Below are 44,458 nucleotides of genomic sequence, written 5' to 3'. Positions count from 1 at the left end.
AAAATATCGAAATTACCCGTCCGCCGCTAGGTCCAGTAGCAAGCTACCTTTCCCCGCTCGACTTGCATGTGTTAAGCCTGCCGCCAGCGTTCAATCTGAGCCATGATCAAACTCTTCAGTTAAAATCATTTTGCACCTTATTTATAGACAAGGTGCCAATTCTGGCTCATCAATTACTGACTTAAATTTCGCTCAAATAAACTTCGAGTAATTTAAACCAATCAATCAATGAAAATTATTTCGATTAATCAATCAGTAAAAATCCACACAAGTTGTTCTTCAATTCTCTTAATGATCTTCTTCCTGGTTCGTCACCAGCAAGCTAGGTCGGCTATATTACTCTTAATCTCTTAAAAGTCAACAGGTAATTTCGATATTTTTAAAACTTATCTTTCAAACCAACTTAACATCAAATTCATCACTTAAAGTAATCAACCCAATCTCAAGTAACTGTTTTTCAACAAGTTTCTATCTGCATCACCGCCGATGGATGTGCATTATAGACCATCCAAATCCCTTTGCAAGCGGAAATTAGAAATTAATGACTTGAGCGTTCAATTTTAAACCAAAATACAAATCAAGTATTTGTTTTATATAAATAATTATTTTTATTTCTTATTTTTGGCCTAAATAAGCCAGTATCATGCTTGATAATTCTCGTTTAAGTTGTTGTTCTGAGATAAGAAAATTGTTCTGGCTCACGTAACGCATCATCGTAAAAAGCGTACTATTAATAATTACAAAGGATTTATGCTTTACCTGCTCGAAGTCCCACTGATGAGGATTTCTACTAAATGTATATAAACCTACTTCAAAAAAATGCTTTTCTAAAATCTGAGCAGCTTGCGAATGACTGTAGTCATGCCAATGTTTCAGTACTTCTATAAAAAAGCCTTGATCAGCTTTTAATGCATTAAATCCTAGCTCTATTGCCAAGGGGATAAGCAGATCTAAAGGAATATTCCCCTGCTGCATAACTAATTCTTTAAGTTGCTGCCCTAATAATTCACTTTTACGGCGTAATAGTTCTTCTATGATTTGATCTTTATTCTCAAAGTATTGGTAAATCGAACCTACACTCACTCCAGATTTCTCTGCAATTTTGGGAGTTGTTGTATGAAGCAATCCATATTGGGCAATACATTGCTGTGTCGCTTCTAAAATATGGTCAACAATAAGTTTTGAACGCTGTTGCTGTGGAACTTTTCTCATTAGTTTTAATTCATTAAATGCGAATTGAATGCGAATAATTATTCATATTAGCCTATTTATTATTCAGTTCAATAAGTAAGTAACGATATGCAAATGATTAGCCCGACTCGACTTGCTTCTTTTAATGATATGCAAGACAGTAATTTCTTTACTCAGTTTTTAAATATCTGCTGTGAAAAACCAGTACAACCAAACTATACAGAATATGTATCTTTACAACGTGCTCTTTGCGAAGGGGACGTTGAAATGGATAAGCTGATTGATTGGGTTATGCAAAATCCCAAAGACCACCGAATAATTTTTGAGAAAATATTATTTCAAGGCCGCGATGATCTATCTGAGTCGCTACCTACTGAGTTAGAAAATTTCTTTAATTACATTGAACAAAAGCCTGAATGGTTAGACCAGCAACAAATTGATGAGGCTATTAAATTTACTCATCGTTTAGGAATAAATAATGGTTTTATTCTTAGAGATTTATCTTTAATGGGCGGATATTTATATCCGGGATTTAATCACCCCCTAATTTTAACCGGGGCATTAAAGAAACAAGCGGGTACTCGTTTAGCAGAAACTACAAAATGGTGGGTTGATATTACTGAGCCTAGAGGTCTGTCCCGTTTAAGCGCAGGTTTTACATCAACAATCTATGTTCGTTTTATTCATGCACTTGTTCGTAGACAATTAGGAAAATCTGAGCGTTGGGATAATGAAGTTTGGGGAATTCCTCTTAATCAATTTGATTTAGCCATGACTAATTTAGCTTTTAGTAGTGTAGTTTTACTTGGTATGAGAGCTTTAGGTATCTGGCCAACCAAACAGGAAGCCAAGAGTTTTTTACATTTTTGGCGTTATGTTGGTTGGTTAATGGGAATTGATGAAAAGTGGCTTATTCAATCTGAAACTGAAGGCTGGCGATTACTTTACTGGATGCAGTTTGCACACCCTCGTCCCGATCACAGCAGTATTGAATTAGGATCAAGCTTATCTAAAGAGCCTTTTGAGAGACAATATCTGCATTTGCGTTCTTTACAGCAGAAACTTGCTTATCGGCAACATTTAGAACTTACCCAATTTTTTATTGGTAAGAAAAGGATGAAACTACTCGGATTGCCTCAGCAGACTGCTTCATGGTTTGCTTATTATCTGATTTTGCGTAATTCAGTACTTTTTAACGGCGCAAAATTTTCACCAAAAGTTGAAAGGTTTTTAACTCAATCGGGTCGTAATTTACAAAAACTTGGTCTACGTCTTTATGAAAATCAAGGCAAGATAAAAGCCTTAGCAAGTATGCATCAATAATTATTAAAACCTAAAAATAAAAAATGGAAGCCCGTTATCCGGACTTCCATTTTCAAATATTAAAAACCTTATTGAGCTGATGAACCGTGCATTTCAGCGTGATTCATTTGCTCATGCGTTTCCATCATCTGCTTATTTTTTTGACTAGGCATATAGTCAGGTTCATTGTTAATGGCCAAGTAAAAAACAATCATAAACAATACACTCAAGATAGACGCCACAATAAGTAACTTCCATCCCCACCAAGACTGTTCAGGCGATAATTTATTAGTCATTTCATTTCTCTCTTAAATTAATTCATTTAATTCGCTAAGCTGATCAAAACTTCATGCTCATACGAACCCAGTAATTTCTTCCAATATTGTTAAACTGCTCTTCGCTCGCAAATCCAAAGCCTGCACTACCAGCTTTATTTAAGTGTTCGGTATAGGTCTTATCTAACACGTTATCGATGCCAACAGAGACATCAATATCTTTACGAAGGTTATAACTTCCGTTTAAAGAAAGTGTTGAGAAACCTTTACTTGGTTTTAGGTCATATCCCACGATATTACCTTGATGTAGACTCACACGGTTTTGCTCAGCAACAGCTCGCCACAACAGGCCTACGTTATATTTGTCGGCTACATAGCGAATATTTAATCGACCTTCTAACGGGGAAATTTGAGGTAACGGTTTGTCATCTGTGGTGTTTTTACCCCACGCATACATAGCACTCAAATCTGCCTGAATACGGTCGGTAAATTGATATCCAATACCTGCTTCTGCACCAGCAATAGTTGCATCAACATTCTTGGCACCTGCAGTAATATCATGGCTCATATCATGCCCACCCATTCCCATACTCGGGTGATGGTGATAACTCATTAATATGTAGTCATCTACTAAGCCTGCATAAGCAGAAGCCCATGTGTTTAAAGCACCATGTTGTTGTTGGAAGCCTAGATCTAACTGCAATGTTTTCTCAGGATTCACACCGTTAAAGGTATTGGTTGAGCCAGCATTACCATGTTTAGGAGAGAAAAGCTCCCAATAATCAGGCATACGCTCTACATAACCTAAACCGATATAGCTTTTGAAGTCATGCTCAGGATGTTGGTTTTCCCAGCGAACAAATGCGCTTGGCAAAGTCTTCTCAAGCTTCGTATTAAAGCCTTGGGCTTTAGAATCGGCTCGCTCATCTTCAACTGTTACCCGATCTAAACGTGCACCTGTCAATAACTTGTTTTTATCATTCCATTGATAGCCAAGTTCACCGAAAGCTCCATATGATTGAAAACGCATATCTTGTCGATATGGAACATTCATAGAAGGCATTGTTGGCGATGACATGCTACCGCCATGTTTATTAAATTGTGAATCTACCCCAGTGATCAGGCTCCATTTATCCCATTCAGAGGTCATGGCTAAGCGAGAATTTAGTGTACGGCGCGTTACTTGCATGGCCATCGCGTTTGGCATGAGCATGGTCATACCACCATGGTTCATTTCAACTAATGGCGGTGTGCGCAAACTAAAATTATCCATAATATGGTCGTTATAGCTGTAGTTCACCTGCCCTTCGATTTTCTTAATGACATCGGTGATATTTTTCTTTTCGAAACGCAGTCCTAAGCTTTCACGCGCAAACTGAGAACCATCCATTGAACGTCCTGCATAAAGCGACTCACCATCAGATTTTCCACCTGTGAGTTCGATCCACGTGTTTTCATCTGGAGTAAAGCCAAGTGCTACATCAGCATTCCACTTCTTCCATGCTGAAGGTACAGTATTACCATCACCGTCTTGATAACTATTAGACTCTGAACGGTTGGCATTTAAACGAATATATTTTTTTTCATCGCCAATTGCCGCTTCAACATTATGGTCAATACGTCCATATGAACCTAGCAAAACACTTGCTTGTCCACGATAAGGTTTTTCAGAGGTAAGTTTCTCAGGTTGACGTTCAAAAAGTACCGTAGCTGCCGAACCTGTATTGGCATATTGAACAGTTTGCGGACCTTTAATGACAGAAATACGGTCATAACTTTCTGGAGAAATATAAGAAGTTGGAGCATCCATACGGTTTGGACATGCACCTAAGTTCTCTGTGCCGTCCGTTAGAATTTTGATGCGTGAACCAAACATGCCCCGGAATGTCACATCACCATTTGTTCCACCGCTTTGTATCGAGTTAAAACCCATAATACTTTGTAGATAATCTGCCCCATCTGTAGCAGGTACTGGCTGAATTGGCTGTTTCGGGTCTGCATGTACGATCAAGCCATTTGCATCGTTACCTTGTTGTGCCGTAACAACAATAGGTGCTAATGAATGAAGTGTTTTGGTATCAGCATCATTTTTCTCTGAATCGGCAAAAGCTAAGCCTGAATGAGAAACAGCAAGCATCGCAACCCATAAAGGTTGTAGTAAAAATTTAGAATGTGGCATTTTTATACGCTCTAAAACATAAATAAAGTGATATTGAAGTCAATAAAGACCCCAACAAAAATTGCTTTTATTTATGCAAATAGAGGCGGTGCACGCCCTTGCGGGAGTAAGAAGAGTCGCTGTAGCGCAAAATAAACATGTCTAAATGCTTGTTGATAAGCGACTAAGCGAACTTGTATACGAACAAGTACCTCTTTTACGCCAAATTCAGGTGGTAAAACCAGATTGGCATAGACGGTACAATATTGGCACTGGTGATTTGCATCATGGTGGTCATGATGTTCAGGTACTTGTGCCTGTCCGATATGGTGGTCGTGATGTGAATGATGCATGGCATGTGACATGGTTTCCATCTGTGCCTTAGGCTTAAGCAAAGCACGGGTAATAGTTTCACAGACCGGAGCAATTTGATATTGCTTCGGTAATAGCGGCTGTAGAAATACCGCAATCTGTAAAAACACTGCTGCACATGCGAGCAACAGACCACTACGAAAAACCAAAAATCACATCCACGCTATATTGATGTTTGAAAACTTTTAACGTTTTACCGCAACTTTTTCACGCTCGCGTTGACGAACAATCTTTTCGACTTTTTCACGTGCACGCTGACGTTTAAGTGGCGACAAATAATCCACAAACAATTTGCCTTTTAAGTGATCCATTTCATGTTGGATACAAACAGCGAGAAGTCCGTCAGCTTCTATCTCAAATGCTTGACCTTCAAGGTTAATTGCCTCGATTTTCACACGTGACGGACGGTCAACTTTATCGTATATTTGTGGCACTGATAGACAGCCTTCTTCGTACGGCTGCGTCTCTTCAGTCAGTGGAGTTATTTTGGGGTTAATGAAAACCATAGGTTCATCTTTAGATTCAGACAAATCCATGACGATAAGCTGAATATGACGATCGACCTGAGAAGCTGCTAAACCAATACCGGGTGCCGCATACATGGTTTCAAACATATCTGCTGCAAGTTGACGAATTTCATCAGTAACTTCTTCAACAGGCTTAGCAATGGTACGAAGACGGGGATCAGGAAAACTTAAAATAGGTAATAAGGCCATACTGACGTCCTCACTTATGCCATTGATTGAAAAACCAAATGAAGGAAATACTTCATCGAAAAATTGTGTGTAAGCCGCCTATTATAACGCATCTGCACGCATAATTTTTAGGAATTATCATAATGAAAAAGGTTTTTAACGGCATGGCTGAATTTCATGCTTTGGGGATAAAGAAGCATTTACTTGCTTTAGCACTCTGTACAACTGTCGCACTAGGTACGGTAGCAGAGGTTCATGCTGCCAGTCCAAATCATAATCCACCTTCTCTTAAAAGCAATGCACCGAATGTGTATGTTGTAAAACGTGGGGATACCCTATGGGATATTTCCGGCCATTTTCTCAATAAGCCATGGCGTTGGCCTGAAATCTGGGCAAGTAATCAACATGTTAAAAACCCTCACTGGATTTATCCGGGCGATCGATTACTGTTATGTAGCTTAGATGGACGTCCACTTGTGGGCAAAGATGAAGGGGATGGCTGTGTAGGCATTATTCGTCGTTACACAGGCCAAACCACAAACTTACAACCACAAGTTCGCGTAGAAGCATTAAATAATAGTGTGCCAGTTATTCCACTTGAACATATTAAACAGTGGCTAGAGAACAGCACTATTTTACCAGCCGATTCAATTACCAACACACCTTACGTTGTTGGTACAGCCGACCAACGTGTACTTGCAGGAAAAGGTCAAACTATTTATGCAAGAGGAAAAGGTCTAGTTGATGGTCAGCGTTATGCAGTCTATCGAGAAGGTGAACCTTACTATTTCACAGATAGTAAAGGTAAAAAGCATAGCCTTGGTATTGAGCTACTACAGGTTGCTTCAGGTGTTGCGGTATCTTCTGAAAAAGACATTACTACATTAGAGCTAACAGATAGTTATAACGCTGAAGTACGTCGTGGCGATCGTGTTATGCCTGAAGAACAAGCTACTTTGCCAACCTTATTTTACCCAGTAGATGCCAAACAAGTGACTGATGGTGGCAAAATTATTCGTGTCATGGGTTCAATCGGTAGAGCTGCAAAACATAGTGTAGTGACTTTGGACCGCGGTACAGCACAAGGTGTTCAGGTAGGTCAAGTTTTTGATATTACACAACAAGGCGAGACAATTCGCGATCCTAAAACTAAAGAAGCGATTCAACTTCCTGGTCAACAAATTGGGAGTCTGATGGTTTTTAGAACTTTTGGTCAGCTGAGTTATGCCTATGTTCTAGAAAGCGATTTGCCTATTAAAGTCGGCTCAAGCATTCAGCCACCTCGCTTTAATGATTAATGTTGGATGTACCTTCTACAATGCTCACCCAACTTTCTTCACACCATTACCACACGCTTAAAGTGTGGTATTTGGTGCAGCACTCATTAGTTAGTTTTAAAAAAATTATCGATTATTTTGGAATTTGTGAAAAAGCAACTCAACCTGATGGTTTAGCAAAGTGGTCCTCTCTGGGGCTACATGCTAATCACTTAAAGCGTGTAAACGAATTTCAAACGACACAAGGCCAAGCTCAGTTCGAACAGCTTATACAACAAGTTCAGCAGCATACTGATTTTATTTTGACGCCCAATGACTCTGGCTACCCTACTCAATTACTCCCTTATACAGATCATCCACCTGTTATTTTTGGAAAAGGTCAGGCACAGGCATTATTGCAACCGCAAATTGCGATTGTCGGTAGCCGAAAACCAAGCCCACATGGACGTCAGGTGGCTTATGATTTTGCCTACTACTTAAGTGAAAAGGGCTTTTTTATTAGTAGTGGTCTGGCTTATGGCATTGATGAAGCAGCTCATCAAGGTGCATCCGCTCATCAACGTACAATTGCAGTGGTACGGGCCTAGACACTACCTATCCAGCTCAAAATAAAAAACTGGCAGAACATATTTTGGCTCAGAACGGCGCCATTATTACTGAGTTTTTACCTGGTACACCGCCATTACAACAGCATTTTCCACGTAGAAACCGAATTGTTAGTGGTTTAAGTTTAGGCGTTTTGGTGGTAGAAGCGACATTAAAAAGTGGCTCGCTCATCACGGCCAATAAAGCTGCTGAACAAGGCAAAACCGTATTCGCCATTCCGGGCCATATTTATAGTGAGTTCCATCAAGGATGCCATCAACTTATTCGTGAGGGAGCAATTTTAGTTGATCATCCCGAACAAATTATTGAAGACCTCGCCTTACCAACTCAATGGCAAAGCCAGCAACAAAGTCAAAATGAAGAAACTAATACGTATACTTCAGAAATTCCTGAGCATTTGATTGATCTTTATCAGTCTTTAGACTGGGTAGGACAAAATATTGACCAGCTTGTAATTCATCATAATGTTTCGGTTTCTGAACTGACCTCTTCACTAATGGAACTAGAACTACTCGGTTTATGTATGCAACAATCAGGGCTGTATTTACGTTGTCGTTCTTAGTATTAGAGCGCACAATAGCGATTCTGTTTGATTGAAAGGAAAGTATTACCATGATTACGACCTCAGTGACCGAAGCAGCCGAATGTTTACAACAAGGTCAAGTTTTGGCATATCCAACTGAGGCAGTCTGGGGACTAGGCTGTGATCCATTTAATGAACAAGCTTTTCAAAAGATTCTTGAATTGAAACAGCGCCCTATTGAAAAGGGCGTCATTTTATTGGCTGGCCATATTAGTCAAGTAGAACATCTACTAACTTCCTTACCGCAAACGACTCAGCAAGAAATTATTGATTGCTGGACGAACCACCAACCATCAGAAAGAGCCACAACTTGGCTATTGCCAGCCGATCAACACATTCCTTCATGGATTAAAGGCGAGCATCCTCTTGTTGCAGTCCGTGTAACGACACATCCTTTATGTGTCGCTTTATGCAATGCTTTTCATGGATTTATTGTCTCGACGAGTGCCAACCCTAGTGGACAAGAACCAGCCCATTCTTTACAAGATGCCTGCCAATACTTTGGTTCACAATTAAACTATCTCAATGGTGATTTAGGTCAAAGCCAACAGCCAAGCCGCATCATTAACGCCTTAACTGGTGAAGTCATTCGTCCTTAATTCCAGACAAAAAAAAAGCTCAGTTATATAGGGATAACTGAGCATAAAAAAGGATGGGTATATACCACATCCAGAGGGTTTGGATATCTCTGGAACGAAAGAAAAATTGCTTAAAAGAGCATCTTTCGTAGTGGTCGCTATTATGTGGTAAGAGATTAAATGAGAGAAATATATTATTTCTCTAAAAAAAGCATGAAAAGTGTAGGGAATTTGGCGTTTTTAGCAATTAAGTTAAAATTATATTAATATTTTTATTGGTCTTTTTTAATATTTATATTACACAATATTTTTATAAATATATTTATAAATCATATAGAAAAGCTTGGATTAACAAAAAAATTGGCATATTTTCATTACTTTTTTTAAAAATATGCCATAGTTTTTTTATTATTCTTAATTTTGCTCTGGCAGGAGATCTGATTTTTTAGATTTAACCTTCTTTTGTGCCATGATAATACCCACGAGAATCATAATCCCACCGAAAGTATGATAGATCGTCCACTGCTCAGATAACCAGAGGCTTGCAATAATGGCTGTGAACACTGGTACAAGGTTCATAAATATACTGGTTCTATTTGGCCCGATTTGTTGTACAGCCAACATCCAAACTAACGGCGCAATTAAAGAAGCAAATACACCGGCATAAATTGCACTTGGCGCATTTTGTGCATTTAAGCCATCAAGACCAAACCAGAAAATTAAAGGTAAATGGAACAGCACAGAAAACCCAATCTGGACATATAAGCTCGTCATAATTGGAAGTGGAAGCTGCCATTTCTTTAAGAAAACCCCATAAAATGCATAGAAGAATACAGCAACAATCATGAGCGCATCACCAAGATGCCCTCCACCACTTAATAGCTTATTAATATTTCCTTGGGACATGACATATAGCAAACCCGCAAAAGATAAAATACTACCAAAAACAGCAAAACGATTAGGTACATCTTTTAAAATCGCAAGAGAAACAAAAATAGTAAAAATCGGAATAAAGGCATTAACAATACCCATATTAGTTGCACTGGTATAATGAGCCGCCGTATAAGCAAGGCCTTGATAAAGCACCATCCCAAATGCACTTAACACAGCAAGCTTAGGTAAATAGGGTATTACTATTCGTCTTTGTCTCCAAACAGATATAAACATAAATGGAGTCAAAATAATAAAGGCAATTAACCACCGATAAAAACTAATGCTAACTGGAGAAATATAATCCGAGACGTAGCGGGTGACTACAATATTTAAAGACCAAATCAGTACTGCCAGAATGGGAAAAATAAATGCCCATTTGTGATATTTCATGACCTGACTCATAGTAATACACCATCTACAAAAGAGATTTTATTTTGAAGAATGTCTTAATAAATTGAAATATCGCATTTCCGACATTGATATTGAACTTAGGACATCATTAATTTTTTAAAATAATGTCCAAGCTTTCATGGCATGTTCTACCACTTTATGTAGTTGCTCAGTGGTCGCGCCATCTCTCGCTTGAATAGTCAGTCCTTGAATAACAGTAGCATAGAAGTCTGTCATTTCTTGTAGAGGAGCATTAGCTGATAAATCACCCTGCTCTACACCTTGTTCCAAACGTTTTAATAATTTTTCTTTAGTTTTTATACGCTTATCTAATAGATTTTGTTGGACCTCTTGTGTCGCATCAGAGCAATTCATAGCTGCAACCACCAACATACAACCTGCTGGTTTATTGGGTTGAACCAATCGTTTTACATTGTCATAAAGATACAACTCAAAAGCAATTTTTGCAGTTTTTGCTTCTAAAAAGATCGTTTCAATAGGACATGCTTCATGAGCTAAGTAATAATCAATACTTTTATAAAACAAGCCTGCCTTATCGCCAAAAGTACTGTATAAACTAGGCGCCGTAATTTCTAAAGCCTGCGTTAAGTCACTAATAGACGTTGCTTCATAACCATGTTCCCAAAAAAGCAACATTGCCTTCTCTAAAACTTGCTGTTCATCAAAGCATTTAGGGCGTCCACGCTTCTTTTTCAACGTATCTTCATTAACCACAAGATCTGTTTCATGCCTATTTGTCATAAAGATCACATCTATTTTTATAACAATCGTTATTAAATTAATTGACGTTCGATTTTTTATCAACTATTTTATTTTCATAATGATCGTTAGTTAATTAAAAATTGCCTTTCTTCACTCTAAATTTAGCCAAGTAAGGATTTATTATGGACCAATCTACTACCTCTAAACCGCGACCCATAACTTCCACACAAGGGAGCTGGTTTGCTATTTTGGCGGTTGCCATTGCAGCATTTGCATTAGTAACAAGTGAATTTTTACCGGTTGGTGTTTTAAATAGCGTTGCAGCTGATTTACATATTTCTGTCGGTACCGCTGGTCTTATTATTACTGTACCTGGCATTATGGCAGCCATTGCAGCCCCTCTATTACCTGTTTCAGTAAAACAACTTGACCGTCGTTACGTGCTTATTTTACTGACTGCAATTATGGTGATTGCCAATACCATTACTGCTTTTGCTGAAAACTTTCATGTTTTATTACTGAGCCGCTTAATTTTAGGTATCTCAATCGGTGGCTTTTGGGCCACAGCTATTGCGTTAAGCGGCAAGCTGGCACCTGCACATTTGCCTATTGCTAAAGCAACTGCTGTAGTCATGGCTGGTGTAACCTTTGCGACTGTATTAGGGGTCCCGATTGGAACTTGGCTAAGCGAGTTTTATGGGTGGCGTAGTGCATTTGGTATTACCGCTGCGATTGGCCTTGTTGTACTCGTCCTTCAGCTTATTTTCTTACCAAAACTTTTACCAGAGTCAGCCATTCATATTCGTGATTTACCTGCACTATTACGCACACCCAAAGCACGTAGTGGTATGCTTATTGTTTTATTAATTGGTCTTGCTCATTTCTGTGCCTATAGTTATTTAGCGCCTTTTTTTAAGAATATTGCAGGGTTTAATGGCACTACTATTAGTTCATTATTATTACTTTACGGAATTGCTGGTATCTTTGGAAATGCATTTGCAGGGTATAGTGGCAACTTAAATGTTCGTTACACACTCGCATTTGTTGGGACATGTTTTGCAATCGTATTTTTTGGCTTCCCTATCTTTGCTATTCATGAATTTGGTGCCATCGTTCTTACTGCGCTATGGGGCTTCGCATTCGGTGCCTTTCCTACCTCTGCCAATATTTGGATGTTTGTACACGCACCCCATGCTGTAGAAAAAGGTATGCCGCTTTTTGTTGGCATGTTTCAAGTCATGATTGCTACAGGTTCATTATTAGGTGGTTATGTAGTTGATCATTTCAATGAAAATACTTTAATTTATGGTGTATTAAGCTTCGTTGCTTTAGCATTAATTAGTACATTTACCTTTGCCAAAGGCTTAAATAATCCTAAAGCGACTTGTGAAAACTAAAATATTATTCAGAGTAAGTAGATGAAAAATGAGGACCAACAATTTTCTTTATTGAATGATATAGAAGTTCATGAGTTTCTATATGAAAAAGAAGATATTGTTCGTCCTCATGCTTCACTTTGGGGAGATTTTAATTTCAGTTTGAATGGTATTTTGGAAATGCAGGTAGAAGAACAAATCTATTTGTCACCTCCAAGCTATGGGCTTTGGATTCCACCTCAAACGGTTCATCAATCTACTCATATCGATCATGAAATTCACTATATTTGTATCCGCCTCCACCCTCGTTTATGTTCTATTTTAGGTAATGTCTGTAAGTGCTTTAGCATTCAGCCTTTCTTTCGAACTCTAGTTTTACAAATTCTGGAACAGCAAAAACAAAATGGAAAACCTGAATATTTAGTACACCTTCTGCAAGTTTTATTCGATCAATTACAGCAAGCCACCGCATATTCTCATTATTTGCCACAAACACGACATCCTGTTTTATTGCCAATTTTGGAAAAGCTTTCAGACCCCTTGTTTTTTAATCAATCTTTACAACAATTACTGCAGAATTTTTCTGTCAGTGATCGCCATTTATTGCGCTTAAGCCAACAAGAATTACAACTTTCTTTATCGGAATGGCGTAATAGAGCTAAAATTGTTTATGCCATTCATCAAATTCGACAAGGTATGCCCATTAAACGTTTAGCATACGATTTAGGTTACCAACACAGTTCCAGTTTTATTGAATTTTTTAAAAGATATACAGGTCAAACACCTGTTCAAATCAGAAACAATTAGATCGCAGACAGTTTTTTCTTCTCTTTTTATTTTTTGAACACGAATATTATTGCACTCCTCAAGAATAGCAGTTAAAACAAATGCGTTACTTGATATCAATTACAATCTTCAGGAAAGACACATGACTCAATCTGTATACCATATTCCAGTAAAAGCTATTTCAGGCGAAACGGTTGACCTTGACCAATATAAAGGTAAGGTTTTATTAATCGTAAACACAGCATCTAAATGTGGTTTAACTCCACAATACGAAGGTTTAGAAAAGCTTTATCAAGCGAAAAAAGATCAAGGTCTTGAAATCTTAGGTTTCCCTGCAAATAACTTCAAAGAACAAGAGCCTGGTTCAGATGAAGAAATTCAACAATTCTGTTCATTAAACTACGATGTTCATTTCCCGCTTTTCTCTAAAATTTCTGTAGCAGGTGCAGATAAACATCCTCTTTATCAAGCACTGACAACAGCTCAACCAGAACGCATTGGTGAAGGTCCTTTCCGTGAGCGTTTAGAAGGTTTAGGCATTCCAACAAACCCTGCTCCAGAAGTATTATGGAACTTTGAGAAATTCCTCATCAATAAAAATGGTGAAGTTGTTGCTCGTTTTGCGCCAAACTTAACAGCAGACGATGAACAAATTGTAAAAGCAGTTGAAGCTGAACTCGCTAAATAATTTTTAGCGCAATTTAAGAAAAAAGAGTGCTACGGCACTCTTTTTATTGTCTGGTCAAAATGTTGTTCATTTGCAACAATACCTTATTTCTACATATTTTATGCATATAGTACGCACTTGCTTTACTTGGTATTGTTTGTAGTTATGAAAAAAGTTTTACAAGGCGCATTTTTTCCATTTGTGATTTTTGCTTCAGGTATGTTGTTACTTGGATGCGATCAGGCACAAGACCATGCTAAGGAACAAGAATCTGCTCAAACCAATGACGAAGTATCAGAACAAGCAGATGATTCTCAACAAGAAATCGTACCTACCAAAAATAAAGCTGAGTTAAAAAGCGGTAATGTTTTTTATATCGTTCGTGATGCAGCTAACTTACAGTTAAAGGCAGGCGACTATATTGAAAAGCTTAAAGACACTCAACTTGATGTTGAGCAAGCCATCCAAGATAAAGATCAACAAGAACTAAAAACAACTGTGACCACTTTAAAACAGCAGTTAAAAGGCTTAAATCAAGCACTATTGACTTTAGATATAAGAAGTCAGGAAGTTGAAAATATTCGCCAAAACTTACTACAAGCAAACCAACAAGCTTTAAGTATGCCTTTATTAAATGGGAAATTAGAACAAATTGATTTCGACCAAATTGAGAAGCAACTCAATACCATCCAAATGGATATGGTCAAACTTGCTGCACTGATTATGGCAGGAGATGAAAAGTCTGATTCAAAAACTGATTCTTAATTTTCTTTCTAGCAATAAAAAAAGCCACCGTAAGGTGGCTTTTTCAATCTCGAACCGCGTCTTATTGAGCGCGGTTTTTGATTTTACGGATTGTTTCAAGCTGGCCTGAGATCTCTGAAAGAGATGCCAAAGCAGCAGCTGAGTCCAAATCACTCTTTTGGTTTGCAAGCAATTGTTCAGCATTTTTACGTGCTTCTAAAATTGCAGCTTCATCCAAATTGTCAGCACGGATTGCAGTATCTGCAAGAACCGTTACAACATGAGGTTGAACTTCTAAAACACCGCCAGATACATAGACGATTTCTTCTGTACCATTTTCCAACAGAACACGAATCGGGCCCGGTTGAAGCAAAGTTACAAGTGGAGCGTGACCTGGCAAAATACCAAGTTCACCACCTGCACCTTTCGCGATTAACATCGTCACTGCGCCAGAGTAAATAGACTCTTTAACACTTACGACATCACATTGCATAGTCGCCATGAGATGATCTCCTTAAATTAGAGTTTCTCAGCTTTAGCAATCACTTCGTCAATACCACCAACCATATAGAACGCTTGTTCTGGGATGTGATCGTATTCACCAGCTAATAGACCTTTAAAGCCACGAATCGTTTCTTTAAGTGGTACTAATTTACCAGGAGCACCAGTAAATACTTCAGCTACGTGGAATGGTTGAGAGAAGAAACGTTGGATTTTACGCGCACGGTAAACAACCAATTTATCTTCTTCTGCCAATTCATCCATACCCAAGATTGCGATGATGTCTTTAAGCTCTTTATAGCGTTGCAATACGTTTTGTACTGCGCGCGCAATTTCATAGTGCTCTTGACCAACAACTAATGGGTCTAACTGACGTGAAGTCGAGTCAAGTGGATCGATCGCTGGATAAATACCAGAAGATGCGATGTCACGGCTCAATACTACTGTTGCATCTAAGTGAGCAAATGTAGTTGCAGGCGATGGGTCTGTTAAGTCATCGGCAGGTACGTATACTGCTTGGATCGAAGTGATCGAACCAGATTTAGTAGACGTAATACGCTCTTGAAGAACACCCATTTCTTCTGCAAGTGTAGGTTGGTAACCTACCGCAGATGGCATACGACCTAACAATGCTGATACTTCCGTACCCGCAAGTGTATAACGGTAGATGTTGTCGACGAATAATAATACGTCACGACCTTTACCATTTTCGTCTTTTTGATCACGGAAGTATTCAGCCATAGTCAAACCAGTTAACGCTACGCGTAAACGGTTACCTGGTGGCTCGTTCATCTGACCGTAGACCATTGCTACTTTGTCAAGAACGTTAGAATCTTTCATTTCGTGATAGAAGTCGTTACCTTCACGAGTACGCTCACCAACACCAGCAAACACAGATAAACCTGAGTGTGCTTTTGCGATGTTGTTGATCAATTCCATCATGTTAACGGTTTTACCAACACCCGCACCACCGAATAAACCAACTTTACCACCTTTTGCGAACGGGCAAAGTAAGTCAATTACTTTAATACCAGTTTCTAAAAGATCAGTAGAAGCTGCTTGTTCAGCATAAGAAGGCGCTTGACGGTGAATCGGCAAACGTTCTTCAGTCGCAACAGGACCTGCTTCATCGATAGGACGACCTAAAACGTCCATGATACGGCCAAGAGTGGCTGTACCAACTGGAACAGAGATCGGTGCGTTTGTGCTAGTTACAGTAAGACCACGTTTAAGACCTTCTGTAGAACCCATTGCGATGGTACGAACAACACCATCACCAAGTTGTTGCTGAACTTCTAAAGTAGTTTCAGTACCGTCAACTTGGAGAGCGTCATAGATCTTAGGAACGCTTGTGCGCTCAAACTCGACGTCGATAACCGCGCCGATGATCTGAATGATACGACCGCTACTCATTGCTGTCTCCTCAATTCAAACTTAATAATGTTAAACGGCAGCGGCACCGCCAACGATCTCGGAAATTTCCTGAGTAATCGCGGCTTGACGCAGCTTGTTGTAAATGAGTTGTAGGTCTTTAATCAATTGTCCTGCGTTGTCTGTCGCTGCTTTCATCGCGACCATACGAGCTGACTGCTCACATGCAACGTTTTCAATCACACCTTGATAAACCATAGACTCGATATAGCGAACCAACAAACCATTTAACAATTCTTCTGCTTCTGGTTCGTAGATATAATCCCAACCATAAGTACGGTTGAGGTCATCGCCTTCTTCTGCTGGTGCTAAAGGAACAAGTTGTTCTACTTTAGGCTGCTGAGTCATTGCATTAACGAAGCCATTTGATACGAGATAGATACGATCTAACTCGCCTTTATCAAATGCATCAAGCATAACTTGCACTGAGCCAGTTAACTGTTCCAAACTCGGCGCATCGCCAAGTTGGGTAGTTGCACCAAGCACTTTACCGCCGTAATTCTTAAAAAACGAAACCGCTTTTTGACCAATTAAAGCAAATTCAACTTCAATTGACTGCTGTTGTTGTGCTTTGACATGCTGCACAACTTTCTTGAACAAGTTAATGTTCAAGCCACCTGCCAAACCACGATCTGAAGACACTACGATATAGCCAACACGCTTAACTGGGCGGTCAACCATATAACGGTGTTTATATTCAGGGTTTGCTTGTACCAAGTGAGCAATTACACGGCGCATATTATCGGCATACGGACGGCCTTGAGCCATGCGCTCTTGCGCACGACGCATTTTAGAAGCAGCTACCATTTGCATCGCGCGAGTAATCTTTTGCGTGCTCTTGATACTAGCTACTTTGGCGCGAATTTCTTTTAAATTTGCCATACGCTTAACCTAGTATTCGAAAGCCCTTTCGAGCTTCCGAAGGTTGATCCGTGAACCAAACTTAACTAAAACTGAACTTAGTAAGTTTGAGTCGCTTTAAAGCTTTCAATACCTGCTTTGATTGCTGCTTCGATGTCTTTGTTGTAATCACCAGTTTCATCGATTTGTTTCATCAACGGAGCATATTCAGAACGGAAGTAAGCAATTAACGCAGCATCAAAGTCTACGATTTTCTTAACTTCTACGTCAGCCATATAGCCTTCGTTAGATGCATAAACAGAAACAGCTTGGTCAGCAATTGAGTAAGGAGCATATTGTTTTTGCTTCATTAACTCAGTTACGCGTTGACCATGTTCAAGTTGCTTACGAGTTGCTTCGTCAAGGTCAGAAGCAAACTGAGCAAACGCAGCCAATTCACGGTATTGTGCTAAAGCAGTACGGATACCACCAGACAATTTTTTGATGATCTTAGTTTGAGCAGAACCACCAACACGAGATACAGAGATACCCGCGTTCACAGCAGGACGGATACCTGCGTTGAATAATGATGTTTCTAAGAAGATCTGACCGTCAGTAATCGAAATTACGTTCGTTGGTACGAATGCAGATACGTCACCTGCTTGAGTTTCAATAATTGGCAATGCAGTTAAAGAACCAGTTTGACCAGTTACTGCGCCATTAGTGAATTTCTCAACGTATTCAGCAGATACACGAGAAGCACGTTCAAGAAGACGTGAGTGAAGATAGAATACGTCACCTGGATACGCTTCACGACCTGGTGGACGACGTAAAAGCAATGAAATTTGACGGTAAGCAACAGCTTGCTTAGACAAATCATCATAAATGATAAGAGCGTCTTCACCGCGGTCACGGAAGTATTCACCCATTGTACAGCCAGAGTACGGAGCTAAGTACTGCATTGCAGCAGGATCAGCAGCCGCAGCAGCGACAACAGTTGTATACGCCATAGCGCCAGTTTCTTCTAGCTTACGTACAACGTTTGCAATTGTTGATTGTTTTTGACCAATCGCAACGTATACACACTTAATGCCAGAGTTTTTCTGAGCGATAATCGCATCGATCGCCATTGCTGTTTTACCAGTTTGACGGTCACCAATAATCAACTCACGCTGACCACGACCCACAGGAATCATGGTATCAACTGATTTATAACCAGTTTGAACAGGCTCGTCTACAGATTGACGCCAAATTACGCCTGGTGCTACTTTTTCAACAGCATCAGTTAATTTTGCATCAATTGGGCCTTTACCATCAATTGGGTTACCCAAAGCATCTACTACACGGCCAAGAAGTTCAGGACCAACTGGAACTTCTAAAACACGACCTGTACAACGAGCTTTTTGACCTTCTTGAAGGCTTAGGTAGTTACCTAAAACAACGGCACCCACTGAATCCTGTTCTAGGTTCAGTGCCATACCAAATAAGCCGCCGTCGAATTCGATCATTTCACCGTACATTGCATCAGCAAGACCGTGAATACGCACGATACCGTCGGATACCATAACAATGGTACCTTCGTTTTTAGCGGTCGCGCTGGTGTCCAGATCTCCGATACGCTGTTTAATGAGCGCACTGATCTCGGATGGATTCAGTTGTTGCATTGCGCTATTCCTCAATCTTTTATTAGTTCAGTCTTCATCATTTGCATTATGCAAGAAGACGAGTACGCATTTTTTCAAGCTTGTTAAGCGCAGAATCATCTATCACTTGATCGCCTGCACGAATAACCACACCTGCAATCAAAGCAGGATTAACTTCGACAGAAACATTAACTGCTGCCTTGAAGCGTTTTTCTAACGCATGTGCAAGCAATTGTTCCTGAACAGAAGTTAACGGAAACGCCGATTCAATCACGACATCAACCGTATTGTTATTCTGTGATTTAAGCTGTTCATATTCTGCTGCAATTTCAGGTAACAACACTAATCGATCGTTATCTGCAAGAAGTGTCAAAAAGTTAGACACTGCTTGAGATTGATCTTCACCTAAAACTTTAGCAAAAAGCTTCACTTGCTCCGCAGGAGTAAGTTCAGGGCGATTTAAATAAGCGGAAAATGCTTCGTCTTGCACCGCAGCACTGAGCACTTGTAACGCATTCGACCAATTGTCTGTTGCACCTTGCTCAGAAGCATAAGCAAATGCTGCTTTGGCATACGGACGTGCCAACGTCAAGAGTTCAGCCATAATTCGCCTCGCTTAAAGTTTAGCAGCCAGCTGAGACAGCATGGCGTTATGAGCTTCTGCATCAACTTGTTGGTTCAGGATCTTTTCTGCACCAGTCACTGCCAAGGCAGCTACTTGTTGACGTAATTCTTCGCGAGCAGAATTGATCTCTTGATCAACAACTTCTTTAGCTTGTTGACGAATACGCTCACCTTCAGCCGCAGCTTGAGTACGAGCTTCTTCGATCAATTGCGCTGCACGACGGTTCGCTTGTTCGATCAATTGAGCCGCTTGTGCTTTAGCTGCATCAAGCTCTTGCTTCACTTGCGCTTGTGCATCGGCAAGATCAGCTTTCGCTTTTTCTGCTGCATTTAAGCCATCAGCGATTTTACGCTGACGCTCACTAATCGCATTGATTAGTGGTGGCCAAACAAACTTCATGCAGAATGCGACAAAAAACGCAAACGCAATCGCTTGACCAATCAATGTGAGGTTGATATTCATTGCAATTCCTCAAATAGTGGATTTAGGAATTAAGCTGATTAACCTACAAATGGATTAGCGAAGATGAAGAACAAGCCAATACCAACACCGATCATAGGCACAGCATCAAGAAGACCCGCGATTAAGAACATACGAGTTTGAAGTTGTGGAGCTAATTCTGGTTGACGAGCTACAGCTTCTAAAAAGCGACCACCCAAAAGACCAAAACCAATCGCAGTACCCAAAGCACCGAAAGCGATCAAGATAGCAGATGCAATTGCAACTAGACCTAAAGTGAGTTCCATGAAAAATTCCTCAGAGGTTAGGTTATTACCAAATTAAATTAAAAAAATTCAGCCCAACCATCATTTGATAGTTAGGCAATACCATTAATGTTTTTCGCTTGCCATGCTCAAGTAAACGATGGTAAGCATCATAAAGATGAATGCCTGCAACGTGATTACAAGAATGTGGAAGATCGCCCAAGGCACAGATAACGCCCATTGAATCCAGAACGGCAATAATGCGATCAGGATAAAGATTAACTCACCGGCATACATGTTACCGAATAGTCGGAGAGCCAATGAAATAGGACGAGCAAGGAATGTTACCAATTCCAAAATCAAGTTCACTGGAATAAGCAACGCTTTTGCAACTGGATTACTTGGGTTAAATGGGTTAAGTGCCAACTCGCCTACGAAACCGCCAACACCCTTCTCGCGGATGCTGTAGAACAAGATAAGAACAAATACAGATAAAGACATACCAAGGGTAATGTTTGGATCTGTAGATGGAACGATCTTGAAGTAAACGTGGTGAGGGTCCATACCAAATACGTTAGCACCAACAAATGCAGCAACTTGAGGAATCCAGTCAACTGGAATCAAGTCCATTAAGTTCATGAGGAAAATCCACACGAAAATAGTGAGTGCAAGTGGAGCGATTAAACGTGATTTGCCATGAAAAGTATCACGGACACTTGAGTCAACAAACTCAATGATCATTTCAATTGCAGATTGGAATTTTGTTGGAACGCCAGCTTTCGCAGTTTTCGCAACCATCCAAAACAACAAACAGAAAATCACACCAAGGCCAATTGACCAACCCATTGAATCCAAGTGAATTGCAGTGAACCCCATCGAATGAGCTTCTTCAGCAGTCTCAGCCAATTTCCATGTACCGTCTGGCATTTTGCCATAGGTCATATTGGTCAAGTGATGCTTGATATACTCTGTCGAAGTGAGGGCATGTTCTTCAGCAGCCATAAATCACACCTGGTCAATGTCAATTACTAAAAAGAAGGGAAACGAACATCGGCGTACTGTCGATATCTCGCCACCCTCCAAAAAATCTTCAATTCTTCTTGTTTCTATACTCGTTTTTGTAGACGTGAAACCCAAAAAGGAGCAACCCACGACATCATTTGAACGAGGATAAAACCAAACAGCAATGCTAACGGTGATAAAGGTTTAACATTGCTCAAAATCAAAATAAATCCAACGATCATGATTGCAAATTTGCCTAACATGCCCCTATACATGTTAGACAGCACTTGTTTCGATGCTCTCGCACCTGCTGTTCTGAAGGATTGCCACGCAAAATAACTGGTAGCAAGCCAGCAGACCAATGCACCAAGTGCCGCACTTAATGCTGCTGTCATGTCTTTTATGCTCCACGCCACAAGTGCGGAAACAGGGATCATGCATGCTTGTAAGAAGACCAAAGCTTTTGCTAATCGTCGGTCAATCAAGCGACTAGTTTGGCTCATTATTTATCCACTCACAGCATAAATGCTTGACAAGTTTAGCTGATGATCGCTTTTAATCGCAGGCATTATAGAGTTACACCCCTGAACATGCAATCTTTTCCCGACTTTAGTCGGGGTTTTTCGTGACAGGTGGTGCTGACGCTACAGTCAGCCTTTGTTTACTTTTTATCTTACTTTTGCGTATTTAATACACATTTATCGGTTTTTATAGCCAGTTTCTTCCATGCTGTTACAAAATCGTCCTCATTATTCATACTTTCATCAACGGGTTGGAAGGTAATACTGCCCAGTTTCTGATATTGACCTTTTGTTGTGAAACTTTCTGCAAGTAAACACATCTGAGGTTTTGGTCGATTATCATTAAGATACTTAATTTGAGCCGCTGTAGGCGCAACATGCGGGTCATCCGTTAAAGCACCTGCAAACTTTAAATTAAGCGAGCGTTCCAAATACTGATAAGCATCATGATAAGACCAATATGGTTTTCCATTACTTGAGCTATCATAAGCTTGAGCTGCCTGTAACATATTCCGAGCAAATACATTGGCATTATTCCAATATTTCGCTTTACTTTCAGGATGCTGCTGTGAACGCAAAGCCGCAATAAAAAAGCCAATCCGCACTGCATTGTTTGGTTCTAACCAGACATGCGTATCTACAGTATTTGGTAAAGCAGCGCCACGCGTATTACGCTGTGGCAAAACAGAAAGAATACCACTGTCTAATAAAGAAATTGCTTTCTTATTGTTACTCAGCAATTTGTTTAAAGGAGCTTCATGAGCTTTTCCTAACCAGATCACTAAAGAAGCATCATTGATTGCTTTACGATGCGCTGGGGTGAGTTGTACGTCATGCCCGCTTTGACCTTGAAGCAACAACTGAGGCTCTTCAACGCCTTTGGTAATTTCTTTTGCAATCAAATAGATTGGGTGTGTAGAGACAACCAAACCCTGACTCCAACCTAACGTACTCATTAAAGAGAACATACTGAAAACAAAAACGCGGAACATGACAGACCATCAATTAGTAATAGCTCGAAGCATGTTATAATATAACAAAGTTACAAAAATACCTAAGATTAATCGAATGAAGCATCGCTTCATGCTAATATTCCATTAAAAATTTGAGGTTATGTCTATGAGTTCTTGCACGCATGAACATCATGATTCTTTACATGGTGTACATGATCACCATAATGTCGCAAGTCGTTTAGCTGAAGCAGAAACTTTATGTTCTGCGGTTGGCGCACGTCTTACGCCTTTACGTAAAGAAGTTCTTGAACTCATTTTAAATGCTTCAGGCCCAATGGGTGCGTACGACTTATTAGCACGTATTAAAAGTCAAACCGATCGCCCTGCCGCTCCTCCAACTGTTTATAGAACTTTAGACTTCTTATTAGAAAAAGGTCTAATTCATCGCTTAACATCTATTAATGCTTATATTCCATGCTGTCATCCACGTGAAGGACATCAGGCTGCATTCTTAATTTGCACCGAATGTCACACTGTTAAAGAAGCATCTTCACAAGGTCTGACTCAACAACTCGACCAACTTGCAGCTTTAGATGATTTCACAGCACAACACAGCATTATTGAAATTTCGGGGAAATGCCAGCAGTGCCGCACAGCTCGCTAAATCCTGTATTGATTCAACTGGAACAGGTTTCTGTTCACCGTGATGATCGGGATATATTAAAAAAAGTCGATTTTGATCTGCATCAAAATGAAATTGTGACATTAATTGGTCCAAATGGTGCGGGTAAGTCGACTTTAATTAAAGTTCTACTTGGAATTTTAAAACCAAGTAGCGGACGTGTCATAAGCGATAAAAAACTAAAAATGGCTTATGTCCCTCAAAAGTTTAATCCCTCTCATAGTCTTCCTTTACGTGTTCAAGATCTATTAGATCTTGAAAAATGTAGCCCTGCCCTTCGCCAAGAAATTATTCAAGATACTGGTATTGCCAAGCTACAACAATCAAAAGTACAACAGCTTTCTGGTGGAGAGCGCCAACGTGTGTTGCTCGCACGTGCTTTACTTAGGAAGCCAGATATTCTTGTTCTTGATGAACCGATGCAGGGTCTAGATATTCAATCTGAAGCTGAGCTTTATGAATATGTACGTAGTCTGCCGGAGCGTTATGGTTGCGCCATTTTAATTGTTTCACATGACCTACAATGGGTTATGCAAGGGACGCATAGAGTTGTTTGTTTAAACAAGCATATATGTTGCAGCGGTTTACCTGAGAATATTCAACAGCATCCTGAGTATCAGGCAATATTTGGCACTCAGCGAGTTTTTTACCAGCACCATCATGACCACTGTGCACATGGTGATGCAGCACACCCCTGCCCTCACAATAGTAGACCTCACATTCACCCAGAACCGGAAGCTTAAGCCATGATGGAATGGTTACAATTATTGTTGCCCGCATGGATTATGGGAACCTTATTGGTCTTTTTGACCGCACCACTTGGTTGTCTCATGCTATGGAGACGTATGTCTTTTTTTGCAGACACGATGGCACATGGAACCTTACTTGGGGTAGCAATTGCTGGTGCCTTAAGCCTCCCTCTCTGGCTTGGCGTGGCAGGTACGGCTATTTTATTAGTCGCTATTTTATGGGCACTGCATGACAATCGCTTGCCAAACGATGCTCTACTTGCCTTATGCTCAGCAACTTTACTATGTAGTGGCCTTCTGTTTATTCAACATGTTCCGAGTTTAAGACCAGAACTTTTGAGTTATTTGTTTGGTGACTTATTAAGTATTGATTGGCCAGACCTACCTGTTTTCACATTAATTATTGCAGTATCACTGGCAATTCTTTATCGCTTTTGGCAGCCTCAAATCCAAATTGCCATTGATCCAGACATTGCGATTAGTGAAGGGGTAAATGCGAAATGGCAGCGTCTCATTTTTATGTTACTGCTAGCCTTATTTACAGTATTAGCTTTACGTGCAGTAGGTTCACTTTTAATGGGTGCTTTACTGGTTATTCCAGCGTTGAGCGCTCGACTACTCGCTCATTCACCAAAGCAAATGGTTATTTGGGCTTTTGTTTTAGCTCAACTCGGTGTCAGTGTTGGCCTATGGTCAAGCGCAGCACTTAATATCTCAACTGGCCTCAGTATTGTTTTATGTATGGCGTTGAGTTTTGCTCTTATTTTTATGCTTCAAAAAATCAAAAACCAAACTCAAGCAGCCTAAATCAGGTCGCTTGATGAACTGTGCTGAGTAATAACGCCGCACAACTAAACATGACAGCAAAACCACGGTTCAAATATTTTTGCTGTTTAGGCGAACGAAGTAATCTTAAAACTTTTGAAGCCAGCCCTGTATATCCAGCCATTACAATCAAATCAATCGTAACCATAGTGGCTGCCATAATCAGATATTGTATCCATTGGGGTTTGCTTAAATCTAAGAACTGAGGCAAAACTGCCAACAAAAATACGATGGCTTTAGGGTTACTGATATTGACCACAAAGCCATTGAATAGCAGAGCAGAAACAGATTTATCCTTTTTTTCGTGTTGAATTTCGATGTCTTTTACTGGTGCAGTCCACTGCAAATAAGCTAAATACAGCAAATAAGCCACCCCAAACCACTTAACAGCCTGAAAAGCTAATGGAGTCGTTGCAAATAAAACGCCTACACCTGCCGCCACAATCATGATTTGAATTAACAAGGCGATTTGCAAGCCAATTGCATTCCAGTAGCCATGTCTAAAGCCATAATTTAAGCCGCTCGACATAGAAGCAATAGCCCCTGCTCCCGGAGAAATACTAATGACCCAACAGGCCAACATATAAGCAAACCAAACTTGCAAAGACATAGCGAAAATAGACAATAAAAGTGGAATTATACCGTTTTATAAAACTATCGCGGCGATAATTCAAACAATAAAATCAATAAATAGACTACTAACAGCTCTTCGCATCAGGCACAATAATTAAAACTCATACTAAATTATAATTGAGGAGAGATCTTCTAATGACTGCTCAATCTGTCATTTTGCCATTACCATCTGATCATGCCCGTTTTATTGTTCTTCGTTTAAAAGATCTAACAATTGCTGAATTAAAAGAACAACTCTAAGCTTTATTCGAAACACGTGACCGTCTCATTACTCAGCATTCAGACGCGCAAATTAAAACAGCAGTCGCTTTTGGTCCAGAACTTTGGAAACAGCTTTACAGTCAATCTCCTGCTGGCTTTAAACAACTTGAACCAGAAAATGGTGCATTCAACATGCCCGTCGTACCAGCTGATGTGCTTATCCACATTGCCAGTATGCGTTCTGATATTTGTTTTGCTTTAAGCCAAGCATTTTTTGAAGGCATTAAAGATAAAGTTGAGGTTCTGGATGAGCGTGTTTGTTTCCGTTACTTCGATGGTCGAGATATTACTGGCTTTATAGATGGTACTGAAAATCCTCAATTTCCAGACGACCGCGCAGAAACCGCCCTCCTCCCAGAAAGTGCTGGAGTATTTGCAGATGGTAGTTTCATCTTTGCGCAGCGCTATGCACACGACTTGGAAAAATGGAAAAAACTTAAAGTCGACGCACAAGAAAATGTCATGGGCCGTACCAAGCTTGAATCTATTGAATTAGATGATGATGTTAAACCGGAAAATGCCCATGTCGCTCGTACTGTCGTTGAAGATGATGAAGGCGAAGAAATGGAAATTTTACGTCACAGCTTACCTTAGGGTGATGGTCGAGGTGATCAAGGCCTATTCTTCATTGCCTACACCAAAGACCTGAACATTATTGATGCGATGTTAAAGCGTATGTTTGGTACAAGTGGGGATGGCATTCATGACCGCTTACTGCACTTCGTGACACCACTAGACGGCGCATATTACTTTGCACCAAGTGAAGAATTGCTAGAAGAAATTTTAGAGGATTAAGTTTTTTAAAAAGTAGCTATCACCACGGTAGCTACTTTTTTATTTAAAACCAAAGAAAAAAACGTGTACTTTGACATTCTACAAAAATATTATCTTTACCTTTATAAATTAATAAAAATCACTCTTAAATATAAACTTAAGGCCCATTCGCATTTCTTATTTCAAGCATTTCATTACAGTCTTTAAAAGTGGAATAAACAAAAATTCGTTTATCTTGATTTTCTAGCAAAATAGCGTCTTTATTTTCACCAAAGGCGTTTTTAGAGATATCACACTTATAAGCTGACAGTTGAAAGTTCTTTACGACTTCACATTTAGGCTCAGCAACACTCTCATTAAAACCATACCATTGCGTAATATTTGGATTTGAACAAGAGATTTCCCCCACTTGATCAGCTGTTTTAAGCCCCTTCTCCGCACTCTCTTTCTTTTCACTTACAGCAGAGTCTGATTGATTTTTATCCATCTGCACCACATCTGACTTATGATTAGCATCATGTTGAGTTTTATCTGGACTTTTATCGCTACAAGCCATTAAAGCGCCTATAAAAATTAAAATATAAATATTTTTCATGAAAAAGTACTCATAATTCTGTGCTATTTAAAAAACTCATCTTAATTAAAGCTATTAGCTAGCAAGTATATCTAATATTAAACACAGAAAAACTTATGAATATAGATTAATAATATGCATTTATAAAAGGTGAATCATCTATTTTATTTTATGAGATTCAAAAGCCTTTATAGCCAAATTAAGTTAATAAAAAAGGGAGTATCTTACTCCCTTTTTTACACGTCCAATATTTTAGAAAGGAATACGCTTATATTTACGGTATTCTGGTTTCCAGAACGATTGATCAATCTTCTGCTTAAGTAAATCATCACTAATGGTTACAGCCACGCCGTCTGCCATTGCAGCTTTTGCCACTTCAAATGCAATCACTTTAGACACTTGTTGAATTTCGCCTAAAGGTGGCAATAAGTCAGCTTGTGGATCTTTCAGCAACGGTGAACAGTCTGCTAAAGCACTACTTGATGCCATAAGCATGTTTTCTGTAACGCGTTTAGCGCCTGATGCTACTACACCTAAACCAATACCAGGGAAGATGTATGAGTTATTGCACTGCGAAATATTGTAAAGCTTGCCGTGATGATTTACAGGTGCAAATGGGCTACCCGTTGCAATTAATGCTTTACCTTCAGTCCACTCCACAATATCAGCCGGCACAGCTTCCACACGTGAAGTCGGGTTAGATAACGGCATCACAATTGGTCGTTCACAATTGGCAGCCATGGTCTTAATAATTTCTTCGGTGAATAGGCCTGGCTGACCAGAAACACCGATTAACACTGTAGGCTTGGCATTTTTAACAACATCAAGTAGTGAAATTACTTCTTCAATGTTGCCCCATTGGTCTACTACTTCAGCTTTCTGAGCTAATTTACGCTGGAAGTCTAATAGGTTCGGCTGATTTTCAGTGATCAAACCAAAACGATCTACCATGTAAACACGAGCACGTGCTTCAGCATCGGTTAGACCTTCTGAAACCATTTGTGCAACGATTTGCTCCGCAATACCACAACCCGCTGAACCCGCACCTAAGAAAGCAATTTTCTGATCTTTTAATTGTTTACCTGCTGCACGGCTTGCAGCAATTAGACTACCAACAGAAACAGCTGCTGTTCCTTGAATGTCATCATTGAAACAACAAATTTTATCACGATATTTTTCTAATAATGGCATCGCATTTTTTTGTGCGAAATCTTCAAACTGGATGAGTGCTTTTGGCCAACGACGTTTTACAGCTTCAATCACCATATCTACAAATTCATAATACTCATCACCACTAATACGTGGTTGACGCCATCCCATGTAGATCGGGTCATTTAATAATTGAGGGTTATTCGTCCCTACATCGATTGTGATTGGCAATGTGTATGCAGGGCTAATACCACCACATGCGGTATAAAGCGAAAGTTTTCCAATTGGAATACCCATGCCGCCAATGCCTTGGTCACCAAGGCCTAAAATACGTTCACCATCTGTAATCACGATGACTTTGACATTATTTTTATTAACGTTTTGCAAAATATCATCAATCACATCGCGATCTGGATATGAAATGAAAACACCACGATGACGGCGATAGATATCAGAGAAACGTTGACATGCTTCACCCACGGTTGGCGTGTAAATAATTGGCATCATCTCTTCAAGATGATTTTCAATTAAATGGTAGAACAGAGTTTCGTTGGTATCTTGGATATTACGTAAATAGATGTGCTTATTAATATCATCATTGAAAGCGCAATATTGCTGATAAGAGCGTTGGCTTTGCTCTTCAATTGTTTCAATAATATGTGGAAGTAACCCGTGTAAGTTAAAGTTACTTCTTTCTTCTTGAGTGAAAGCGGACCCTTTATTTAAAAGGGGTAACTCTAAAAGTGTATAGCCTGCATAAGGGATATAAAGTGGGTGTTTACTTGGGTGTCCTGATATCATTGCCTATCTCATTTTCCAGCTTAGAACTCCGAAAAGTACAGTTTCAGCACTCTCTAAAGCTCGTTGTATGTGTAAGCTTAAGACTATTTAATACAAAATAGGTATTTTAAACCGTGATATTGAAATTGAATACTATTTAGAAAAAACATACAACAAAATTAATATTAAAAATTAATTACTTACATTTTTCATCTTTTTTAAAATTATTCTTAATTAACTCTATATCTGACTTAAAATCTTATATTTTCTTACTAGCTTACATTTTCATAAAAAATACCAAGTGTTTTACTACCTTATAATTTAAAAAATATTGCCTAGAAAGCCTGTATTTACGTATTTTCAGAATTGAATCACATTCATTTTTTAATATTTACAAAAAAAATAGTTCCATGAAACTTCAAGAAAGAAATTAAATGAAAGCGTTAAATGCACTCCCCTAACTCATAGGAAATTTGCTATATTTGACGTTTTTCTGCGACATCTATTTTCGATTGATATGAATACGGCAATACAAGCAGCTCTCGACCATGCAGTGCAAACCCTTCAGCAAGAAGGTGTGCTTCCTTCGGATTGGAATAATTCAAGCAATTTAACGCGCACCAAAGACCGAAGCCATGGCGACTTTGCTTCTAATATTGCCATGATCGGCTCTAAAGCTGCTGGTATGAAACCACGCGATTTAGCTGAGAAAATTCTCGCAGCACTACCAGAAGTTGCAGACATCAGCAAAGCTGAAATCGCAGGTCCTGGTTTTATCAATTTCTTCTTAAATGCAGACCAGCGTTTTGCAATTCTTGACCAGATTCAAGCTCAAAAAGAAGACTTTGGTCGCAGCCAATCAAATGCAGCTAAAAAGATTCAAGTTGAATTCGTTTCTGCCAACCCGACGTCTAGCCTACACGTAGGTCATGGTCGTGGTGCTGCCTATGGTATGACCGTTGCAAACTTACTTGAAGCAACAGGTGCAAAAGTTGACCGTGAGTACTACGTGAATGATGCTGGCCGTCAAATGGATATTTTGGCGACTTCTACTTATTTACGTTATTTGGAATTACTTGGGCAAAACCTTGTATTCCCTAAAAATGCATATCAAGGCGACTACGTTAAAGAGATTGCTCAAAGCATTATCGACAAAGATAACAATGCATATGTTCGTGATGTAGCAGACGTCTATAAAGATGTGCCAGAAGACGTGCAATATGCAGATGAGCTCGATAGCGAAGGCAATAAAGTCGTATTATCTGGCGACAAAGAAAAACACATTGATGGTCTTATTGCCAACTCACAACAATTATTAGGTGAAGGCTACCGCGTATTCCATCAAGCAGCTCTTCATGCCATTTTAGATGATATTAAAGATGATCTTGCTGACTTCGGCGTAACCTTCAACCAATGGTTTAGCGAAGCGTCTCTTAGCGCAAAAATTGACGAAGCGTTGGAAACACTGGATCAACGTGGTTTCCTTTATGAAAAAGATGGCAACATCTGGTTTAAATCGACTGAATTTGGCGATGAAAAAGACCGTGTTGTTAAGCGCCGTAATGGTCAAACGACTTACTTTGCATCTGACATTGCATATCACTTAAATAAACTACAACGTGGTTATACCGACCTTGTTGATATTTGGGGTTCTGACCACCACGGTTATATCTCTCGCGTAAAAGCTGCGATTGATGCAATGGGTTATGACTCGAAAAAATTAACTGTTCTTTTAGTTCAGTTCGTAAGTTTATGGCGCGGTGGTGAGATGGTTCAAATGTCATCTCGTTCAGGTCAGTTCGTGACTTTACGCGACTTACGTAAAGAAGTTGGTAACGATGCTGCCCGTTTTTATTATGTAATGCGTAAGAGCGAACAACACATTGACTTTGATCTTGACCTTGCTGTGTCACAAAGTAAAGATAATGCGGTGTATTATATTCAATATGCTCATGCACGTATTTGCCGTATGTTAGAAAAAGCAGCAAGCACTGGCTTACAATTTGAAGTAAGTGCAGCTCGTTCACATGCTGCGCGCTTGTCACTTGATGCAGAAACTGAAATTCTTGCTAAACTGGCTGCATATCCAGACGTTGTATTACGTGCTGCTAATGCGTATGAACCACACCAAGTAGGTAACTACTTAAAAGAATTAGCTGCGCTATTCCACGGTTGGTACAATGAGCATAAAGTTCTAAGTGATGACGCTGAACTTACACAAGCACGCTTATTACTTTCAATCAACGTACAACAAGTACTGCGTAATGGCTTAGAATTACTCGGTGTTTCTGCACCTGAAGCCATGTAAGTTCATGTTGGGGTATTTGGCAAAGTCATATACCCCTTCGTGTTGCAAGAAATAACGCTTTGTAAGGACTTCACCTATACAAAGCGATGTTTTAAAGTAAACGAGAACTAAACTCGAAATAAAACAATCAAAAGACAGAGGAATAATCCACGTGTTTGGCAAAACGCAACGCGGTGTATCTGAAAGACCTAATAAGCCTAAAAAGCCTTTAATTCCTAAATGGTTAGGGACACTTGTCGCTATTTTAGCGGTCTTATGTATCGCAGTAGTGCTCATGCTTTGGAAACCGTGGCAACCTGTTTCTTCAAAAAACCAGATTACTTCTGACCACTACAAAGAAGAAGAAACCAATAAAGATTACCGTTTTTACGATTTATTACCTCAACAGCAAGTTACCCCTATTCCGGAACAGGCTATTCCAGAAAGTAAAAACCAAGGTACTGCTATGATTGTTGAAGCACCTAGTACTGCTCAACCTGCCGCATCAGAATCTGTTGCTAATACTGATGACAATACTGACTCTACAGCTACTGTACCTCAACAACCAAATTATATTTTACAAGTCCGTAGCTATGCTGACCCAGATCAAGCAGATGCTCGACGTGCAGAGATCATTTTAAATGGCTTATCAGCTGATGTAATTAAAAGCTCTGAAAATGGAAAGACTTGGTACCGTGTTATTTCTGGTCCATATGATACCCAAGAAGCTGCTCTTGCTGCTCAGCAAACCTTACAGCATAGCGGCATTGACTCTATCGTAATTAAACGCAAATAAAGATTAAGTAATAAAAAAGGAACAAATATTTGTTCCTTTTCTTTTATATATCAGCACAATTTCTTTCGTTTGATCCCAAACCTTTCTGTCTTGCTTTTTGAAATGCTGGTCTTTGCTGAATCCGATGCAAAAATGCTTGAATATGCGGATATTTGCCTTGAAGACGGGACTGTAGAGCCTCTAATGGAAAGCTCATTTGAATATCGGCAAATGAAAAATCCCCTGCAAAATACTCATGCTCAGACAAGTAGTTTTCTAAAAAACTAATATGATCTTTCATACGCGGGCGAACAAAATTGGCCTTCACCCCTTCTGTAATTTTCTTTGCTACAGGTTGAATTAACCAAGGTACATGTTTGTTCACGTTATTCATAACCAAAGTCATCACTAATAACGGCATAAGTGAACCTTCAGCATAGTGCATCCAGTAAATATACTGCTGTAAATCCTGAGCTTGCTTAGGTTTAAATTGCTGTTTTTGATCATAGCGCTGCTGCAAATACTCTAAAATGACAGCGGATTCTGCAATGACTTGCTCATCATCTGTCAAAATCGGCGCCTTACCGAGCGGATGGATACATTTCAGCGTTTCCGGTGCTGAGTAGTTGGGTAAGCGTTGATAATAATGAATATCATAATCTAAGCCTAACTCTTCTAAAGCCCATAAAATCCGAAACGATCGCGAACATTCCAGGTGGTGTACACTAATCATGTTATTGCCTACTTTTATTTTTCTTTTTTACATAAAAAACAGCATGTGAACATGCTGTTTTATTCCATTTGTGGGATGGATATAAAGTCATCCACCTCAACAAAATAGCATTTTTATGCTGTAACAAGCACAGTATGAATGTCTAAACTACGTAACAAAGTTTTAGTTACTGGCGTTTTACTGCATACCGTTAAAATTTTCTGTTGAAGCTCTTCGCTTGGCAGCTCATTAAAAACAATACGACGCTCGATATGTTCTTCATGCTCACGATTGCTATGAAAATCAATTTCAACCGAGAACTCACCAAAATCATAATCTTTATGTTTCGCATACATTCTTAAAGTAATGAGTGTACAAGCTGCCAGACTTCCAGTTAGCAAATCATAAGGGGCTGGCCCCTGATCATGTCCTTCTAACTTTTCCGGTTCATCACAAAAGTATTGATGACGGCCACTGATAATTTCACCTTTCCACTGTTCGGCAAGAGGTTTTGCCTTACTACTCGCGATTACTACTGTCATTTTGATGCTCTCATTTGATCTGGAAGAACTGGGGCCTCTAAACGTGCACCAACATAATCTGGTATTTCGCCAAAACGTACATCATGATTAATCCACTGTTCACGTGCTTCTTTTAAATCATCCATAGTACGTGCAACAAAGTTCCACCATAGCAAAATTGGAGTTTCAAACGGTTCACCGCCAATTAACAGCACACGGTTACCTTTTTTGATTTCAATCTCAATTTCACTCAATCCAGTATCCAATACAACCATATTGTCAGCAGTGAGTTCATGACCATTCACATGAGCAACGCCATCTAATGCCATGAAGCCATATTCAAACTCAGGATTTAGTGGAATACGTGTCTTAGTATCCTGGGTAGCAATAAGGTCCACACCTACTAACGGTGTATGCACCACAACTGGAGAAGTAGTTGCCAAGTATTCACCCACGAGCACGGTAAATTCTAAACCGTCTTTTTCAAAAACAGGCAACTCAGGATAATGTTCAAATTTCGGATCCATATTGCGCTTATGGTCAGGTAAAGCAATCCAGAGCTGTGCAGCGTGCATTTGAGTTTCTGTATCAGGCGCAACTTCAGTATGAGAAATACCATGCCCTGCTGTCATCAAGTTGACTTGCTTAGGACGAATTAACTGCTTTGAACCTAAACTATCGGTATGCATCATGGTACCTTCAATCATCCACGTGAAGGTTTGCAAACCAATATGTGGGTGTGGGCCTACATCTAAACCATTACCTGCAGGAAACGTTACCGGGCCTGCATGATCCAGAAAACACCACGCCCCAATCATTCGCTTTTGTCGACTAGGTAAAGCCCGCTTAATCACCGTCCCCTGTCCAATTTCAGCAGAGCGAATTGGAAATTCCTGAATGAATTGATTGGCAAATTTCTCACAATCCTTTGAATCAGAAATATCGTAATCGTTATTATTGCTCATGATATTACTCTCTTTTACCTATGCTTTTGCAATGAGTTGTTATACTGATCTTAACAATACACTTATTATTCAATATAGTCTTTTAGTAATACACAGGGTCTTATGAATGAGACAATCGATTTTTAATTATAAAATAGAAAATAATTAAAGCTGCTTTAAGCAGCTTAAGATGATTGAGTTTTAACGAGCTGTTTTAGATTTTTCATAAATTGCCCGAACTGGGGAAAGAACTCTTGAAACAGTGGATGGTCCCGATTTTCCAACATGACTTCACTAAAAAGTTTTAGACCAACTCCAAAAGATTTCGTAGTTTGATCATCGAAAAATTCTGCGTTCTTTAACTTTTCAACAATCTCAAAAATGTCATCATGATTACCGGTATAGAACTCGAGCCTTTCCGTATAGTTAGAAACTTCGCCTTTGGCATCTTTTAAATGTTGTACAGTAACGTGATATTGATGCTGTTTCATATATAAGTTCTCTATTAAAAATTAATGGTTTTAGATAATTTCAATCTGCTTCAAGTCAACTTGAAATTGAGTAAATACAGATTGCAAACTAGCTAGAAATTGTTCTTGTTTCGCTTGTGTCAACTCTGCACAATAAATTTGTAGAAGTTGATTATTGGCTAAGCCTGATAAGTTAAATTTGGCTTCACCTCGTTGAAATTGAGTATTTGAGATTAAGCCTGCTCCTTCCAAATCACTGACCACCCGATAAACTGTTGCCAAGCTCAACTTCTGTTTTTGGGTATAGAGCTTTTGATAAATCTGTTTAACCGTTAAATCTTCCGCTTGCTCCTGAATTAAAGATAAAACAACAAGTCTTGGATGAGTGACTTTTAAGCCCGCTTCTTTGATTTTTTGCTGTAGCTCTAGCATGGCTTATCTCAACTTATAGGCGCCCGATTGCAACCGCAGCCTGATCAATTTTTTCGGCAATTTGATAGATCTGCTCTCGCTGCAAATCAGTTGTATTGAGTTTCAAACGTAAAGCCGTCTTTAAGTTTTCCATGGCGCGGTGAATTTCAATTAATTGATCATTACTGTGAATTTCACGTCTTAAACGTAATTTTTCTAATAGTGCATTTAACTTATCTTTTTGTTCAGTTAAATAAGCCTCACCAAACTCCGTAATTTGATATTGCTTGCGCTCTATATCTAACAAGTTAATTAGGTTCATTTCTTCCAGACTGGTTAAAGTCGGATAAATTGTTCCCGCACTAGGCGTATAGCCATCACCGACCAAATCACTTATTTCTTTTATAATTTCATAACCATGCTTAGGACTTTGCTGAATAAGGTGGAGTACCAGAAGTTTCATACGTCCCGCTTCAAAAAGTCTTCCACGGCGACCTGAACGGTGATGTCCGTGGTGATGTTCATTGTGCTCAGTATGATGATGTTCTGATTGTTGTTTCATCTTTAAAGATTCTCTAATATGTTTAATTTATGCATATTAAGATATATCTTAATATATCTTTTATCAAGTATAAGTAATAGAATACGAACTATTGTATTGATATTTATTAGGATTAATTTTTAGCTTTAAAAGTTAAGCAATAAAAAAGAGTGCTTAAGCATCTTACTAGCTCGTTTTCTGAGAAGAAGTTTAAGCTGACGAAAGAAAATAATATTTAGGATGAATTTCTTATAAAATGTAATATGTTAATTTTTCTTTTTAATCATAAATAATATGCACTTGTGTTATTTAAGCGATTTAACATTAGCAGATGTCTCTAATTTAGTTAGACTTTATACAAATGATACGACTAGAAAGTATTTAGGTGGACCCCTGGAAGTATCTCTGGCTCAAACGCGAGCACATACTGATATTAATACTCCAAGTAAATTACCTATTTGGGCAATTCGATCTTCTACTGATCATAATTTTCTAGGAATTATATCTCTGGATACTCATCATGACGGCTCAGATATCGAAGTATCGTATGAATTGCTGCCAGAATATATGGGATATGGATATGCAACTCAAGCACTTGAATTTGTTTTAAATTATTCATTTAATGAGTTAAATCTTAAGAAAGTAATAGCTGAAACTCAAACACAGAACAAAGCATCAATCAAATTACTAGAACGTGTTGGAATGGTTTTTGAGAAATCAGTAGAACGTTTTGGTTCAAATCAAAGTATTTTTTTTATTACTAGTCACCAGTATATCGATAAACATAAATAATGCTTTTATCAATAGACATAAAAAAGGCAGGATTAAATCCTGCCTTTTCATTTAATTATTCCCACTCAATCGTTGCTGGTGGTTTAGATGACACGTCATATACAACACGTGATACATCTTTGATTTCATTCATAATACGCGTTGAGATTTTATCAACCAATTCGTATGGTAAATGTGCAAAACGAGCTGTCATAAAGTCAACTGTTTCAACCGCACGAAGTGCAATCACCCAAGCATAACGACGGCCATCACCTACTACACCAACTGACTTAACAGGTTGGAACACAGCAAACGCTTGAGCAGTTTTATCATACCAACCACTGTCACGAAGCTCTTGCATGAAGATGTCATCAGCAAGACGAAGAATATCTGCATATTCTTTTTTCACTTCACCCAAAATACGAACGCCTAAACCAGGGCCTGGGAATGGATGACGGTAGATCATGCTATGCGGTAAACCAAGTGTAGTACCTAATTTACGTACTTCATCTTTAAACAAGTCACGTAAAGGTTCAACCAATTCAAATGCTAAATCGTCTGGTAAACCACCCACATTGTGGTGAGATTTAATAACGTGTGCTTTACCTTGTTTGCTTGCAGCAGATTCAATTACGTCTGGGTAAATCGTACCTTGCGCCAAGAATTTCACGCCATCAAGTTTACGTGCTTCTTCAGCAAATACTTCGATAAATTCACGGCCAATGATCTTACGTTTTTTCTCTGGATCAACTTCACCAGCCAATGCATTTAAGAAACGTTGTTCAGCATCTGCACGAATTACACGGATACCCATGTTTTCGGCAAACATTTGCATCACTTGGTCACCTTCGTTTAAACGAAGTAAACCGTTATCAACAAATACACATGTTAACTGATCGCCAATTGCTTTGTGCAAAAGTGCAGCAACAACAGATGAGTCAACACCACCAGAAAGACCCAAAAGAACCTTTTCATTACCGATTTGTTCACGTAATTGTTCTACACGTAAATCGATAATGTGTTCAGGTGTCCAAAGGCCACCACATCCACAAATTTTATGAACGAAGTTTGCAAGTAACTCTTCACCTTTTGCCGTGTGCGTTACTTCTGGATGGAATTGCACGCCATAGAAACCACGTGCTTCATCACTTACAGCAGCAACTGGACAGCTTGGTGTGCTTGCAGTAATTGTAAAACCTTCTGGAATTTTGCTCACTTTGTCGCCGTGGCTCATCCAAACGTGTAACTGGTTTTCGCGGTCTTGTAAGTTGCCAATAAGTTGGTCACGTTTAACGATATCAACTTCGGCATAACCAAACTCATGTACAGTACCCGGCTCAACTTTACCGCCTAACTGTTCAGACATGGTTTGTAAACCATAGCAAATACCCAATACTGGAACGCCTAATTCAAACACCACTTGCGGTGCTCGCGGGCTGCCCTCTTCATGCACACTCTCAGGTCCACCTGATAAAATGATACCGTTTGGCTTAAAAGCACGGATGTCTTCTTCAGACATATCAAAGGCATACATTTCAGAGTAAACACCAGCTTCACGTACACGACGTGCAATGAGCTGACTATATTGAGAGCCGAAATCCAGGATCAGGATACGATCTTCAGTAATTTGAGTATTGGTAGTCATGACAAACCACTAAATGGCAAAAGAATTAAGCGCGCCATTTTAACATTTTTCACGCTTCGGCGCACCGCAAATCATCATATATCTTATTTTTTTCATATCAGAATCATTTCTATATTGGGATTGATCAATGTAAATTAAAATTTATTGATATTTATCAATATACTGTATACCCCTTAAAAACTTCATACACATTGATAAATTCATCACATTCTATGCAACATCGTCTTGAATTTGATGTTAAGATGACCCGATAAAACAGGCATTACCATGGAAAGGTAAATACCATTAGCGATATTTGTCTGTCCTTGAACAGTTATCCGTTTTTTTATGGCTTGTTGCCCCATATCAAAATCAATAGAAATCTAAGGAACAACAATGCTTCAAACTATGATTGCAGATTTCCAGCAACATTTTTGGTTGTATGTCTCTATTCCTTTCATGAGTGGTTTAATTGGCTATGTCACTAAAGTGATTGCCATTCAAATGATGTTCTCACCACTTGAATTTAAAGGTATTAAACCGTTTTTTGGCTGGCAAGGTATCGTGCCTCGTAAAGCTGAAAAAATGGCAACCATTGCTGTTGAACTCATGACAGCTAAGCTGATTAAACCCGAAGAAATTTTTGCTCGCCTTGACCCAAAGCGTATTGCCAAAGAAATTGAAAAACCATTAATGGCAGCAGCAGAAGATATTACGCGTGAAGTCGCGCAAGAGTATCAACCCGGTTTATGGGAAGGTATGCCTGAGTTTGCCCGCCAAAGACTGATCCGTAGAGTGCAATCAAAAGCACCGGAAATTGTCGAGCACATCATGAGTGAAGTGCAACGTGACGTAAATCGATATTTTGATATTAAGCATTTGGTGATTAGCAACTTGCTTAAAGATAAACGTCTACTCAACAATATTTTTAAGCGTGTAGGCAAACAAGAATTTAAATTCTTCAGTAACGTTGGTTTTGTATTCGGTTTTGGAATTGGTGTAATCCAAATGTTGTGCTGGATTATCACACAAGGCAAATACCCTTGGATGCTGCCGATGTTTGGCGGATTTGTAGGGTTCTTTAGTGACTGGATTGCCCTACAAATGATGTTTAGACCGCTCTATCCGAAAAAGATATTGGGCTATACATGGCAAGGTCTATTTATTAAACGACAAAATGAAGTAGCAGCTGACTACGCAGCCTTAATTTCCAAACAGCTTTTAACTTCACGTCATATGATGGAAGAGTTGTTTTCAGGTACTCACTCTGCGCGTGTAATTGAGTTGGTGAACCGCCATGTTAAACAGGAAATTGATATGCAGGCAGGTGTGATTCGCCCACTTGTTGTTTATGCAATTGGCGGCGAAAAATACCAAAATATGAAAACACAGGTTGCTGAACGTATTATGCAACAGCTACCAGAAACGATGAAATATGTTGAGTCGTATGCGGAAGATGCAATGAATATTCGCAGCACTTTAATTGAACGTATGCAAAAATTAACACCATCCGAATTTGAAGGGATGTTGCGTCCCGCGTTCAAAGAAGATGAGTGGGCACTCATTGCAGTAGGTGCAGTACTTGGTTTTGTTGTTGGGGAATTACAAATCCAGTTTATGCTCTAATTTTTAAATATAAAAAAACCGGATGAATTGCTCATCCGGTTTTATTTTGTCTTGAATATTATTTTTCAATTGCATGGTCTAAGCTAATACGTCCAGCGCCATGAAGCATCAAGAAGAACAAACCACCTGCCATTGCAAAGTTTTTCATAAAATGGATGCCATTATTATATTGCGCTGCTGCATCAGCACCACCTTGGTGAAACAAGAATGCAGTCAAGATACTAAAGATTCCTAGACCAAAAGCTGCAAAACGTGCTTGGAAACCAAATAACAAAGCTAAACCACCACCGAACTCAACCAAAATGACTAATGGTAGAATTCCACCTGGAACACCCATAGCTTCCATATAACCTACAGTTGCTGCATAACCGGTAATTTTCCCCCAACCAGCAACAAGAAAGATGTAAGCGATAAGAAGACGAGCAACAAGGCTAATGAAACTGTCCGCGCCTGGTTGCGTTACGATATTTTTGACCACCACATTTGGATTAAACATACAGCCACCTTTATTTAAATGCTTATTTGTTGATGAACTCATTCTAGGTTTGGGACATTGATAATTAAATACTCAAAATCCATATATATCGTTGCACAAATAGGATGATCAATTTGTATATTTTTGATGTTTTATACTGACTTTCGATAGGCTCACTGCTACGATTTGAGCACGGTTTACCACTTAGTCATCTCATGGAACTTCTTGATTTTATTCTACACGTTGACCAGCATCTCGCCGAATTTATTACAAATTACGGAGTCTGGATTTATGGCATTTTATTTTTAATTATTTTTGTCGAAACCGGTCTAGTGGTCATGCCGTTCTTACCGGGAGATAGTTTATTGTTTGCAGCAGGTGCTTTAGCGGCATCTACGGGTAAGATGGATCCATGGTTACTGGGTACTCTACTTTTTATTGCAGCAGTTTTAGGCGACACTGTGAACTATCATATTGGTCGTTTTATCGGTCCACGTGTGTTTGAAATGAATTCCCGACTCATTAACAAACAGCATTTAACTAAAACTCAAGAATTCTTTGCCCGTCACGGTGGCAAAACAATTATTTTTGCTCGTTTTATTCCATTTGCCCGCACCTTCGCCCCTTTTGTTGCCGGTGCTGGTAGTATGAATTATAAGTTTTTCCTGACATACAACCTAATTGGAGCATTCTGTTGGGTGGCTTCTTTTGTAACCTTAGGTTATCTATTTGGAAATATGCCAGTTGTAAAAGATAACTTTACCCATCTTATTTTCGGCATCATTATTATTAGTGTTCTACCAGGTATTATTGGATTTATCCGCGAAAAATTAAAGAACCGTAAAGCTAACGTTTAAGGGTTCCTTTAGAAGAAACGAAATACCACCGGAAGCATACACAAAATAAGTAACATGGCCGATCCTTTATATAAATGATCGGCTTTTATTTTCTGCATTGAACCCGTTAATAAAGCACGTCCAAAAATCATCCAGAAACTCGCAGCAGGAATAAGGGTCAAAGTAAAAGCAGCAAAGACCATAAGAAAATTTTCTGGCGAATTCCATGTTTCAGCTGGGAAAATACCAGCTGCAAACAGTAAGGACTTAGGATTTTTTAAAGTTGAGAAGAATAGTTGACGTGGGCGAATATTGCGATGGTTCTGGCTAAACTGTTGTAAATGTGTGGTTTTCCATAAACGGAATGCCATCCAGAATACATATAACACACTCGTAATATGCAAAATGAGTAGCAGCGCTGGCCAGACTGGAGCTGCTAAATGAATAAACACGGCCCAAAAGCTGATGCCATAAGCATAGCCTAACCATTGCATTGGAATAAGCCAGAATGTTTTAGATAAACCTTGTGAGTGAGCTGCGGTTGCAAGTAATGCATTTGTCGGACCAGGGATAAGCAAAACAGCCAACATTGCTAATACAAAAAACCAGCTTTCAATCATAAAGTTTCCACATTGATAAAGATGCGGCAACCTTAAACGAAATAGGCAAAATATAGCAAGTTTAGTGAGTATATTGACTAGAAAAAATACAGCCACTTTAAAGTTATATTTTTAAAAAGCCTTTGATTTATATTGATTTTATTATGAAACATTTTGCTAAACTTTATTCATCACAATATGCTTTAATTAGCATATTGTGATTCAAAATTGACTATTATTTCGCCTTTTTACGAACAATAATTGGACAATTCTTAAACTGAGCAGCCTGAACAATTGCCTCTTGTTGACCCATTACACGTGAAAGTTCAGTGTTCTTGGTTGAAGAAGATTGCCCCATGTTGACAGAGATGGATGGACCGAATCCCCAACCGCCTCGTCCCCAGCCGCCACCAAGTCCAACGCCAACGCCCATACCTGTACTTTTTGGAGTCTGTACACCATTGTCGATATATTGTTGAATACGGTTATATTCACTTTGTAGTTGTTGGCAACTCAAAGATTGATATTGTGTCGGAGACACATAAGTCGGTTTTACCGTCGTGGCACAAGCGCCCAATAGTAAAGTGGCTGCTGCCAAAGGCACAAGATATAAGCCTTTCATCATTTTTCTCTTATCGTTTTGGTTCAATTTCGCTGAACAATGCCTCATAAGATTGAGTCAATTTGTGTTCTGGCGCCAAGTGAGCCAAAGGTAAATTTTTCTGATGTGATTCTTTCATTAAAATTGATGGTGGTAACATGCTATTAAGTACAGGTAAACCTTCATCTTTTAACTGTTGAACCACTTCCCGCGGTAGTTTTGCTTGGGACTGGAACTGATTCACCACAATTCCCTCAATTTCCAAGCGGTCATTATGATCATCTTGCGTTTCGAGAACATTTTCAATCAATGTTTGTAACGCACGTTTTGAAAATACATCACAGTCGAAAGGAATCAGAACTTTATCTGCAGCAATTAAAGCAGACAAGGTAAAAAAGTTAAAAGCTGGTGGTGTATCAATATAAATGCGGTCATATCGTCCAATTAAGCTTTGAATTGAATCACGTAATTTATAAATTTTATGTTTGCTTTCAAGTGCATGTTCAAGAGCACCGAGCGTAGGGCTAGCCGGAAGCACATCTAGTTTTGCAAAAGATGTTGAGTGTACAAAACTGTCGAGATCTTTATTACGAGGGGCTTTTAAAATTGAGCCTATAGCATTACCAATTAGACCCTTTTGTTGATTATTCCCCAGCACATCTTCAAAGAAGTTTTCAATATTTGGTTCTAAAACTGCTTTATCAGCAGCGTATGTTGCCTCTTCACCTAAAAGGTATTGGCTAGAGTTGGCTTGAGGATCAAGGTCGATCACCAAGGTCCTTAAGCCATGTTTGGCACTAATTGCAGCCAAATTTACAGTAATACTTGATTTCCCTACACCGCCTTTTTGGTTAAACACCACACGAGTTAACATGTTTCCCTCTACATATTTTTTTACTGTATGCAGTTTAACCTAGAGCTTAAGCAAAAAGGCAAAGAATGTAGAACAATTAAGCAAAAACCGGTTTCACGATGACCAAAATAATAATGGCAACAAATGCGATTGCACTAATAACCAAACCCGCACGGCGCTGGGCTAATAAAATAGTGTCATCCTTTTTAAAGGCTTTCATTAATGATGATAAGAGCACTAAAAATAAGATAATTTTAGCGTAAAACCACGGCTGGACCTGAAAGTTCTTCATCACCAGTAAAATTGCGCCAGTAATAAAAACCACAGTAAATGACAAATGCTGTAAAGCAACTAACACTTTACGCCCTGCTGGGTTAGGTTGTTGACCTTGTACACCAATAAACAGTGTAGAAGCGCGTAATACAAAAACCATAAGTGCGGCTGCTACCGCAGTCATATGAATAATTTTAGTGAGTAAATGTGCGTCCATAAACTAAGCCCTTAGCTCTTAGGTGCATGTGCACATTCTGGACTCGCTGGCGCTTGACCTTGCCACTCACTTGGTAAATAAGCGTGAATTGCTAAAGCATGGATTTGTCCCGGATTCATTAAATCAGAAGCCAAGGCATAAACTTTTTGATGACGTTGAACCAAACGCAAGCCGTTAAACTCTTCACTCACTACAATCACTTTAAAATGTGATTCTTTACCTGGAAAATATCCACCGTGGCCAGCAGACTCATTAATGACTTCCAAATGGCTAGGTGCAAGGGTTTGTAACCGTTCAATCAACTGTTGTTCAAGGCTCATAGCTTTTCCTTTTACGATTATTCGTATATTTAGACCTAGTATACCCTGTCTACACACAAACAAAAGTTGCTCTTGTACGCTTTGACTTCAAACAAAATGTCTATTTATTCGGCAACTTATCAATAAAAATAACTCTAAATGCTCATTTCTGTTTTTATTTTATGCAATCAGCATAATTATTTGCATAAAGTTGTTGACCCTTGTTTTGCTTAATGTATTATAAGCGGCACGCGGGAATAGCTCAGTTGGTAGAGCATAACCTTGCCAAGGTTGGGGTCGCGAGTTCGAGTCTCGTTTCC

General features: G+C 39.2%; 47 protein-coding genes, 1 rRNA gene and 3 pseudogenes. 17 read left to right on the top strand and 34 right to left on the bottom strand.

Translation table 11 applies throughout. The features are described from left to right. Nucleotides 1–122, bottom strand: a 16S ribosomal RNA gene (locus J582_RS27095); the annotation flags it as partial. Between the two features lie 519 nt (nt 123–641). Then, nucleotides 642–1,212, bottom strand: a pseudogene (locus J582_RS17180) (TetR/AcrR family transcriptional regulator). 87 nt (nt 1,213–1,299) lie between these two features. On the opposite strand from J582_RS17180, the gene J582_RS17175 reads away from it, so the two are divergent. Beyond that, nucleotides 1,300–2,514 (top strand): oxygenase MpaB family protein, encoded by a 1,215-nt coding sequence (locus J582_RS17175; RefSeq protein WP_031982570.1) that lies wholly within the window; start codon nt 1,300–1,302, stop codon nt 2,512–2,514. A 68-nt stretch (nt 2,515–2,582) separates the two neighbouring features. Here the strand turns inward: J582_RS17175 and J582_RS17170 are convergent, their stop codons facing one another. The 4 genes from J582_RS17170 to def form a co-directional block, all read right to left on the bottom strand. Next, the gene (locus J582_RS17170; protein ID WP_004711026.1) at nt 2,583–2,789 is read right to left on the bottom strand and encodes a DUF4199 domain-containing protein; all 207 of its coding nucleotides are present in this window, start codon (nt 2,787–2,789) and stop codon (nt 2,583–2,585) included. Between the two features lie 43 nt (nt 2,790–2,832). Then, nucleotides 2,833–4,947, bottom strand: coding sequence for a TonB-dependent copper receptor (locus J582_RS17165; RefSeq protein ID WP_031982569.1), 2,115 nt, complete (start codon nt 4,945–4,947; stop codon nt 2,833–2,835). Between the two features lie 71 nt (nt 4,948–5,018). Then, entirely contained in the window at nt 5,019–5,447 is a 429-nt protein-coding gene (locus J582_RS17160) for a DUF2946 family protein (protein ID WP_002054220.1), read from the bottom strand. 36 nt (nt 5,448–5,483) lie between these two features. Further along, on the bottom strand, nt 5,484–6,014 hold the full coding sequence (gene def, locus J582_RS17155; RefSeq protein ID WP_002054252.1) for a peptide deformylase: 531 nt from the start codon (nt 6,012–6,014) through the stop codon (nt 5,484–5,486). A 122-nt stretch (nt 6,015–6,136) separates the two neighbouring features. On the opposite strand from def, the gene J582_RS17150 reads away from it, so the two are divergent. The 3 genes and pseudogenes from J582_RS17150 to J582_RS17145 all read left to right on the top strand — a co-directional run bounded on the left by J582_RS17150 (nt 6,137) and on the right by J582_RS17145 (nt 9,058). Next, the gene (locus J582_RS17150; protein ID WP_031982567.1) at nt 6,137–7,291 is read left to right on the top strand and encodes a LysM peptidoglycan-binding domain-containing protein; all 1,155 of its coding nucleotides are present in this window, start codon (nt 6,137–6,139) and stop codon (nt 7,289–7,291) included. A 20-nt stretch (nt 7,292–7,311) separates the two neighbouring features. Then, nucleotides 7,312–8,438 (top strand): annotated as a pseudogene (gene dprA / locus J582_RS0104910) (DNA-processing protein DprA). Between the two features lie 50 nt (nt 8,439–8,488). Further along, a complete protein-coding gene (locus tag J582_RS17145) occupies nt 8,489–9,058 on the top strand; it encodes an L-threonylcarbamoyladenylate synthase (RefSeq protein WP_000633612.1) in 570 nt (189 codons plus the stop codon). Nucleotides 9,059–9,451: 393 nt separating this feature from the next. On the opposite strand, the gene J582_RS17140 is transcribed toward J582_RS17145, so the two are convergent. Together J582_RS17140 and J582_RS17135 are read right to left on the bottom strand one after the other, a co-directional pair. Beyond that, nucleotides 9,452–10,372 carry a DMT family transporter gene (locus tag J582_RS17140; protein ID WP_002054284.1) on the bottom strand — a complete coding sequence of 307 codons (921 nt, stop codon included), beginning with the start codon at nt 10,370–10,372 and terminating at the stop codon, nt 9,452–9,454. 105 nt (nt 10,373–10,477) lie between these two features. Then, nucleotides 10,478–11,131 carry a TetR/AcrR family transcriptional regulator gene (locus J582_RS17135; protein ID WP_081404890.1) on the bottom strand — a complete coding sequence of 218 codons (654 nt, stop codon included), beginning with the start codon at nt 11,129–11,131 and terminating at the stop codon, nt 10,478–10,480. A 134-nt stretch (nt 11,132–11,265) separates the two neighbouring features. On the opposite strand from J582_RS17135, the gene J582_RS17130 reads away from it, so the two are divergent. The 4 genes from J582_RS17130 to J582_RS17115 all read left to right on the top strand — a co-directional run bounded on the left by J582_RS17130 (nt 11,266) and on the right by J582_RS17115 (nt 14,677). Next, entirely contained in the window at nt 11,266–12,480 is a 1,215-nt protein-coding gene (locus tag J582_RS17130) for an MFS transporter (protein WP_031982564.1), read from the top strand. Between the two features lie 21 nt (nt 12,481–12,501). Beyond that, nucleotides 12,502–13,266: an AraC family transcriptional regulator gene (locus J582_RS17125; RefSeq protein WP_031982563.1), complete on the top strand. Its 765-nt coding sequence runs from the start codon at nt 12,502–12,504 to the stop codon at nt 13,264–13,266. A gap of 121 nt (nt 13,267–13,387) precedes the next feature. Beyond that, complete coding sequence (locus J582_RS17120; RefSeq protein WP_016803497.1) at nt 13,388–13,933, top strand: glutathione peroxidase; 546 nt, start codon at nt 13,388–13,390, stop codon at nt 13,931–13,933. Nucleotides 13,934–14,077: 144 nt separating this feature from the next. After that, entirely contained in the window at nt 14,078–14,677 is a 600-nt protein-coding gene (locus J582_RS17115) for a hypothetical protein (protein ID WP_022574383.1), read from the top strand. A gap of 61 nt (nt 14,678–14,738) precedes the next feature. Here J582_RS17115 and J582_RS17110 read toward each other — a convergent pair whose 3' ends face one another. From J582_RS17110 to J582_RS17065, 10 genes are all read right to left on the bottom strand, one after another. Further along, a complete protein-coding gene (locus J582_RS17110) occupies nt 14,739–15,158 on the bottom strand; it encodes a F0F1 ATP synthase subunit epsilon (protein WP_002054176.1) in 420 nt (139 codons plus the stop codon). Between the two features lie 17 nt (nt 15,159–15,175). Continuing rightward, nucleotides 15,176–16,570 carry a F0F1 ATP synthase subunit beta gene (atpD, locus tag J582_RS17105; protein ID WP_002054158.1) on the bottom strand — a complete coding sequence of 465 codons (1,395 nt, stop codon included), beginning with the start codon at nt 16,568–16,570 and terminating at the stop codon, nt 15,176–15,178. 30 nt (nt 16,571–16,600) lie between these two features. Beyond that, entirely contained in the window at nt 16,601–17,470 is an 870-nt protein-coding gene (atpG, locus tag J582_RS17100; RefSeq protein ID WP_002114131.1) for a F0F1 ATP synthase subunit gamma, read from the bottom strand. Between the two features lie 77 nt (nt 17,471–17,547). After that, nucleotides 17,548–19,092 (bottom strand): F0F1 ATP synthase subunit alpha, encoded by a 1,545-nt coding sequence (atpA, locus tag J582_RS17095; RefSeq protein WP_002054271.1) that lies wholly within the window; start codon nt 19,090–19,092, stop codon nt 17,548–17,550. Nucleotides 19,093–19,138: 46 nt separating this feature from the next. Then, complete coding sequence (locus J582_RS17090) at nt 19,139–19,675, bottom strand: F0F1 ATP synthase subunit delta (RefSeq protein ID WP_004705938.1); 537 nt, start codon at nt 19,673–19,675, stop codon at nt 19,139–19,141. A gap of 12 nt (nt 19,676–19,687) precedes the next feature. Continuing rightward, complete coding sequence (locus J582_RS17085) at nt 19,688–20,158, bottom strand: F0F1 ATP synthase subunit B (protein ID WP_002054137.1); 471 nt, start codon at nt 20,156–20,158, stop codon at nt 19,688–19,690. A gap of 38 nt (nt 20,159–20,196) precedes the next feature. After that, entirely contained in the window at nt 20,197–20,442 is a 246-nt protein-coding gene (atpE, locus tag J582_RS17080) for a F0F1 ATP synthase subunit C (RefSeq protein WP_000424060.1), read from the bottom strand. 84 nt (nt 20,443–20,526) lie between these two features. Further along, on the bottom strand, nt 20,527–21,402 hold the full coding sequence (atpB, locus tag J582_RS17075; RefSeq protein ID WP_031982558.1) for a F0F1 ATP synthase subunit A: 876 nt from the start codon (nt 21,400–21,402) through the stop codon (nt 20,527–20,529). 104 nt (nt 21,403–21,506) lie between these two features. Further along, nucleotides 21,507–21,905 (bottom strand): ATP synthase subunit I, encoded by a 399-nt coding sequence (locus J582_RS17070; protein WP_004705940.1) that lies wholly within the window; start codon nt 21,903–21,905, stop codon nt 21,507–21,509. 170 nt (nt 21,906–22,075) lie between these two features. After that, complete coding sequence (locus J582_RS17065) at nt 22,076–22,915, bottom strand: metal ABC transporter solute-binding protein, Zn/Mn family (RefSeq protein WP_031982557.1); 840 nt, start codon at nt 22,913–22,915, stop codon at nt 22,076–22,078. Between the two features lie 127 nt (nt 22,916–23,042). Here J582_RS17065 and J582_RS17060 point away from each other — a divergent pair, with 127 nt between their 5' ends. From J582_RS17060 to znuB, 3 genes are read left to right on the top strand one after another with little or no spacing between them, the layout of a single operon-like run. Continuing rightward, on the top strand, nt 23,043–23,540 hold the full coding sequence (locus J582_RS17060) for a transcriptional repressor (protein WP_002054239.1): 498 nt from the start codon (nt 23,043–23,045) through the stop codon (nt 23,538–23,540). Next, nucleotides 23,513–24,301, top strand: a complete 789-nt coding sequence (gene znuC / locus J582_RS17055) for a zinc ABC transporter ATP-binding protein ZnuC (RefSeq protein WP_004705942.1) — start codon at nt 23,513–23,515, stop codon at nt 24,299–24,301. The genes J582_RS17060 and znuC overlap by 28 nt, the downstream gene beginning before the upstream one ends. Before the next feature lie 3 nt (nt 24,302–24,304). Next, nucleotides 24,305–25,114: a zinc ABC transporter permease subunit ZnuB gene (gene znuB, locus J582_RS17050; protein ID WP_000970833.1), complete on the top strand. Its 810-nt coding sequence runs from the start codon at nt 24,305–24,307 to the stop codon at nt 25,112–25,114. Between the two features lies 1 nt (nt 25,115). Here znuB and J582_RS17045 read toward each other — a convergent pair whose 3' ends face one another. Then, nucleotides 25,116–25,742: a LysE family transporter gene (locus J582_RS17045; RefSeq protein WP_031982556.1), complete on the bottom strand. Its 627-nt coding sequence runs from the start codon at nt 25,740–25,742 to the stop codon at nt 25,116–25,118. Between the two features lie 158 nt (nt 25,743–25,900). Here J582_RS17045 and J582_RS0104905 point away from each other — a divergent pair. Continuing rightward, nucleotides 25,901–26,821: pseudogene (locus J582_RS0104905) on the top strand (Dyp-type peroxidase). Nucleotides 26,822–26,957: 136 nt separating this feature from the next. On the opposite strand, the gene J582_RS17040 reads toward J582_RS0104905, so the two are convergent. Further along, nucleotides 26,958–27,395: a hypothetical protein gene (locus tag J582_RS17040; protein WP_031982554.1), complete on the bottom strand. Its 438-nt coding sequence runs from the start codon at nt 27,393–27,395 to the stop codon at nt 26,958–26,960. A gap of 231 nt (nt 27,396–27,626) precedes the next feature. After that, on the bottom strand, nt 27,627–29,324 hold the full coding sequence (locus J582_RS17035; protein WP_000623106.1) for an NAD-dependent malic enzyme: 1,698 nt from the start codon (nt 29,322–29,324) through the stop codon (nt 27,627–27,629). 496 nt (nt 29,325–29,820) lie between these two features. Between J582_RS17035 and argS the strand changes: the two genes are divergently transcribed. Both argS and J582_RS17025 read left to right on the top strand, forming a co-directional pair. Further along, nucleotides 29,821–31,611 carry an arginine--tRNA ligase gene (gene argS / locus J582_RS17030; RefSeq protein ID WP_031982553.1) on the top strand — a complete coding sequence of 597 codons (1,791 nt, stop codon included), beginning with the start codon at nt 29,821–29,823 and terminating at the stop codon, nt 31,609–31,611. Nucleotides 31,612–31,762: 151 nt separating this feature from the next. Continuing rightward, entirely contained in the window at nt 31,763–32,386 is a 624-nt protein-coding gene (locus tag J582_RS17025; RefSeq protein ID WP_031982552.1) for an SPOR domain-containing protein, read from the top strand. A 43-nt stretch (nt 32,387–32,429) separates the two neighbouring features. On the opposite strand, the gene J582_RS17020 is transcribed toward J582_RS17025, so the two are convergent. The 6 genes from J582_RS17020 to J582_RS16995 form a co-directional block, all read right to left on the bottom strand. After that, on the bottom strand, nt 32,430–33,098 hold the full coding sequence (locus J582_RS17020; protein ID WP_022574377.1) for a glutathione S-transferase: 669 nt from the start codon (nt 33,096–33,098) through the stop codon (nt 32,430–32,432). 113 nt (nt 33,099–33,211) lie between these two features. Further along, on the bottom strand, nt 33,212–33,619 hold the full coding sequence (locus J582_RS17015) for an OsmC family protein (RefSeq protein ID WP_031982550.1): 408 nt from the start codon (nt 33,617–33,619) through the stop codon (nt 33,212–33,214). Then, nucleotides 33,616–34,563 (bottom strand): pirin family protein, encoded by a 948-nt coding sequence (locus J582_RS17010; RefSeq protein ID WP_032048291.1) that lies wholly within the window; start codon nt 34,561–34,563, stop codon nt 33,616–33,618. Before J582_RS17010 ends, J582_RS17015 begins: the two co-directional genes overlap by 4 nt. A 164-nt stretch (nt 34,564–34,727) precedes the next feature. Next, entirely contained in the window at nt 34,728–35,033 is a 306-nt protein-coding gene (locus J582_RS17005; protein WP_002054242.1) for a DUF3861 domain-containing protein, read from the bottom strand. Nucleotides 35,034–35,063: 30 nt separating this feature from the next. Beyond that, a complete protein-coding gene (locus J582_RS17000; protein ID WP_031982549.1) occupies nt 35,064–35,444 on the bottom strand; it encodes a Fur family transcriptional regulator in 381 nt (126 codons plus the stop codon). A 13-nt stretch (nt 35,445–35,457) separates the two neighbouring features. Beyond that, nucleotides 35,458–35,985, bottom strand: coding sequence for a PadR family transcriptional regulator (locus tag J582_RS16995; RefSeq protein WP_031982547.1), 528 nt, complete (start codon nt 35,983–35,985; stop codon nt 35,458–35,460). A 273-nt stretch (nt 35,986–36,258) separates the two neighbouring features. Between J582_RS16995 and J582_RS0104900 the strand changes: the two genes are divergently transcribed. Next, nucleotides 36,259–36,756, top strand: coding sequence for a GNAT family N-acetyltransferase (locus J582_RS0104900; RefSeq protein ID WP_031982545.1), 498 nt, complete (start codon nt 36,259–36,261; stop codon nt 36,754–36,756). Between the two features lie 55 nt (nt 36,757–36,811). On the opposite strand, the gene guaA is transcribed toward J582_RS0104900, so the two are convergent. Continuing rightward, complete coding sequence (gene guaA / locus J582_RS16990) at nt 36,812–38,380, bottom strand: glutamine-hydrolyzing GMP synthase (RefSeq protein WP_031982544.1); 1,569 nt, start codon at nt 38,378–38,380, stop codon at nt 36,812–36,814. A gap of 387 nt (nt 38,381–38,767) precedes the next feature. Between guaA and J582_RS16985 the strand changes: the two genes are divergently transcribed. Then, on the top strand, nt 38,768–39,985 hold the full coding sequence (locus J582_RS16985) for a DUF445 domain-containing protein (protein ID WP_171057494.1): 1,218 nt from the start codon (nt 38,768–38,770) through the stop codon (nt 39,983–39,985). 58 nt (nt 39,986–40,043) lie between these two features. Here J582_RS16985 and J582_RS16980 read toward each other — a convergent pair whose 3' ends face one another. Beyond that, entirely contained in the window at nt 40,044–40,481 is a 438-nt protein-coding gene (locus tag J582_RS16980) for a DoxX family protein (protein WP_004711072.1), read from the bottom strand. A gap of 194 nt (nt 40,482–40,675) precedes the next feature. Here J582_RS16980 and J582_RS16975 point away from each other — a divergent pair, with 194 nt between their 5' ends. Continuing rightward, nucleotides 40,676–41,317, top strand: a complete 642-nt coding sequence (locus J582_RS16975; RefSeq protein WP_002054234.1) for a DedA family protein — start codon at nt 40,676–40,678, stop codon at nt 41,315–41,317. An 8-nt stretch (nt 41,318–41,325) separates the two neighbouring features. Here the strand turns inward: J582_RS16975 and J582_RS16970 are convergent, their stop codons facing one another. The 5 genes from J582_RS16970 to J582_RS16950 form a co-directional block, all read right to left on the bottom strand. Further along, nucleotides 41,326–41,916 carry a LysE family translocator gene (locus J582_RS16970; protein ID WP_004883927.1) on the bottom strand — a complete coding sequence of 197 codons (591 nt, stop codon included), beginning with the start codon at nt 41,914–41,916 and terminating at the stop codon, nt 41,326–41,328. 214 nt (nt 41,917–42,130) lie between these two features. After that, nucleotides 42,131–42,517: a hypothetical protein gene (locus tag J582_RS16965; protein WP_004711075.1), complete on the bottom strand. Its 387-nt coding sequence runs from the start codon at nt 42,515–42,517 to the stop codon at nt 42,131–42,133. Between the two features lie 10 nt (nt 42,518–42,527). Next, the gene (locus tag J582_RS16960; RefSeq protein WP_002054248.1) at nt 42,528–43,370 is read right to left on the bottom strand and encodes a ParA family protein; all 843 of its coding nucleotides are present in this window, start codon (nt 43,368–43,370) and stop codon (nt 42,528–42,530) included. 76 nt (nt 43,371–43,446) lie between these two features. Then, complete coding sequence (locus J582_RS16955) at nt 43,447–43,839, bottom strand: SirB2 family protein (RefSeq protein ID WP_006581265.1); 393 nt, start codon at nt 43,837–43,839, stop codon at nt 43,447–43,449. Between the two features lie 11 nt (nt 43,840–43,850). Next, nucleotides 43,851–44,159 carry a BolA family protein gene (locus tag J582_RS16950; protein ID WP_000051228.1) on the bottom strand — a complete coding sequence of 103 codons (309 nt, stop codon included), beginning with the start codon at nt 44,157–44,159 and terminating at the stop codon, nt 43,851–43,853. Nucleotides 44,160–44,458: the final 299 nt, after the last annotated feature.

It is taken from the genome of Acinetobacter sp. 1566109, from assembly GCF_000582255.1.
Lineage (GTDB): Bacteria > Pseudomonadota > Gammaproteobacteria > Pseudomonadales > Moraxellaceae > Acinetobacter > Acinetobacter nosocomialis.
The sequence above is the reverse complement of the archived record's forward strand: the minus strand, read 5'-3'. Positions and strand labels throughout refer to the sequence as shown.

Bases quoted from the DNA above. Each gene is read 5' to 3' on its own strand.
- J582_RS17175 (WP_031982570.1), top strand. From the start codon at position 1,300: ATGCAAATGATTAGCCCGACTCGACTTGCTTCTTTTAATGATATGCAA.
- J582_RS17170 (WP_004711026.1), bottom strand. From the start codon at position 2,789: ATGACTAATAAATTATCGCCTGAACAGTCTTGGTGGGGATGGAAGTTA.
- J582_RS17165 (WP_031982569.1), bottom strand. From the start codon at position 4,947: ATGCCACATTCTAAATTTTTACTACAACCTTTATGGGTTGCGATGCTT.
- def (WP_002054252.1), bottom strand. From the start codon at position 6,014: ATGGCCTTATTACCTATTTTAAGTTTTCCTGATCCCCGTCTTCGTACC.
- J582_RS17150 (WP_031982567.1), top strand. From the start codon at position 6,137: ATGAAAAAGGTTTTTAACGGCATGGCTGAATTTCATGCTTTGGGGATA.
- J582_RS17145 (WP_000633612.1), top strand. From the start codon at position 8,489: ATGATTACGACCTCAGTGACCGAAGCAGCCGAATGTTTACAACAAGGT.
- J582_RS17140 (WP_002054284.1), bottom strand. From the start codon at position 10,372: ATGAGTCAGGTCATGAAATATCACAAATGGGCATTTATTTTTCCCATT.
- J582_RS17130 (WP_031982564.1), top strand. From the start codon at position 11,266: ATGGACCAATCTACTACCTCTAAACCGCGACCCATAACTTCCACACAA.
- J582_RS17125 (WP_031982563.1), top strand. From the start codon at position 12,502: ATGAAAAATGAGGACCAACAATTTTCTTTATTGAATGATATAGAAGTT.
- J582_RS17120 (WP_016803497.1), top strand. From the start codon at position 13,388: ATGACTCAATCTGTATACCATATTCCAGTAAAAGCTATTTCAGGCGAA.
- J582_RS17115 (WP_022574383.1), top strand. From the start codon at position 14,078: ATGAAAAAAGTTTTACAAGGCGCATTTTTTCCATTTGTGATTTTTGCT.
- J582_RS17110 (WP_002054176.1), bottom strand. From the start codon at position 15,158: ATGGCGACTATGCAATGTGATGTCGTAAGTGTTAAAGAGTCTATTTAC.
- atpD (WP_002054158.1), bottom strand. From the start codon at position 16,570: ATGAGTAGCGGTCGTATCATTCAGATCATCGGCGCGGTTATCGACGTC.
- atpG (WP_002114131.1), bottom strand. From the start codon at position 17,470: ATGGCAAATTTAAAAGAAATTCGCGCCAAAGTAGCTAGTATCAAGAGC.
- atpA (WP_002054271.1), bottom strand. From the start codon at position 19,092: ATGCAACAACTGAATCCATCCGAGATCAGTGCGCTCATTAAACAGCGT.
- J582_RS17090 (WP_004705938.1), bottom strand. From the start codon at position 19,675: ATGGCTGAACTCTTGACGTTGGCACGTCCGTATGCCAAAGCAGCATTT.
- J582_RS17085 (WP_002054137.1), bottom strand. From the start codon at position 20,158: ATGAATATCAACCTCACATTGATTGGTCAAGCGATTGCGTTTGCGTTT.
- atpE (WP_000424060.1), bottom strand. From the start codon at position 20,442: ATGGAACTCACTTTAGGTCTAGTTGCAATTGCATCTGCTATCTTGATC.
- atpB (WP_031982558.1), bottom strand. From the start codon at position 21,402: ATGGCTGCTGAAGAACATGCCCTCACTTCGACAGAGTATATCAAGCAT.
- J582_RS17070 (WP_004705940.1), bottom strand. From the start codon at position 21,905: ATGAGCCAAACTAGTCGCTTGATTGACCGACGATTAGCAAAAGCTTTG.
- J582_RS17065 (WP_031982557.1), bottom strand. From the start codon at position 22,915: ATGTTCCGCGTTTTTGTTTTCAGTATGTTCTCTTTAATGAGTACGTTA.
- J582_RS17060 (WP_002054239.1), top strand. From the start codon at position 23,043: ATGAGTTCTTGCACGCATGAACATCATGATTCTTTACATGGTGTACAT.
- znuC (WP_004705942.1), top strand. From the start codon at position 23,513: ATGCCAGCAGTGCCGCACAGCTCGCTAAATCCTGTATTGATTCAACTG.
- znuB (WP_000970833.1), top strand. From the start codon at position 24,305: ATGATGGAATGGTTACAATTATTGTTGCCCGCATGGATTATGGGAACC.
- J582_RS17045 (WP_031982556.1), bottom strand. From the start codon at position 25,742: ATGTCTTTGCAAGTTTGGTTTGCTTATATGTTGGCCTGTTGGGTCATT.
- J582_RS17040 (WP_031982554.1), bottom strand. From the start codon at position 27,395: ATGAAAAATATTTATATTTTAATTTTTATAGGCGCTTTAATGGCTTGT.
- J582_RS17035 (WP_000623106.1), bottom strand. From the start codon at position 29,324: ATGATATCAGGACACCCAAGTAAACACCCACTTTATATCCCTTATGCA.
- argS (WP_031982553.1), top strand. From the start codon at position 29,821: ATGAATACGGCAATACAAGCAGCTCTCGACCATGCAGTGCAAACCCTT.
- J582_RS17020 (WP_022574377.1), bottom strand. From the start codon at position 33,098: ATGATTAGTGTACACCACCTGGAATGTTCGCGATCGTTTCGGATTTTA.
- J582_RS17015 (WP_031982550.1), bottom strand. From the start codon at position 33,619: ATGACAGTAGTAATCGCGAGTAGTAAGGCAAAACCTCTTGCCGAACAG.
- J582_RS17010 (WP_032048291.1), bottom strand. From the start codon at position 34,563: ATGAGCAATAATAACGATTACGATATTTCTGATTCAAAGGATTGTGAG.
- J582_RS17005 (WP_002054242.1), bottom strand. From the start codon at position 35,033: ATGAAACAGCATCAATATCACGTTACTGTACAACATTTAAAAGATGCC.
- J582_RS17000 (WP_031982549.1), bottom strand. From the start codon at position 35,444: ATGCTAGAGCTACAGCAAAAAATCAAAGAAGCGGGCTTAAAAGTCACT.
- J582_RS16995 (WP_031982547.1), bottom strand. From the start codon at position 35,985: ATGAAACAACAATCAGAACATCATCATACTGAGCACAATGAACATCAC.
- J582_RS0104900 (WP_031982545.1), top strand. From the start codon at position 36,259: ATGCACTTGTGTTATTTAAGCGATTTAACATTAGCAGATGTCTCTAAT.
- guaA (WP_031982544.1), bottom strand. From the start codon at position 38,380: ATGACTACCAATACTCAAATTACTGAAGATCGTATCCTGATCCTGGAT.
- J582_RS16985 (WP_171057494.1), top strand. From the start codon at position 38,768: ATGATTGCAGATTTCCAGCAACATTTTTGGTTGTATGTCTCTATTCCT.
- J582_RS16980 (WP_004711072.1), bottom strand. From the start codon at position 40,481: ATGTTTAATCCAAATGTGGTGGTCAAAAATATCGTAACGCAACCAGGC.
- J582_RS16975 (WP_002054234.1), top strand. From the start codon at position 40,676: ATGGAACTTCTTGATTTTATTCTACACGTTGACCAGCATCTCGCCGAA.
- J582_RS16970 (WP_004883927.1), bottom strand. From the start codon at position 41,916: ATGATTGAAAGCTGGTTTTTTGTATTAGCAATGTTGGCTGTTTTGCTT.
- J582_RS16965 (WP_004711075.1), bottom strand. From the start codon at position 42,517: ATGAAAGGCTTATATCTTGTGCCTTTGGCAGCAGCCACTTTACTATTG.
- J582_RS16960 (WP_002054248.1), bottom strand. From the start codon at position 43,370: ATGTTAACTCGTGTGGTGTTTAACCAAAAAGGCGGTGTAGGGAAATCA.
- J582_RS16955 (WP_006581265.1), bottom strand. From the start codon at position 43,839: ATGGACGCACATTTACTCACTAAAATTATTCATATGACTGCGGTAGCA.
- J582_RS16950 (WP_000051228.1), bottom strand. From the start codon at position 44,159: ATGAGCCTTGAACAACAGTTGATTGAACGGTTACAAACCCTTGCACCT.